This is a genomic window from Aeromonas sp. 6P, from assembly GCF_051919525.1.
Taxonomy (GTDB): domain Bacteria; phylum Pseudomonadota; class Gammaproteobacteria; order Enterobacterales; family Aeromonadaceae; genus Aeromonas; species Aeromonas veronii.
This window is the reverse complement of the sequence record NZ_JBQBEO010000002.1, coordinates 359,468-416,846: the sequence shown is the minus strand read 5'-3', so window position 1 is coordinate 416,846 and position 57,379 is coordinate 359,468. Positions and strand designations below refer to the sequence as shown.

General features: G+C 59.2%; 51 protein-coding genes, 2 pseudogenes and 1 riboswitch (2 of these 54 cut by a window edge). Of the genes and pseudogenes, 10 read left to right on the top strand and 43 right to left on the bottom strand.

Features of this window, described 5'->3' with window-relative positions:
- From ACTG2J_RS02000 to ybaK, 4 genes are all read right to left on the bottom strand, one after another.
- Positions 1-483, bottom strand: the 5' portion of a protein-coding gene (locus ACTG2J_RS02000) for a hypothetical protein (RefSeq protein ID WP_439989067.1). The gene continues 402 nt to the left of window position 1, outside the view; 483 of the gene's 885 nt are visible here — the first part of the coding sequence; the start codon lies at positions 481-483; the stop codon falls past the left edge of the window.
- A 112-nt stretch (positions 484-595) separates the two neighbouring features.
- Positions 596-1,387 carry a substrate-binding periplasmic protein gene (locus ACTG2J_RS01995; RefSeq protein WP_439989068.1) on the bottom strand — a complete coding sequence of 264 codons (792 nt, stop codon included), beginning with the start codon at positions 1,385-1,387 and terminating at the stop codon, positions 596-598.
- A gap of 68 nt (positions 1,388-1,455) precedes the next feature.
- Positions 1,456-2,349: a hypothetical protein gene (locus ACTG2J_RS01990; protein ID WP_439989069.1), complete on the bottom strand. Its 894-nt coding sequence runs from the start codon at positions 2,347-2,349 to the stop codon at positions 1,456-1,458.
- A gap of 136 nt (positions 2,350-2,485) precedes the next feature.
- Positions 2,486-2,950, bottom strand: coding sequence for a Cys-tRNA(Pro) deacylase (ybaK, locus tag ACTG2J_RS01985; RefSeq protein WP_005336092.1), 465 nt, complete (start codon positions 2,948-2,950; stop codon positions 2,486-2,488).
- Between the two features lie 217 nt (positions 2,951-3,167).
- Here ybaK and ACTG2J_RS01980 point away from each other — a divergent pair, with 217 nt between their 5' ends.
- Together ACTG2J_RS01980 and ACTG2J_RS01975 are read left to right on the top strand one after the other, a co-directional pair.
- A complete protein-coding gene (locus tag ACTG2J_RS01980) occupies positions 3,168-3,605 on the top strand; it encodes a GNAT family N-acetyltransferase (protein ID WP_439997120.1) in 438 nt (145 codons plus the stop codon).
- On the top strand, positions 3,598-4,539 hold the full coding sequence (locus tag ACTG2J_RS01975) for a DUF2971 domain-containing protein (protein WP_439997119.1): 942 nt from the start codon (positions 3,598-3,600) through the stop codon (positions 4,537-4,539). The genes ACTG2J_RS01980 and ACTG2J_RS01975 overlap by 8 nt, the downstream gene beginning before the upstream one ends.
- A gap of 232 nt (positions 4,540-4,771) precedes the next feature.
- Here the strand turns inward: ACTG2J_RS01975 and ACTG2J_RS01970 are convergent, their stop codons facing one another.
- The 10 genes from ACTG2J_RS01970 to ACTG2J_RS01925 all read right to left on the bottom strand — a co-directional run bounded on the left by ACTG2J_RS01970 (position 4,772) and on the right by ACTG2J_RS01925 (position 16,386).
- Complete coding sequence (locus ACTG2J_RS01970) at positions 4,772-5,413, bottom strand: hypothetical protein (protein ID WP_439997118.1); 642 nt, start codon at positions 5,411-5,413, stop codon at positions 4,772-4,774.
- A gap of 914 nt (positions 5,414-6,327) precedes the next feature.
- On the bottom strand, positions 6,328-7,548 hold the full coding sequence (gene thiH, locus ACTG2J_RS01965; RefSeq protein ID WP_439997896.1) for a 2-iminoacetate synthase ThiH: 1,221 nt from the start codon (positions 7,546-7,548) through the stop codon (positions 6,328-6,330).
- 20 nt (positions 7,549-7,568) lie between these two features.
- Entirely contained in the window at positions 7,569-8,336 is a 768-nt protein-coding gene (locus ACTG2J_RS01960) for a thiazole synthase (protein WP_024945667.1), read from the bottom strand.
- Positions 8,337-8,421: 85 nt separating this feature from the next.
- Positions 8,422-8,628, bottom strand: coding sequence for a sulfur carrier protein ThiS (thiS, locus tag ACTG2J_RS01955; protein ID WP_439989071.1), 207 nt, complete (start codon positions 8,626-8,628; stop codon positions 8,422-8,424).
- Positions 8,625-9,419, bottom strand: a complete 795-nt coding sequence (locus ACTG2J_RS01950; RefSeq protein WP_439989073.1) for a HesA/MoeB/ThiF family protein — start codon at positions 9,417-9,419, stop codon at positions 8,625-8,627. Before ACTG2J_RS01950 ends, thiS begins: the two co-directional genes overlap by 4 nt.
- Positions 9,409-11,016, bottom strand: coding sequence for a thiamine phosphate synthase (gene thiE, locus ACTG2J_RS01945; RefSeq protein ID WP_439989074.1), 1,608 nt, complete (start codon positions 11,014-11,016; stop codon positions 9,409-9,411). The genes ACTG2J_RS01950 and thiE overlap by 11 nt, the downstream gene beginning before the upstream one ends.
- Positions 11,013-13,004 carry a phosphomethylpyrimidine synthase ThiC gene (gene thiC, locus ACTG2J_RS01940; RefSeq protein ID WP_439989075.1) on the bottom strand — a complete coding sequence of 664 codons (1,992 nt, stop codon included), beginning with the start codon at positions 13,002-13,004 and terminating at the stop codon, positions 11,013-11,015. The genes thiE and thiC overlap by 4 nt, the downstream gene beginning before the upstream one ends.
- A 279-nt stretch (positions 13,005-13,283) precedes the next feature.
- Positions 13,284-13,396, bottom strand: a riboswitch (TPP riboswitch).
- Positions 13,397-13,667: 271 nt separating this feature from the next.
- Positions 13,668-15,131, bottom strand: a complete 1,464-nt coding sequence (gene aerA / locus ACTG2J_RS01935; protein WP_439997895.1) for an aerolysin AerA — start codon at positions 15,129-15,131, stop codon at positions 13,668-13,670.
- A gap of 260 nt (positions 15,132-15,391) precedes the next feature.
- Positions 15,392-15,877: a hypothetical protein gene (locus ACTG2J_RS01930; protein WP_201992870.1), complete on the bottom strand. Its 486-nt coding sequence runs from the start codon at positions 15,875-15,877 to the stop codon at positions 15,392-15,394.
- Positions 15,878-15,963: 86 nt separating this feature from the next.
- Positions 15,964-16,386, bottom strand: a complete 423-nt coding sequence (locus ACTG2J_RS01925; RefSeq protein WP_005340092.1) for a hypothetical protein — start codon at positions 16,384-16,386, stop codon at positions 15,964-15,966.
- An 88-nt stretch (positions 16,387-16,474) separates the two neighbouring features.
- Between ACTG2J_RS01925 and ACTG2J_RS01920 the strand changes: the two genes are divergently transcribed.
- Together ACTG2J_RS01920 and ACTG2J_RS01915 are read left to right on the top strand one after the other, a co-directional pair.
- Positions 16,475-17,143: a response regulator transcription factor gene (locus ACTG2J_RS01920; RefSeq protein ID WP_111900303.1), complete on the top strand. Its 669-nt coding sequence runs from the start codon at positions 16,475-16,477 to the stop codon at positions 17,141-17,143.
- A complete protein-coding gene (locus tag ACTG2J_RS01915; RefSeq protein WP_113740391.1) occupies positions 17,140-18,384 on the top strand; it encodes a sensor histidine kinase in 1,245 nt (414 codons plus the stop codon). The genes ACTG2J_RS01920 and ACTG2J_RS01915 overlap by 4 nt, the downstream gene beginning before the upstream one ends.
- A gap of 95 nt (positions 18,385-18,479) precedes the next feature.
- On the opposite strand, the gene rimK is transcribed toward ACTG2J_RS01915, so the two are convergent.
- Together rimK and metH are read right to left on the bottom strand one after the other, a co-directional pair.
- Positions 18,480-19,376, bottom strand: a complete 897-nt coding sequence (gene rimK, locus ACTG2J_RS01910; protein WP_005340088.1) for a 30S ribosomal protein S6--L-glutamate ligase — start codon at positions 19,374-19,376, stop codon at positions 18,480-18,482.
- 231 nt (positions 19,377-19,607) lie between these two features.
- A complete protein-coding gene (gene metH / locus ACTG2J_RS01905; RefSeq protein ID WP_439997894.1) occupies positions 19,608-23,303 on the bottom strand; it encodes a methionine synthase in 3,696 nt (1,231 codons plus the stop codon).
- Between the two features lie 216 nt (positions 23,304-23,519).
- Between metH and ACTG2J_RS01900 the strand changes: the two genes are divergently transcribed.
- A complete protein-coding gene (locus ACTG2J_RS01900; protein ID WP_021231596.1) occupies positions 23,520-24,797 on the top strand; it encodes a cation:proton antiporter in 1,278 nt (425 codons plus the stop codon).
- Positions 24,798-25,298: 501 nt separating this feature from the next.
- Positions 25,299-25,475: a hypothetical protein gene (locus ACTG2J_RS01895; RefSeq protein ID WP_005340085.1), complete on the top strand. Its 177-nt coding sequence runs from the start codon at positions 25,299-25,301 to the stop codon at positions 25,473-25,475.
- A 156-nt stretch (positions 25,476-25,631) separates the two neighbouring features.
- On the opposite strand, the gene ACTG2J_RS01890 is transcribed toward ACTG2J_RS01895, so the two are convergent.
- Together ACTG2J_RS01890 and ACTG2J_RS01885 are read right to left on the bottom strand one after the other, a co-directional pair.
- Positions 25,632-26,129, bottom strand: coding sequence for a GNAT family N-acetyltransferase (locus ACTG2J_RS01890; protein WP_107682222.1), 498 nt, complete (start codon positions 26,127-26,129; stop codon positions 25,632-25,634).
- A 128-nt stretch (positions 26,130-26,257) separates the two neighbouring features.
- Positions 26,258-27,078: pseudogene (locus ACTG2J_RS01885) on the bottom strand (HDOD domain-containing protein).
- 169 nt (positions 27,079-27,247) lie between these two features.
- On the opposite strand from ACTG2J_RS01885, the gene ACTG2J_RS01880 reads away from it, so the two are divergent.
- A complete protein-coding gene (locus ACTG2J_RS01880) occupies positions 27,248-27,514 on the top strand; it encodes a hypothetical protein (RefSeq protein WP_005348674.1) in 267 nt (88 codons plus the stop codon).
- A gap of 72 nt (positions 27,515-27,586) precedes the next feature.
- On the opposite strand, the gene aphA is transcribed toward ACTG2J_RS01880, so the two are convergent.
- Together aphA and ACTG2J_RS01870 are read right to left on the bottom strand one after the other, a co-directional pair.
- Positions 27,587-28,306: an acid phosphatase AphA gene (aphA, locus tag ACTG2J_RS01875; RefSeq protein ID WP_113740388.1), complete on the bottom strand. Its 720-nt coding sequence runs from the start codon at positions 28,304-28,306 to the stop codon at positions 27,587-27,589.
- Between the two features lie 106 nt (positions 28,307-28,412).
- Positions 28,413-29,087 carry an ATP-binding protein gene (locus ACTG2J_RS01870; protein ID WP_113740387.1) on the bottom strand — a complete coding sequence of 225 codons (675 nt, stop codon included), beginning with the start codon at positions 29,085-29,087 and terminating at the stop codon, positions 28,413-28,415.
- A gap of 166 nt (positions 29,088-29,253) precedes the next feature.
- Here ACTG2J_RS01870 and ACTG2J_RS01865 point away from each other — a divergent pair, with 166 nt between their 5' ends.
- The 3 genes from ACTG2J_RS01865 to ACTG2J_RS01855 all read left to right on the top strand — a co-directional run bounded on the left by ACTG2J_RS01865 (position 29,254) and on the right by ACTG2J_RS01855 (position 31,797).
- Positions 29,254-30,573, top strand: coding sequence for an MFS transporter (locus tag ACTG2J_RS01865; protein ID WP_047434708.1), 1,320 nt, complete (start codon positions 29,254-29,256; stop codon positions 30,571-30,573).
- A gap of 138 nt (positions 30,574-30,711) precedes the next feature.
- Positions 30,712-31,434 carry a MarC family NAAT transporter gene (locus ACTG2J_RS01860; RefSeq protein ID WP_005348656.1) on the top strand — a complete coding sequence of 241 codons (723 nt, stop codon included), beginning with the start codon at positions 30,712-30,714 and terminating at the stop codon, positions 31,432-31,434.
- Positions 31,435-31,593: 159 nt separating this feature from the next.
- Positions 31,594-31,797 (top strand): hypothetical protein, encoded by a 204-nt coding sequence (locus tag ACTG2J_RS01855; protein WP_005340062.1) that lies wholly within the window; start codon positions 31,594-31,596, stop codon positions 31,795-31,797.
- A 131-nt stretch (positions 31,798-31,928) separates the two neighbouring features.
- Here the strand turns inward: ACTG2J_RS01855 and tldD are convergent, their stop codons facing one another.
- The 23 genes and pseudogenes from tldD to mshL form a co-directional block, all read right to left on the bottom strand.
- Positions 31,929-33,377: a metalloprotease TldD gene (gene tldD, locus ACTG2J_RS01850; RefSeq protein WP_439997116.1), complete on the bottom strand. Its 1,449-nt coding sequence runs from the start codon at positions 33,375-33,377 to the stop codon at positions 31,929-31,931.
- A 133-nt stretch (positions 33,378-33,510) separates the two neighbouring features.
- Positions 33,511-34,317, bottom strand: coding sequence for a carbon-nitrogen hydrolase family protein (locus ACTG2J_RS01845; protein ID WP_113740386.1), 807 nt, complete (start codon positions 34,315-34,317; stop codon positions 33,511-33,513).
- 42 nt (positions 34,318-34,359) lie between these two features.
- A complete protein-coding gene (locus tag ACTG2J_RS01840; protein ID WP_113740385.1) occupies positions 34,360-34,680 on the bottom strand; it encodes a Dabb family protein in 321 nt (106 codons plus the stop codon).
- 34 nt (positions 34,681-34,714) lie between these two features.
- Positions 34,715-38,609, bottom strand: a pseudogene (locus ACTG2J_RS01835) (YhdP family protein).
- Positions 38,610-40,079, bottom strand: a complete 1,470-nt coding sequence (rng, locus tag ACTG2J_RS01830) for a ribonuclease G (protein WP_005340056.1) — start codon at positions 40,077-40,079, stop codon at positions 38,610-38,612.
- 95 nt (positions 40,080-40,174) lie between these two features.
- Positions 40,175-40,762, bottom strand: a complete 588-nt coding sequence (locus ACTG2J_RS01825; protein WP_323950371.1) for a Maf family protein — start codon at positions 40,760-40,762, stop codon at positions 40,175-40,177.
- A 2-nt stretch (positions 40,763-40,764) separates the two neighbouring features.
- On the bottom strand, positions 40,765-41,250 hold the full coding sequence (gene mreD, locus ACTG2J_RS01820) for a rod shape-determining protein MreD (RefSeq protein WP_005340054.1): 486 nt from the start codon (positions 41,248-41,250) through the stop codon (positions 40,765-40,767).
- Positions 41,250-42,140 (bottom strand): rod shape-determining protein MreC, encoded by an 891-nt coding sequence (gene mreC, locus ACTG2J_RS01815; protein ID WP_005340053.1) that lies wholly within the window; start codon positions 42,138-42,140, stop codon positions 41,250-41,252. Before mreC ends, mreD begins: the two co-directional genes overlap by 1 nt.
- Positions 42,141-42,182: 42 nt before the next feature.
- Positions 42,183-43,223, bottom strand: a complete 1,041-nt coding sequence (locus ACTG2J_RS01810; protein WP_005340051.1) for a rod shape-determining protein — start codon at positions 43,221-43,223, stop codon at positions 42,183-42,185.
- A 204-nt stretch (positions 43,224-43,427) separates the two neighbouring features.
- Complete coding sequence (locus ACTG2J_RS01805; RefSeq protein WP_439997115.1) at positions 43,428-45,761, bottom strand: DUF6701 domain-containing protein; 2,334 nt, start codon at positions 45,759-45,761, stop codon at positions 43,428-43,430.
- Positions 45,762-45,894: 133 nt separating this feature from the next.
- A complete protein-coding gene (locus tag ACTG2J_RS01800) occupies positions 45,895-47,880 on the bottom strand; it encodes a LamG-like jellyroll fold domain-containing protein (protein WP_439997893.1) in 1,986 nt (661 codons plus the stop codon).
- Between the two features lie 137 nt (positions 47,881-48,017).
- A complete protein-coding gene (locus ACTG2J_RS01795) occupies positions 48,018-48,443 on the bottom strand; it encodes an MSHA biogenesis protein MshP (RefSeq protein ID WP_113740384.1) in 426 nt (141 codons plus the stop codon).
- Positions 48,444-48,480: 37 nt separating this feature from the next.
- On the bottom strand, positions 48,481-49,410 hold the full coding sequence (locus ACTG2J_RS01790; protein ID WP_174218738.1) for a PilW family protein: 930 nt from the start codon (positions 49,408-49,410) through the stop codon (positions 48,481-48,483).
- Positions 49,410-49,970, bottom strand: coding sequence for a prepilin-type N-terminal cleavage/methylation domain-containing protein (locus ACTG2J_RS01785; protein WP_201990954.1), 561 nt, complete (start codon positions 49,968-49,970; stop codon positions 49,410-49,412). The genes ACTG2J_RS01790 and ACTG2J_RS01785 overlap by 1 nt, the downstream gene beginning before the upstream one ends.
- On the bottom strand, positions 49,957-50,457 hold the full coding sequence (locus tag ACTG2J_RS01780) for a prepilin-type N-terminal cleavage/methylation domain-containing protein (RefSeq protein ID WP_113740382.1): 501 nt from the start codon (positions 50,455-50,457) through the stop codon (positions 49,957-49,959). Before ACTG2J_RS01780 ends, ACTG2J_RS01785 begins: the two co-directional genes overlap by 14 nt.
- A 47-nt stretch (positions 50,458-50,504) precedes the next feature.
- Entirely contained in the window at positions 50,505-50,945 is a 441-nt protein-coding gene (locus tag ACTG2J_RS01775) for a prepilin-type N-terminal cleavage/methylation domain-containing protein (protein ID WP_110304186.1), read from the bottom strand.
- Between the two features lie 14 nt (positions 50,946-50,959).
- Positions 50,960-51,631 (bottom strand): prepilin-type N-terminal cleavage/methylation domain-containing protein, encoded by a 672-nt coding sequence (locus ACTG2J_RS01770; RefSeq protein WP_113740381.1) that lies wholly within the window; start codon positions 51,629-51,631, stop codon positions 50,960-50,962.
- A gap of 77 nt (positions 51,632-51,708) precedes the next feature.
- Entirely contained in the window at positions 51,709-52,170 is a 462-nt protein-coding gene (locus tag ACTG2J_RS01765; RefSeq protein WP_429022718.1) for a hypothetical protein, read from the bottom strand.
- Positions 52,171-52,247: 77 nt separating this feature from the next.
- Complete coding sequence (locus ACTG2J_RS01760; protein ID WP_439997114.1) at positions 52,248-53,468, bottom strand: type II secretion system F family protein; 1,221 nt, start codon at positions 53,466-53,468, stop codon at positions 52,248-52,250.
- Positions 53,469-53,471: 3 nt separating this feature from the next.
- Positions 53,472-55,181, bottom strand: a complete 1,710-nt coding sequence (gene mshE, locus ACTG2J_RS01755; protein ID WP_439997113.1) for an MSHA fimbrial ATPase MshE — start codon at positions 55,179-55,181, stop codon at positions 53,472-53,474.
- Positions 55,182-55,255: 74 nt separating this feature from the next.
- Positions 55,256-56,350: a tetratricopeptide repeat protein gene (locus ACTG2J_RS01750; protein WP_439997112.1), complete on the bottom strand. Its 1,095-nt coding sequence runs from the start codon at positions 56,348-56,350 to the stop codon at positions 55,256-55,258.
- Positions 56,347-57,237 carry an ExeA family protein gene (locus tag ACTG2J_RS01745; RefSeq protein ID WP_439997111.1) on the bottom strand — a complete coding sequence of 297 codons (891 nt, stop codon included), beginning with the start codon at positions 57,235-57,237 and terminating at the stop codon, positions 56,347-56,349. Before ACTG2J_RS01745 ends, ACTG2J_RS01750 begins: the two co-directional genes overlap by 4 nt.
- A gap of 92 nt (positions 57,238-57,329) precedes the next feature.
- Positions 57,330-57,379: the final stretch of a pilus (MSHA type) biogenesis protein MshL gene (gene mshL, locus ACTG2J_RS01740; RefSeq protein ID WP_439997110.1), read on the bottom strand. The gene runs 1,618 nt beyond the window's last position; only the last 50 of its 1,668 coding nucleotides appear in the window; its start codon lies beyond the right edge, outside the window; it ends in the stop codon at positions 57,330-57,332.

Sequence of the window (57,379 nt, the reverse complement as noted above, 5' to 3'; positions counted from 1 at the left end):
TTCCACCACCTCCATCCCGGCGTAACGCAGGATATCCACATCCAGCCACCCCTTGCCCTGACCGAAAGTGAACTGGCGCAGCCCCTTGAGGTCGGTCACTTTGCTCACCGCCGCCTTTTGCTGCGGACTGACAAAACAGATGCGGTAGCTGACGATGCCCAGATGGATGGGAAAACGGACATAGGCGAGCCCCAGATCCTCGCGGGTGCTGCTGTAGCTGTCCATCACAAAGAGGTTGGGATAGCTGTCGAGCTGCATGCTGAGCCGCTCGCGCGCCTTGGTCATGGGCGGCGCAGACTCCAGCAGATAATCGCCAAACTGGTCGCGGGTCTTGTCGAGGGCGAGCCGCAGCAGCTCCCGATCATAGGTGGTACGCGGATCCCGCTCGCTCTCCGGGCTGATATAGGTAAACCGGGTGGCCGCCTGTCCGGTCAGCGACAACATGCAGAGCAGAGCGGTGGCCAGCAGATGCAGGGGTGACATAAACCGCGCCTTGGCTGAAGGGGGTACTTTCAGTGTAGCCCTGAGCGTGGGCACTCGGCCCTGCCACCACCCCACGCTCTCCTCCCCTTTTCGGCCAGTCGCATCCATCAGCCTACTCCCCCACCGGAGGTGTGCTTCTGAGCGCTGTGGCATAACGCTGATAGGCAGCAGAGTCGCGCACCTGCTCGATGGTATCCCACACCTGCCGGCTTTGTCGGGGATGAGATTGATAAAAGCGGTGAGAGAAGACCAGATAGTAGGGCTTCTCCACCAGCACCGGCGACAGCCGCTCGATGCGAGTCTGCAACGCGGGATGGGCCGCCAGAATGCTGTCAGCCACCTCGGTCTGGATGGCGGTCGCCTGCGCCCGATCCATCACCAGCTTTTTCAACATGATCAGCGGGTCACGGCTGGAGTCATCCACCTCGGCTCCCGCAGCCTGCAACAAGTCGACGATGGAAAATCCTGACTGGGCCGCAACCACGCCATTGACCCTGAGGGTGGTGCCATCCCACTGGCTCTTGCCCCCCTTGAGTTGGTAGAGGCTGTAGCTCTCGGTCAGCAGCCGCTTGGCGGGGTCGGGTTTGCCCTCACGCATGGGATAAACCCCCACCCTGGTCGCCCGCTCGACGCTGTAACTCATCTTGATGGCCGCATCCATCTGGCCACTGCTCACCCGAGAGAGGCAGCGCTTCCACGGCAGCGGCGTCAGCACGATCTCGGCATCAAGAGCGGTAGCAACCGCCTTGAGGTGATACTGCACAACCCCCTCCCCCGATTGCAGCAGCCAAGGATAGGAATCACTGTTTTCAAAGCAGGTACGCAGCGTAAAGGCAGGGGCCGCACCGCCGGTCGCGGGCAGCAGCAACGCAATAAAGAGCAGATAGCGGGCAGATGCGCGCATGGGCCATATCCTTGGCGACAATGATCTCTCCCTTACTCTATCAGAGCCTGCGCACCTGATAATCCGGCTCAGGGTTGTGAACCGAAATCATCCGTCAGCGGGTTGTAAAGGTAGGGGCGATAGTCAAAACCGTCCTTGGGTAACTGCGGATTGCCGAGCCGGACAATCTGGCGAGCCCCCAGATTGGCAAACACCAGCGAGGGTTGGAAGTGATGGCGCCAGAGCCGTTTGAGCGAACCATCCTGCCAAGCCAGTTGCAGACCGCGCGCAAGGCGCTCGCGCTCCTGAACGTAGCGGGCATTGCTGTAGAACACATGGATCAGCGGATAGAAAAGGGCCAGATGGCGATCGACCGTCAAACCGGCCACCTTGCCCTGATGAGATTGCCACTCCGGCAGGATCTCGTTGGCCCCACGACAGAAGAGATCGATGCGCCCTCGTGCCACCATACGAAACAGCGACTCGTAGTTATCCACCTCATGTACCGTCAGCCCGCCGTTGCGCAGGATCACCGCATCCTGCCAGCCGGTGCCCACCCCTTGAGTGAAGTGGCGCAACTGATCCAGGGTGTTTACCCGCGCCAGCTCGGCAGCACGAGCCGAGCCGACAAAACAGACCCGATAGCCGAGGATCCCCATATCGATCGGGAACGGGATCGATGCCACCTGATCCGCCACCGCCTCCCCCTGATAAGGCCAGCTGTCGACAATAAAGAGGGCGTTTTTGCCCTGCTCCTGCACCTCGATCCGCATCCGCGCCTTGTTCATCGGCAGGGAGTCCAGCAACTCGTAGTCGCCATATTCGGGGCGAGTTTTCTCTAGCGCCAGCTGCATCACCTCACGGTAATAACGCATCCGCATGTCCTGACTGTTTTCAGGACTGAGCAGGGTAAAACGGGTGGCAGCCAGCAAGGCAGAGGGGAAGGATAAACAGAGGCAAAGCAACAGAAGTCGGTAAATCATGGCTGAACTCATACAACGGGGTTCACCCATTATAGACTGGCACGCACCCCGTTGAGCACAGGGCACGCGCCCGCTCACAGGTGGGGCTATCCGGGCCACCACAGGCCCGGATAGCAGGTTCACACCTTGCCCGGCACTACTCTTCGCCGATGGGAGCTGCGATCCACTTCATCAGCGTCAGCATATCCTGCGGCGCCACGCCGACCGAGAGGCCGCGCTTGCCGCCGCTCACCAGGATCTCGTCAAACTGCAGTGCCGACTCGTCGAGCACGGTGGGCAGCAGTTTCTTTTGGGCCAGCGGGCTGATGCCACCCACCTTGTAACCGGTCAGCTTCTCCGCTTCCGCCGGTTTCATCATCTCCACCTTCTTGAGGCCAGTCGCCTTGGCCAGCTGCTTCAGACTGCACATGCCGGATGAGGGAACGATGGCCACCACCGCCTGCTTGTCGTGATGGGCGACCAGGGTCTTGAACACCTGCGCCTCCGGCAGCCCGAGCTGGGTCGCGGCATGCTTGCCGAAATCGTCGTGGGCTTCGCACTCGTAGGGGTAGAGCTTGTGGGGGATTTTGAGCTTCTTCAGCAGGTTGATGGCAGGAGTCATGATGGTTGCCTTGAATCGAATCGCATAAAAACAAGGCCAAACAGTCTGCGCCTCACTCTGGGGTGATGCAAGGGGGATGGAAGTTGCAAGGGCCATTGACTGGCCGCCATGCCATGCACGCTTGTGGCGAGCGACCAGAACACTTGACCAAACAGAGTCCAAACGGGTATTGCTTTAACCCTTTGACGCCGCCACAACCCATACCGCAGGAGCCCATATGCAACTAACCCCACCCCAACCGCCTCAGGACGATGATGTTGAAGCGCTGCGCATTGGCCTGACGGGCTACAACGTAAGCCAGGCAGGCCCTCAACTGTACGAACTTCGGCGCGAGCGGATCGCCAGCTTTATCAAGGATAAAGAGGGCAAGGTACACGGCGGCATCATCGCCGACATCAAGTGGGGCTGGCTGCATGTCGACTGGCTCTGGATCGACGAAAGCATCCGCCGCGATGGCTGGGGCGGCCGCCTGCTGGGCGCCATGGAGCAGTACGCCCAAAGCAAGGGCATCACCAACTACCACTTGGAAACCACCAGTTTTCAGGCCCTCCCCTTCTACCAGAAGCAGGGTTACGAAGTCTTTGGCCAGCTGCCCGATATGCCGCCGGGGCATATCAGTTACTTTTTGAAGAAACAAGGTATTTGTAATGGATAAAATTTATAAGTACATGAAGTTTAGGTCTGATTTTTTCAATAACCCGAGCTTCAGGTTAAGCCAACGTTGTGTTCTCAATGACCCATTTGAACTTAGTCCTGACCAAGACACTCTAGATAATATATTAGAGAGTGAACATCGAGAGGATTTTTACCAACAAATAGCTGAATACGCAAGTGATGAAAGTTTTGATGACACGGGTGTAATATCCTTTACTGAAAGTTATAATAATTTATTAATGTGGTCCCATTATGCCGATGAACACAAGGGCATTGTGGTTGAATTTGATTACCATATTTTGAACGATCATTTCAATAAAAACCTTGATCTAAAAAAACCTATTGAACGTGTTTTATACAATAGAGAAAGGCATGAAACATTGCCGAGGTCTACATCCCCTAAAAGAAACCTACTAACTAAAAGCGATGACTGGATTTATGAAAAAGAACATAGGATAATAACTAAGGTATCTAATGCAGATTACTTTCTCCTTCATAAGGATGCCTATGAATACATGATTGAGTTTTATGATGAAGACTACATTGGATTACTTAACATAGAGAAATACAAAGAAAAAATAAAGATATCAATTAATAATCAAGCATGCGCTTTAATGGATCAACAAGAAAAAGATGGTAGTTCCACAGACGACATGGAAGAAATGAGATTCCCCCCAAGTAGTACTGTTTTGAATGAACTACTTTCATTTTGCGCTGCAACACCCGATTCCATTTTCTTATGTGACGTACCAATAGAATCCATCACTGGGGTATTTTTAGGTTGCAGGCTCTCAGAGACGGATAAATCAATATTACGGCAATCTATTTTTAATAATCCATGGCTTACACAGGTCCCATTCTATCAAGCAAGTCTAAGCTCACATCAATTTTCTTTATGTTTTAAAAAAACCAAAGTCTTATATGAGCTAGATTAGCAGCATAACTATGCATCGCATCGTAATAGTACCATGGTCTTCATGCCTGAGCTTAGGTGATATATAGCTATAATAGTTTAGCTCTCAGTCTTCTCAGCGTTAAGTGAAAACATCTTATCAAAAAGTCTAAAATTTAAAAATAACGCATTAATTGCTCTAAACATTATTACGTTATAAAAATTAGCCATCATTTGTCAGAAATGAATAACCCCATATTCAAAATAATACCCCATCAATTTCCACCAGAAATATACTTTATTGTTTTGGTATGTGACTCTTGGTTTTTGACAATATATTCAGCAGAAACTATTTTCTCCTTTTCTATTATTGATCTTACAGCCATGAACATGCATATAGGTGAAAACAAAAACACGTATAATATAAGTGCATCACCTATCCATTCCCTGAAGGAATTGGAATATAATGGAAGGATTGCCAAGAAGAAAAACACGCCATATTTAATGATATGGTAAGCCTTAGCTACAACACGGACTAATTTATACTTATACCATTTCTTATAATTTATCTTAACAAGAGATTTTTCAGAGTCAAACCATACGATTCCCTTTGCTAGTTTATAATTCCCCAGCGCCTTGCTTGGCTCCTTGAGGCTCAATATATAAGATACTTCACCTTCATTCACATGAGACTTACCTGCTATAGCTAAATACCCCTTTTCTCTGACAAATGGATGCATACTTGGATTTTTATCGAGATCAGAAAAGAATTCCCTTGCAAAACGATAGTCATCTTTTCGCTTACTATCTAAATCTAACAACCATTTTCTAATGATTGGAGCAACCCCTAATAATGCAATCAGAAATGAACCACTTTTAATTATAAGGTCGGAGTAATCAGTCAAAAAACTCAACATAGACACCTTCTATCTAGGAATCCTATACATCACTCTTATTTATCAACATACACAGACATTAACATTTAGTCTATTTAATTATAACTATACAATCAGTCACCATCTCGTTCATGGTCTCACTCAAACATTGGTGGTAACTGAACTCATACCACCAGACCTTTAAAACTAATATGGATGAATAATTGACACAGAAATCAACTTGCCTCCCTCATCACCGTATTGGATTACAGCCATTCAGGCCTCGCCTAGCAGGTGGCCGCACTGCTGAGTAACTATGGTTTTCTGCACTTAGGCTTCTTTCGGCTGAAGATCATGATGAGTTGGAATCACCGCCGCAAAGCCGTCTCCCTCGCCGCCAGAGCTACTTTTGAGTGCTAGGCCAAGAATCAACTTCTTCCTCCATCGACGGCTTCTTGATTCGAATATCTACGTCCTTTTCCCACAGACTGATCTCTGTAGCTATAGAAGGCACAGTATTGGCTCCCCCTCCAATCCACCGAGGGGAAGGAGCAAGGTCAGGAGCGCCATCAGGGATGATGGCGCAGACGCAGCCGGCACAGGGATGTGCCGTCTGCGGCGGTCCGTCCGACCTTGTTCCTGACCCGAGGGAAACCGCGTAGCGGTCGGATTGGCGGGGGAGAAGACCTTTGGTGACTTTGGGTCTTTCCAAAGTCACTCGCCCAAGCCCGAAGGGCGGGCGAAACCCCTTCGAGGCCAGCGGCCTCGCGTCCTGCACGGCGAAGCCGTGCCACCACACAACGGCTCCTGCCGCCAACGCCATACCTCGGAACGGACGATTACGCCTACCGGCTAATCGACCCTACGATTGCACGGCGCAGCCGTGCCTACTCGCCACAGGCACGGAGTCTGGCTGGACGCCGGATGTCACCGGCAAAGGGGGGGCGTGGCCGCCCCTATCGGCCCAAGAAGGGTTCCCAATCTTTAAACACCGGCTGCAACCCGGCCTGTCGCACGGCGGCGGCGACTTCACCTACCGGACGGTCATCGTGGATGGCGAACTGCTCCAGCTCCTCTTTATCCCCCTCGGCATAGCCACCCGGCTGGGTACGCGATTCGGCCGACATCTGGGTGATGCCAAGGCGCACCGCGCCGTTGCGAAACGTGGCCGACTCTCGGGTGGAGAGGGACAAGTCCAGCGTGGGCGAGAAGAGGCGCCAAGCGCAGATAAGCTGGGCCAGCTGACGATCCGACATGACCACGGCAGGCTCCAGCCCACCGGTGCAGGGGCGCAGGCGCGGGAAGGAGAGCGAGTAGCGGCTCTGCCAGTGGTGGCGCTCAAGCCAGCTCAGATGCTCGGCGACAAAGTAGCTGTCGGCACGCCAGTCCGAGGAGAGGCCGATCAGCGCCCCCAAGCCGATTTTGTCGATACCGGCGCGGCCGAGCCGATCCGGCGTGGCGAGGCGCCATGCGATGTCCCGCTTGTTGCCGCGCAGATGGTGGCGAGCGTAGGTGGGGGCGTGGTAGGTCTCCTGATAGACCATGACGGCGTCGAGGCCGAGGCTTTTCAGCTCGGCATAGTCGGCCTGCGAGAGGGGCTGCACCTCCATCCCAACCGTGCTGAAGTGGCGGCGGATGATGGGCATCACCTCGCGAAAATAGGCGAGCCCCACCTTGTGCTCGTGCTCGCCGGTCACCAGCAGCACGCTGTCAAAACCGCGCGCCTTGATGGCCAGACACTCACGCTCAATCTCCTCGCTATTCAAGGTCTTGCGCTTGAGGCGGTTGCTCATGGAGAAGCCGCAGTAGGTGCAGTCATTGGCGCAGAGGTTCGACAGATAGAGCGGTACATAGAAGCCGATGGTGTTGCCAAAGCGCTGGCGGGTCAGCCGCTCGGCCTCGGCCGCCATCTGTGGCAAATACGCCTCGGCGGCTGGGGAGATCAGCGCCATAAAATCGGCCAAGGTACGGCGGGGTGAACCCAGCGCCCGCTCTACATCGGCGGCGGTCTTGGCGCGGATCTGCATGCCGATATCGTCCCACTCCAGCTCCTGCCAGCGGTCGATAAAGGAAGGCTCCTTAGCCCTTACACCCAGTGCCCTCACCCCCAACCCCTCTCCCAGAGGGAGAGGGGAGCAAACCTCTGGCTGCCCTTGGGGCAAGGGGGAGATGTTCATGGTCGCCCCTGTTTCATGACTCATAACGCCCCCAGAAAATCGGTGAGCGGGCTGGAGGCTTGCGCCTGCAGGGCGCGGGCGCCAAGGCCTGCCTCATAGGCGCTGCGACCGGCAGTGCAGGCCAGCGCAAAGGCGCGGCCCATGGCGACCGGGTCGCCACTCACCGCGATGGCGGTGTTGACCAGCACGGCATCGGCGCCCAGTTCAAAGGCAGCGGCCGCATGGCTCGGCGCACCGATCCCCGCATCCACCACCACGGGCACATTGGCCTGCTCGACGATGATGGAGAGAAACTCCCGGGTCACCAGCCCCTGATTGGAACCGATGGGCGCGCCAAGCGGCATCACGGCGGCGCAGCCCACCTCTTCCAGCCGTTTGCAGAGCACGGGGTCGGCCCCGCAGTAGGGCAGCACCACAAAGCCCTCTTTCACCAATTGCTCGGCGGCTTTCAGCGTCTCGATGGGATCGGGCAGCAGATAGCGCGGGTCGGGGTGGATCTCCAGCTTGAGCCAGTTCGTCCCCAGCGCCTCGCGGGCGAGATGGGCGGCAAACACCGCCTCGGCAGCGGTCTTGGCGCCGGAGGTGTTGGGCAGCAGCTTGACCCCGAGTTGCAGCAAGGGGCTCAGGATATCGTCGTGGGCCTTGCCCGGTTCGAGCCGCTTGATGGCCATGGTGACCAGTTGGGAGCCACTCGCCTCGATGGCGGCGGCCATCAGATCCGGGCGGGCAAACTTGCCGGTGCCGGTAAAGAGGCGCGAAGAGAAAGTGTGATCGGCAATTTTCAGCATGTCAGCCTCCGGCCACAGTGGTAAGAAGAGATGAAGTTCCGCCGCAAGGCAGAACGCTCGAAGATGGGGCTGTGAGCATCATGGGTCAGCCTCCCGCAATGGCGGTAAAGAGGTGAAGTTCATCTCCGTCATTGAGACAGGTCTCGGCCCAGCGGCCACGGGGCAGCACGGCGCCGTTGAGGGCCACCGCTACGCCCTGTGGATTAACGTCTTGCGCCACCAGCAGGTCGGCCACGCTCTGCCCTGCCGCCAGCGGCTGGGCTTTATCGTTGAGTCGAATGGTCAAGGTCATGGGGTGATCTCCTTATCGTGTGTCGGGCATCGGCGCTGTCCGCAAACCGGGCAATCGGGATCGGGGGCCAGAGTGAGGGTCTGCCACTGATGGGTCAAAGCATCGAAGCGGCGCAGTGTGCCGGCGACCGGGCTTGGCATCCCGAGCAGCAGTTTCAGTGCCTCCAGCGCCTGCAAAGAGCCCATCACCCCGACCAGCGGGCCGGTGACGCCGCTGGTCTCGCAGCTCTGACTCACCTTGGTATCCAGCGGATAGAGGCAGGCGTAGCAGGCGTGCTCACTGCTGGTGCGCGCCATCAGCTGCCCCTGCCAACCCACTGCGGCGGCGGAGATCCAGGGCTTGCCCTGAGCCACGCAGGCGGCGTTGATGGCCTGGCGGGTGGCGAGGTTGTCGCAGCAGTCGATCACCAGATCTACCTCGGCCACAAACTCCGGCAGGCTGGCGGCATCGAGCCGCTGGTTGATGGCGATCAGCTCCACCAGCGGGTTGTGGGCCGCCAAGCGCTCGCGGGCCAGCTCCGCCTTGGAGTGGTTGACTGCCTCGCTATCGAACAGGATCTGGCGCGGCAGATTGCTGGAATCGACCGTATCGCCATCGGCCAGCCACAAGGTGCCCACCCCGGCCCCGGCGAGATAGAGGGCGAGCGGCGAGCCGAGCCCCCCGAGGCCGACGATCAGCACGGATTTATCCCTGAGCCGTGCCTGACCGGCCTCCCCCACTTCCGCCAGCATCAGCTGACGGCCGTATCGCAGATACTCTTTGTCACTAAGAGACGCCTCATCAGAGCGCATGTTCTGCCTCCCGTATAACGGTGGCCGAGCGTGGCTCATCCCCTGCCCCCACGGCCGCGAGCAGCCGTTCGGTCGCCCCCTGCCAGTCGTCGCTGGCAGTGATGGCCGAGACCAGCGCGATACTGCCGACCCCGCTTGCCTTGACCGCCGCCACCCGCTCCTCGCTGATGCCGCCGATGGCCACCGTCGGCCACTCCGCCATCAGGGCGTGGTAGCGATGCAGCCGCACCAGCCCCTGCGGGCGCGAAGGCATCGCCTTGGTGTTGGTCGGGAAGATATGACCCAGCGCAATATAGGAGGGCGCCAGCTCGCGGGCCCGCATCAGCTCGAAGTAGCCGTGGGTGGAGATGCCAAGGCGCAGTCCGGCGGCCTGAATGGCGGCGAGATCGGCGGTTTCCATATCCTCCTGCCCCAGATGCACGCCCCAGGCGCCCGCCTCGATGGCCTGTTGCCAGTAGTCGTTGATAAAGAGCCGCGCCCCATGGCGGCGACCAAGCTCTACCGCATCGCGAATGGCCGGTGCCACCTGAGCGGCGGGCAGATTCTTGATCCGCAGCTGAATGGTCTTGACCCCCTGCCCCAGCAGGCGGCGCAGCCACTTGACCGAATCGACCACCGGATAGAGACCGAGGTTGTGTTCAGTCGGCGCGAAGGGGCCCTGCGGCAGGCGGGCGCTGCTTGTCTCATAAAGGCCGAAACGACGATCGAGCATTGAGCCCGCCAGCACGGCACGGGGGAAGTGGGCCAGATCGGCTGGCCAGCCGAGATGGGCGATGGGCCCCGGGCCGGCCCCCACTCCCTGCGCCGCCGCCAGCCCCTGTTGCAGGTAGGCACGCGCCAGGGTGATGGCGTCCTCTACCGGATAGTCCTGCGCCACCACGGCGGCAATGGCGCTGGCGTAGCAGCAACCGGTGCCGTGACCGTGGCGGGTATCGAGGCGCGGCGCGGCGAGCCAGAATTCGCGGGTCTCATCCTGGTAGTAGTCCAGACACAGCTCCCCGCTCCACTCAAGATGGCCCCCCTTCACCAGCACGGCGCGGGCGCCGAGTTCGCGCAGGCGGCGGGCGGCGAGGCGCACCAGCACAGGGCTGGTCGCGGGAATGCCGGTCAGGGCTTCCAGTTCGGGGCTGTTGGGGGTGATGAGTGACAGACGCGGCAGCAGCTGTTCGCGCACCGCCTCCAGCATATTGGGCTCCGCCATCGGGGTACCGCTGCTGGCGATGGCCACCGGGTCGTAGACCACGAAGGGGGCCTTGATGGCCGCCAGTCGACGGGCCAGCACCTCCACATGGAGCCGGGTCGGCAGCAGGCCAATCTTGATGGCGGCGGGCGGCAGATCGACGCCGAGGGCGTCGATCTGGGCGGTGAAGGTCTGCATCAGCACGGGGTCGACCATCTTCACCGCCACCGAGTTCTGGGCAGTGATGGCGGAGATGACGGAGCAGCCGTGCACGCCGAGGTCGTGCAATGTGTGCAAGTCGGCCTGAATGCCGGCACCGCCGCCGGAGTCGGAACCGGCGATGGTCCAGACCACAGGTAGCGAGTCCGTCATGGGCAACAGATCGGCGGGGCTGACAGCCCCGCTTGCGCTGCTCACGCCTCCTCCCCTGCGGCCTGTTTCAGCGCCGCCGCCTGATGATAGATCTCGCCACCGGTCTCCTTGAAGGTTTCCGCCATGCGGGCCATGCCGCTCTCCACCTGAGCCACCACCTGCTCCTGCTGGCCGTCCATGCCGACCAGCTTGATCTCAACGGCTTCAAGCTTCGCCGCATAGTCACGCACGTCCTGGGTGATCTTCATGGAGCAGAACTTGGGCCCGCACATGGAGCAGAAGTGAGCCACCTTGCCGGACTCCTGCGGTAGGGTCTCGTCGTGATAGGCGCGGGCAGTGTCGGGGTCGAGGGCCAGATTGAACTGATCCTCCCAGCGGAACTCGAAGCGCGCCTTGGACATGGCGTTGTCGCGGATCTGGGCACCCGGATGACCCTTGGCCAGATCGGCGGCGTGGGCGGCGATCTTGTAGGTAATCAGCCCCTGTTTCACATCCTCCTTGTTGGGCAGGCCCAGGTGTTCCTTGGGGGTCACGTAGCAGAGCATGGCGCAGCCGTACCAGCCGATGAGCGCCGCACCGATGCCGGAGGTGAAGTGATCGTAACCCGGTGCGATGTCGGTAGTGAGCGGGCCCAGGGTGTAGAACGGTGCTTCGTGGCAATGCTCCAGCTGCTCAGTCATGTTGCGCTCGATCATGTGCATCGGCACGTGACCCGGCCCCTCGATCATCACCTGCACGTCGTACTCCCACGCGATTTTGGTCAGCTCACCCAGGGTGCGCAGCTCGGCGAACTGGGCCTCGTCGTTGGCGTCATAGACGGAGCCCGGACGCAGACCGTCGCCCAGCGACAGCGCCACGTCATAGGCGGCGCAAATCTCGCAGATTTCGCGGAAGTGCTGGTAGAGGAAGTTCTCCTTGTGGTGGGAGAGGCACCACTTGGCCATGATGCTGCCGCCGCGCGAAACGATGCCGGTGAGGCGCTTGGCGGTCATCGGCACGAAGCGCAGCAGGACGCCGGCATGGATGGTGAAGTAGTCCACCCCCTGCTCGGCCTGCTCCAGCAGGGTGTCGCGGAACAGCTCCCAGGTGAGGTCTTCGGCAATGCCGTTGGTCTTCTCCAGCGCCTGATAGATGGGCACGGTACCGATGGGCACCGGGCTATTGCGCAGGATCCACTCGCGGGTCTCGTGGATGTAGCGGCCAGTGGAGAGATCCATCACGGTGTCGGCGCCCCAGCGGGTGGACCAGACCAGCTTCTCTACCTCCTCCTCAATGCTGGAGGTGACCGCCGAGTTGCCGATGTTGGCGTTGATCTTCACCAAGAAGTTGCGGCCGATGATCATGGGCTCCGCTTCCGGGTGGTTGATGTTGCTGGGGATGATGGCGCGACCGGCCGCCACCTCATCGCGCACAAACTCGGGGGTGATGTTCTGGGGCAAACGGGCACCAAAATCGCGGCCCGGATGCTGGGTACGCAACAGTTCAGAGCGCACCCGCTCGCGGCCCATGTTCTCGCGAATGGCGATAAATTCCATCTCGGGGGTGACGATACCGGCGCGGGCGTAGTGGAGCTGGGTGACCCGGCGACCCGGCTTGGCGCGGCGCGGCTTGGGCAAGTGCTCGAAGCGCAGGTGATCCAGCCCCTCGTCGGCCAGACGCTCCTGGGTGAAGGTGGAGCTGAGCCCCGGCAGTTCGTCGGTGTCATCCCGCTCCAGCACCCAGTTTTCCCGCAGGCGCGGCAGGCCACGGCGCACGTCGATGGCGACCCCCTCCTCCCCGTAACGGCCAGAGGTGTCATAGACCGGCACCGGCTCGTTGGGCTCGAACTTGGGATCTTCTTTGGTGCCGCCGACGAAGGTGTCGGCCAGCTGGATCTCCCGCAGGGGAACACGAATATCGGGGCGGGAGCCTTCGATAAAAATGCGACGGGAGTTGGGGTGAGCCATCCCCTTGAGGCTGTCGATAAAGGCCTGAGCGCTGGAGCGCAGCTCGCGACGGCTGGATTTGGTGGTATCAGATACAGAAGTAGACATAGCAAAACTCACATTAACTGGTTGAAGTTATGGGTATTTGCTTGTCTGGAGTTCGAGGAGAAGATGAACTTGCGGCGGGGTGTTTATCTCAGGAGGGAGTGCGCGCGGGATGGATCTCCGCGCTGCTGTTCTGCCGCTTCCCGCTCTCTGCACGCTGTGGGCAAGGCGCCCCACGTGCTGGACAACCGGACGGGACAGACTCCCTCCTGTGCGCCCTGACCCATCAGGGTTACCCCTTCGATGAGCGGAAGAGGCTTGTTCCTCCTCCGGCGCGGTAACCCGCAAGTTACCCTTGTTCCCTTCGCAGGTTTTAACCTGATCAGGTTCCACGGATCCCGAATTAACGGTCTCAGCTTCGCGTCGTTCGACGGTCAGCACTCCGACAAGATGGCGCCAGTATAAGGGGGAAAATCTAAAGCACAAGCCGTTAACAATCTGGCCAACACGCCTCTTTCAACAAATGAGTGAACAATGCCTCGCTCACGGGGCCACCCCAAACAGAGGTCAAACCTGCCTTGGCATCACCTTGGCAAGCCATAGCTTCCCGCAGTGATCATTCAGGGAGAAGAGGAGAAAAAGAGGGAAAATCGAGGGACGCAGGGCAAATGCATCGTCTTGCGCGGAACAGAAACAGGCCCCTGTGAAAGGGGCCTGCGAGTGAGGTTATTGAACCGGAACTATGGTCAGGGATACGTTGCCAAACCCTTCGTTGGCAAGGGCCTCCTGATCCAGATCCACACCAGTCAGAGCCACACCTTCAGCAGAGGCGTTACGCAACTGAGCAGAGGCCGCGGAACGGGTCTGGGGCTGACCGATTTCGATATCGCCGGCAAACTGGCTCTCGGCATAGAAGTCACCGGTCACTGCCGAACGGATCGGGCGCAGCACACGACCCAGGTTATTCTGCATGGTCGACAAACCATACTCGCTGATGGTCCAGTTCCAGTCCCACCACTTCACTTCACCCGGGATATAACGCTTGTCCCACTGGTAGCGGATGCTGCTCGCCTTGTCGCGGAACGGGCCGACGGCAAAGGTGTGCTCCCAGGTGGGGCGATTCTCCGGATGGGTATACCAGGCATTGCCGCCCCAACGCAGGAAGCCCCTCATGGTCAGGTCATAATTGACCTCGGCCTTGAACTCGTAGGGGTAGGAGATGTTGGACTTGTAGAGGGCAACCCGCACCGGCAGGCTGGAGTGAGGTGGCACCGTGGGGCGCGCTTCAACCGAGACAGTCTCGGTGGTCGAGCCCCCGTGTTGGGAAGCCCAGCTCTGGCTCGCGGCGATCTCTATGGCCAGTTCGGTTTCCCCCACCAGCGGCCACTGAAACTTGTTCTTGGTGGTCACCTTCTCGCTCAGGCTGTAGGTGTCGGTCTTCGACCAGTTGGTGGCCTTGTCGTACTTCAGGGTCACCACCACCTGCTGGGGCAGATCCGTGTAGTTGGTCGCATTGGCCGTGATGGTCTTGACCAGCTGCTTGCCGCTCTCGGTGACCTGACCATGGCTGAAGGAGTCGGGTTCCAGGGTATATGAGAAGTTGCTTACCTTGATGGAACTCTTCTCCCCACAACGATATCCGGAGCAGCCGCCGTCATTATTTCCCTTTATCAGCCAGCCATCGCCAACCCGGGTAACATCCATATCTTCCCCGACATAGGGGCTATGATTTCCACCCACCCAGGCGTATCCCAAATAATGGGCGAGATAACTGACTGGCTTGATAAAATAATCATTGTCGTGGACAAGCCGCCATTGCACATCGACCTCATCACCCGCCGGAATATTCCAGTCAGAGAGTGTTGGTATTTCTCCGGAAACCGGTGAATTGGGATAGCACCAGGTTTCTCCGGCAGTGCCCTGTTTGATTTCACCATTATATCCCGGCCCCATAATCACCCAGCGATCAGCCAGCCCGGTTATCTGCCACTGCCCCATGCGGCTGACCAGATTACCCTTGATACTCATGGCTTCATCGCGGGTCAGAGGACGGTAACCACTGGCACAGACGCCCGTGCCAAGGCCCGCCCACTTGACCTGATCAGGGTAGACAGGTTCAGCCGCCTGCACCTGAGCGAGCATCAATGAAGACGCCAAAAACGCCAGATTGGCGGTAATTATTCTATTCATCATTTATCCCTCTTTCAGACATACGATAATTGTTATTGTGTAGAAATATCCTTTTTCATTTGACAGGTATGGACTCCGACAAAACCTGACACAAATAAAATAAACCACCAAAAAACATCCATGACAAACAAAATAATGGTGATACAGGAAAATAATTAGAGCGATGACTTTATTGAGGAATAAATCATAAATATTGTGGCAGCCATTATTTAATGGCTGCCACAATATGGTGAAGCTATATTAAATAAGAAGATGCTGAATTACTCTCCCGGATTGATCACTTCAATTCCCTGCAATATTCCATCCACCGAACGGATCAATACCAGCTCGCTCCCGGCATGCAGGTCGGCGGCCGAACCGTTGACCCAGCGCACCTGCGGATTGAGTCGCACAGTGCCCAGGGTGGCCAGCGTGAGCTGCCGATCATCGAAGGATTGCAGGCGATCTTGCGCCCGCTGCCAGGGCTGATTGGCCAGCGGAGCTCTGGCGGCCAGCAGCTCAATCCGGGTGGCAACGCCGTCAGCCACCAGCAGAGCGAGCTGGTCGCCGGGTTTGAGTGGCTGCGGCCAAATCTCCCCCTGCCGCCAAACGGCGGCACTGCCCTGCTCCACTTCGGCCCCCTGAAATTGCAGGCGGATGCCGTCGCTGTGCTCCAGCTCCACCAGCCACAATTCGTCGGCTCCCGCCTGCGCCGCCCAGAGCGGTACACCCAGCATCCATGCACACCACTTTCTCGATTGTTCCATCTTCGTTCGTCCCTGAACAAAAAGCCCATGCTGGACAAGCATGGGCTTCATTCGGGAGCATTTCTAATCGGAACGCAGAGATCGGATCAGTCATCCTCGCGGCAGCGGCTCAGGCGCATGCCGTCAAACTTGCACTCCAGCTCGAGCCAGCGCCCTTCAAACGGCGCCAGACTGTTATCCGAGGTGGTGTAGCCCCAGATCCGCCCCCCTTCCACCGGCCCCTCCAGATCCATTTCGTCCTTGTCATCTTCGTCGAGGGCCTCGACCTTGCGCACATAGCGCACGCCGTTCTCCACCACCCCCTTCATCTCGACCCAGGTACCGCCGAGGTCATCCTCGTTGAGCCAATCCTTGAAGCGAGTCTGGTCGTCGATCACGAACGGCATGCCGTTGACCATCAACTGGCCAAGCTGCCAGGTGGTGCGGCCGGTCAGTTTGAATTCGGTCGCCTGTGCGGTGCCAAGTGGCAACAAGATCAGCAACAGGAGGGCGCAGAGAGACTTCTTCATCAGGGATCCTCGGGGTTACACTGGCAAACAGGATGCCGAATCCGGTGTGAAAAGAGCGTGAAACGCTCGCCAACCAGGAGAGCAAAGCATGAAGATTTTGGTAGTGGAAGACAATCCTCAGGTGGCGGAAACCATCATGGATTATCTGGAGCTGGCCGGTCACCGCCTCGATTGTGCCTATCACGGTCAGGCGGCGCTGCAACTGCTGGAGGATCAGCGTTTCGACGTCATCATCATGGATGTGATGATGCCGCGCCTCGATGGCCTCAGCACAGTGGCGCGCCTGCGCGAGCAGGGGATTGCCACTCCCGTACTGTTTCTCACCGCCCGCGACAGCCTGGAAGACAAGCTGGCAGGCTTCAAGGCGGGAGGGGATGACTATCTGGTCAAGCCGTTCGCCATGGAGGAGCTGGAGGTGCGGCTGCAAGCCCTCAGTCTGCGCGGCCCGCGCGGCGATGTGGGGGCCATCAGCTTTGGCGATCTGACGGTCGATGTCGCCAGCGGCCGTGCCACCCGCGCCGGTGAACCCCTCAAGCTCGGCAAGATCCCGTTCCAGATCCTCGCCCTGCTGGCCCGCCGCGCCCCCGCCATCGTCAGCCGTCAGGAGGTGCTCGACACCGTCTGGGGCGATGAGGAGCCCGACTCCGATGCCCTGCGCAGCCATATCTACGCCCTGCGCAACGCGCTCGACAAGCCCTTCCCCACTCCCATGCTGGAGACCCTGCACGGTCAGGGCTATCGACTGGTGAGCGCATGAGCCTGCCGAGCCTGCGCCGCCGCCTGATCATGGCGCTCGGCGGCGCCGGGGTGGTGCTGCTGATCCTGCTCTCTGGCTTGATGCTGGTGGCCGAAGACAAGATGGAGGAGCTGAGCCTGCGCCACTGGCTGGAGGCGGAAGTGACCCGCTACAGCGATGACTGGCTGCGACTCGGCCCGGTGGCGGCCGCCCCGAGCCCCAGACAGTTCTCCAGCTACTGGACCGAGGCAGGCCGCTTGCCCAAGTGGTTGAAGCCCTACCAGACTCCCGGCTTTTTCGAGCATCAGCTGGGCAAGGAGGACAAACACTTTCTGGTGGCCCGTCACCCCTCCGGCGAGGGACTGCTCTATCTGGTCTTCAACGACGACGCCGACGACTACCTAGACCCCTACGAAGACAAGCTGCATCTGGCGACCCGGCTGATCGGGGTGACCCTGCTGCTGGGCTGCCTCGGCTTCGGCATCTGGCTGGTACGCCATATCACAGGGCCGCTGCAACGGCTGCAACAGAGGGTCGCCCACCTCACCCCGGATCAGGCGGATTTCGAGCCCGATGCCCCCTGGCAGGAGCTGCGGGACATCGAGCTGGCGCTGCTGGCCGGCAAGCAGGAGGTGAGTGCAGTGTTCGCCCGCGAGCAGGAGTTCAGCCGCTTCGCCAGCCACGAGCTGCGCACCCCCAACATGGTGATCCAGGGCTCGGCCGCGCTGCTTGGCAAGGTGACAGATCTGCCCGCACCGGCCGCCCGCGCCACCACCCGCATCCGCGCCGCCGCCGACGAGATGGCACTGCTCACCGAGACCTTCCTGCTGCTGGGCCGCAAGGAGGCAGTGGAGCGACCGCTGCAGCAGGTGACCCCGCTGATCCGTCAGGAGCTAGCCCGCCTCGCTCCGCTGTTGCAGCGGGAGGCCCTCGATATCCGGCTTAATCTGGACGAGAGCTGCGAAGTAAACACCCCCCTCTCCCTGCTCGCCATCGCCCTCGGCAACCTGCTGAAAAATGCCCTGAGCTATGCCGAGGGACATATCGACATCGAGCTGTGTGGCCCGGTGCTCACCATCAGCAACCCGACGGCGGCGGCACCGGACCAGATCCTCGGCTACGGCTGTGGCCTCACCATCATCCAGCGCATCTGCGAGAAACTCGGTTGGAAGATCGATACCCGGCTGAAGGACGGAATTTTCAGCGCCCGGCTGGCGATGATCACTGCCGAACAGTTCCCTCTCCCTTTGGGAGAGGGCTAGGGTGAGGGAACTGCGGCACCGCCAACCCACCAGCCAGATAGCAACAAGGCGCCCGAGGGCGCCCTGTTTCTATCTGACAGATGCAAGCCTGAGGCTCACTCCGCCGGTTTGTTCTTGCGGCTCGCCTTGAGTTCGAGGAACTCGATGATCTTGCCGGCCACATCCTTGCCGGAGGCGGCTTCCACCCCTTGCAGGCCGGGGGAGGAGTTGACCTCCAGCACCAGCGGGCCACGGGCGCTACGCAGGATATCGACCCCCGCTACATCCAGCCCCATGATCTTGGCGGCCTGTACGGCGGTCGCGCGCTCTTCCGGGGTGATCTTGATCGCCTCGGCGGTGCCGCCACGGTGCAGGTTGGAGCGAAACTCCCCCGGCTGGGCCTGACGGCGCATGGCGGCAACTACCTTGCCGTTGACCACCAGACAGCGGATATCGGCGCCATTGGCCTCGCGGATATACTCCTGCACCAGAATGTTGTTATTGGTCTGGATAAAGGCCTCGATCACGCTCTCGGCGGCTTTCTGGGTCTCGCAGAGCACCACGCCAATCCCCTGGGTTCCCTCCAGCAGCTTCACCACCAGCGGCGCCCCGCCCACCATGGTGATGAGGTCGGGCACGTCGTGGGTGCTGTGGGCATAGCCGGTGATGGGCAGGCCGATACCGTGGCGGGAGAGCAGCTGCATCGCCCGCAGCTTGTCGCGGGAGCGGCTGATGGCCACCGAGCTGTTGAGGGCCATGGTGTTCATCATCTCGAACTGGCGCAGCACGGCGGTGCCGTAGGCGGTAATGCTGGCACCGATCCGCGGGATCACGGCGTCATAACTTCCCAGCTCCCCACCCTCGTAGTGAATGGATGGGTTGTGGGAAGCGATATTCATATAGCAGCGCAGGGTGTCGAGCACCTCTACCTGATGACCGCGCGCCTGCGCCACCTCGACCAGACGGCGGGTGGAGTAGTTTTTCGGCTCACGGGATAAAATGGCGATCTTCATGACAATTCCGCTAGAAGGCTATGCCTGGGCAGGATGGGGCGGGAGAGTATAAGGTGCCACAGCGCCAAGACAACGCCAATTGTTTATCCTGACAACAAGACAAACCACACCAAACCGCACGCTACCACATCACTGTGACCAACAGGTTAAACGGCGGCTCTGCGCAGGTTGTTCAACCCGAGCAAGGATGCCGCCGTTTCTCGTTAAAGATCAACCGGTGTCACGCGGGAGTCAGTTCAGGTTTGGCCCCAGCCAGCGCTCGGCCTCTGCCAGCGTCATCCCCTTGCGGGCGGCGTAATCTTCCACCTGATCTTGCTGGATCTGCGCCACCGCGAAGTATTTGCTCTCGGGGTGGGAGAAGTACCAGCCCGACACCGCCGCCCCCGGCCACATGGCGTAGGATTCGGTGAGCTGCATGCCGATAGCCTGCTCCACCTCCAGCAGCTCCCAGATGCTCCCCTTCTCGGTGTGCTCCGGGCAGGCCGGATAACCGGGGGCCGGGCGGATGCCCTGATAGTTCTCGCGAATGAGCTCCTCGTTGCTGAGGGCCTCGTCGGGAGCATAACCCCAATGTACCTTGCGCACCTGCTCGTGCAGATACTCGGCAAAGGCTTCGGCCAGACGGTCGCACACCGCCTGAATAAGGATGGCGTTGTAGTCGTCGTGCTGCGCCTTGTAGGCCTTGGCGATGGCCTCCTCACCGATACCGCCGGTCACCGCGAAGGCGCCGATCCAGTCGGGCTTGCCACTCTCTTTCGGCGCCACATAGTCCGCCAGACAGTAGTTGGGGAAGCCCTGCTTCTCGCTCTGCTGGCGCAGGTGATGCAGCATCTTGATGACCTCGGTGCGCGACTCGTCGCTGTAGACCTCGATGCTGTCCCCCACCGCGTTGGCCGGGAACAGGCCGATGATGCCGGCGCAGCGCACGCTCTGATCCTTTTCCAGCTGATCCAGCATGGCGTTGGCATCGGCAAACAGCTTGGTCGCCTCCTCGCCGATGACCTCATCCTCAAGGATTCGCGGATACTTGCCAGCCAGCTCCCAGCTGAGGAAGAACGGCGTCCAGTCGATGTAGGGGCGCAGTACCGAAATGGCCACATCTTCGAACTTCTGCACCCCGAGCTCGCGGGGCTTAGGTGGCTGGTAGCCAACCCAGTCCAGCTGATGCCGGTTGGCGCGGGCGTGGGCCAGACTGACCGGACGGGAGCGCGGCTGCTTGCGGGCATGCTGATCCCGGGCGATCTCGTACTCCTTGTCGATGCGGGCGACAAACGCCTCCTTGAGATCCGGACTAAGCAGGCTCTGGGCCACCCCCACCGCGCGGGAGGCGTTGGAGACATAGACCACAGGCTCCGAGTAGTTCTGCTCGATCTTCACCGCAGTGTGGGCCTTGGAGGTGGTGGCACCGCCGATCAGCAGCGGCAGCTTGAAGCCCTGACGCTCCATCTCCTTGGCCACGTGCACCATCTCGTCCAGCGACGGGGTGATAAGACCCGACAACCCGATGATATCGGCGCCGACCTCCCGCGCAGTCTTGAGAATGGTCTCGCAGGAGACCATGACCCCGAGGTCGACAATCTCGAAGTTGTTGCACTGCAGCACTACCCCGACGATGTTCTTGCCGATGTCGTGCACATCACCCTTGACGGTGGCCAGCACGATTTTGCCATTGCTGGAGCCGCCCGATTTTTCCGCCTCGATATAGGGCTGCAGATAGGCCACCGCCCGCTTCATCACCCGGGCCGATTTCACCACCTGCGGCAGGAACATCTTGCCGGCGCCGAACAGGTCGCCGACCACGTTCATGCCATCCATCAGCGGCCCTTCGATGACGTGCAGCGGCTTCTCGGCACCGGCGCGCGCCTCTTCGGTATCCTCTTCGATAAAGTCGGTGATCCCCTTGACCAGTGCGTGCTCCAGCCGTTTGCCCACCGGCCAGCTGCGCCACTCCTGATCCCGCGGATCCTCAGCCTGTGCACCGGCACCGCGATACTTCTCGGCGATGGCCAGCAGCTCCTCGGTGGCGTTGTCATTGAGGTTGAGCACCACCGCCTCGACCTTCTCTTTCAGCTCCGCCGGAATGTCTTCATAGATGGCGAGCTGACCGGCGTTGACGATCCCCATGTCCATGCCGTTCTTGATGGCGTGGTAGAGGAAGACTGCGTGAATGGCTTCGCGCACCGGCTCGTTGCCGCGAAACGAAAACGAGACGTTGGAGACGCCGCCGGAGATCATGGCGTGGGGCAGGTGCGTCTTGATGTCCTTCACCGCCTCGATGAAGTCCACCGCGTAGTTGTTGTGCTCGTCGATGCCGGTCGCTACCGCGAAGATGTTGGGGTCGAAGATGATGTCTTCCGGCGGGAAACCGACCTGATCCACCAGGATCCGGTAGGCACGCTGGCAGATCTCGAACTTGCGGGCGCGGGTATCGGCCTGCCCCGCTTCATCGAACGCCATCACGATGACGGCGGCGCCGTAGCGGCGCAGCAGTTTCGCCTGCTGAATGAACTTCTCCTCCCCCTCTTTCATGGAGATGGAGTTGACCACCGGCTTGCCCTGCACGCACTTGAGGCCCGCTTCCAGCACCTCCCACTTGGAGGAGTCGATCATCACCGGCACCCGGGCGATATCCGGCTCACCGGCGATGAGGTTCAGGAAGCGCACCATGGCCGCTTCGGCGTCCAGCATCCCCTCGTCCATGTTGATGTCGATGATCTGGGCGCCGTTCTCCACCTGCTGCTTGGCAACATCGAGCGCCTCGTCGTAGAGCCCCTCCTTGATCAGCCGCTTGAACTTGGCCGAACCGGTAACGTTGGTGCGCTCCCCCACGTTCACGAACATGGATTCAGGGGTAATGATCAGCGGCTCAAGACCCGACAGGCGGCAGGCCACCGGCAGCTCGGGCAGCACACGCGGCTTGATGCCCGCCACGGCGTCGGCCATGGCGCGAATATGGGTCGGGGTGGTGCCGCAGCAACCGCCGACCAGGTTGAGGAAGCCGCTTTGGGCCCACTCGCGGATATGCTCTGCCATCTCACCCGCATCGAGGTCGTACTCGCCGAACGCATTGGGCAGACCGGCGTTGGGGTGGGCACTGACATGGGTCTCGCTGATGCGAGACAGCTCCTCCACATACTGGCGCAGCTCATCGGGCCCAAGCGCACAGTTGAGGCCGAACGAAACGGGTTTGACGTGGCGCAACGAATGGTAGAAGGCTTCGGTGGTCTGGCCGGAGAGGGTACGGCCGGAGGCATCGGTAATGGTGCCGGAGATCATCACCGGCAGGCTGTAGCCCAGCGCCTCGAACACCCCTTCCACCGCGAAGGCGGCGGCCTTGGCGTTGAGGGTATCGAAGATGGTCTCGATCAGGATGATGTCGGCGCCCCCCTCGATCAGGGCGTGGGTCGATTCGGTATAGGCGGCCACCAGCTGGTCATAGGTGACGTTGCGCTTGCCGGGATCATTCACATCCGGCGAGATGGAGGCGGTGCGGTTGGTGGGGCCCAACACCCCTGCTACAAAACGCGGCTTGGCGGGATCTTTTGCCGTCCACTCGTCTGCCACGGCGCGGGCCAGACGGGCGGCTTCCCGGTTGATCTCGGCCGAGAACTCTTCCATCTCGTAATCGGCCATGGCGATGCGAGTGGCGTTGAAGGTGTTGGTCTCGAGAATGTCGGCCCCGGCAGCGCAATACTGCTCGTGGATCTCGCGGATCACCGCCGGACGGGTCAGCACCAGCAGATCGTTGTTGCCCTTGATGTCGGTATGCCAGTCGGCAAACCGCTCACCCCGATAATCCGCTTCCCCCAGCTTGTAGCCCTGGATCATGGTGCCCATGGCCCCGTCGATGATCAGGATCCGCTCCCTGAGGCAGGCTTCCAGCTTCTTTGTTACGTCCGACTGCTTGCTCGGCTCTCTGCTCGACATTACGTTCGACACCGCGTGTTCCTCTTACATCCATGCAACTGCGTAAACAGCATCCTAACAGCAAACAAATAAAATGGAAATCTAGCCGTCTATCAGTCCAAATGCGCCACCATATACTCATTTATGGGTAATGAGTAACATAGGGCCCGAGAGTAACCTATGCCCGTCCTGCATAGGGATACGTGCTTGCTGTCTACCAACGAGAAAAAAATAACTATGAGCGTCTACTACACACTCTGTTTTCTGGCAGCGTTGGCGATTTTTATCGCCTTTGCCAACCAGTATGTTGTGAAGATCCAGACCACCATCGCCATTACTGCGGGCTCTATGCTGATCTCCGCACTGCTGGTGCTGTTTGGCAAACTGGGCTGGTTCAACCTGGAACCTCTTGCCGTCAAGACCATGGAGAGCATCGACTTCCAGAACTTCCTGCTGAAGGGGATTCTGGGCTTCCTGTTGTTCGCCGGTGGCCTTGGCATCAACCTCAAGGCGCTGCGTAGCCAGAAGTGGGAGATCACCATTCTGGCCATCATTGCCACCCTGCTCTCCACCTTCCTCATCGGCTACGGCTTCTGGTTTATCGCCAAGCTGCTGGGCTGGGAGTTGCCGCTGGTCTACTGCATGCTGTTCGGCGCGCTGATCTCCCCCACTGACCCGATTGCCGTACTGGCTATCGTCAAGAAGATGAAAGCGCCACCCCAGATCGCCATCCAGATCGAAGGGGAATCCCTGTTCAACGATGGTGTTGGCCTCGTCATCTTCGCTACCGTGTTTGCCGTCGCCTTTGGCGGTGTCGAGCCCACCTTCGGTAGCGTGGCCGGTCTGTTCCTGCACGAAGCCCTCGGTGGCATCCTGTTCGGCGCCGTGCTGGGCCTTATCGCCCACGTGATGATCAGCGCCACCGATGACGGTTCATTGGAGCTGCTGCTGACCCTCTGCATCCCGACCGCCGGTTTTGCCTTTGCCAACATGATCGGCGTCTCTGGCGCACTGGCCATGGTGGTCACCGGCATCATGATCGGCAACTGGACCCGTCACTCCGGCTTCTCCGAGCAGAGCAGCCATCACCTGGATCACTTCTGGGAGTTGATGGACCAGTTCCTCAACGCCCTGCTGTTCCTGCTGATCGGTCTGGCGCTGGTACTGCTGGATCTCGCCTGGCGTGACTGGATCCTGCTGGTCATTGCGGTGCCGCTCTGCCTGGGTGCCCGCTTTATCAGCGTGTCGCTGCCCTATGTGGCTTTCCGCCGATTCCGCAATTACAACACCTTCTCGGTGCGGATCCTCACCTGGGGTGGCCTGCGCGGTGGCCTGGCGATGGCGATGGCACTGGCACTCCCCTCCGGCGTCATGATGATCCCGGAACATGGCGTCGACCTGCGTCAGGTCATCCTGGTGATGACCTACTCGGTGGTGATGTTCTCCATCGTGGTGCAAGGCATGACCATCACCCCGATGATCACGGCTGCCAAGAAGGCCTGTGGCGACTACTGAGTCGGCCCACTGTGCTGATTGCAGAATGAGAGAGGGCTCCCGTCAGGAGCCCTCTTGTTATGGCGGATAGTTGCGAATATTTGCTGCTGATAGCGTCTTGATTACACAGAGGAAAAGCGTACTGACTTCAACATCGGCAAATTATTGTTTGTTTTTTATTCATTTCGAGGAGAGAATGCGCGTCGGCTAGTTAATCAGCCCTGTTTATGTTCGCAATGCTTCAACGTTAGATGAATCCTGCCAGTACACACATAACCTCCCTCTGATTTACTCGCCTTGAGAACCGTCAGGCTGTCTGCCTGCGTTGCCCGGCTCTCACGGTGCAGATCCGATCTGCCCACCCAATTTGATTTATGCATCAGCATATTCCTTGAAAGTGCAGACGCCCCTTAACCGGGCTGGGTATTCCTGCGCGCTTGTCGTTCACCCAATCGACCGCGCCCATTGACCTGACATTTGCCAATACAAGGAGCAAACACCTAATTTATATAGAGAAATACCATGATGAAAGCAGTACAAACACACAAGCCCCTGCGTCGCAGCAAACCCATCAACCTGCCTGTGCAAGAGCACGACAATGATGCGTTTCTGATCCAGTTCAGCACCCGCTTCAGCGGCGGTTTCGCCATCTCCTGTGATGGTATCGCTGGCGAGTTCTCCATCGAAGACCTCAACTGATCCTGCCTGCCCTCCGGCAGCGCCCGATGCAGATAGGCCGCAACTCACGGCGGCCTCTTTGCTTATCCCCCTCCGCCTTTAGCCAGCTCCAGTCTCTTGCTTGTCACTCAGCCTGACCGCTACCTCGCCATTCGCTTTTCAGCTCTCTGACCTTGATCACTGCTCCAGCAGCAGGCACTCATCGGCATCTTCGCTCAGCTTGACCAGCCGACTGCGCACCAGCCCCAGCTTGGCCAGCAGGCCGATGGATCGCTCGTTGCCCGGAGTGACGATGGCAACTACCTGCCCAATCCCCAACCGGCTTTTGCCATCGGCAAGGGCGGCCTGCGCCGCTTCAATAGCGTAGCCCTGACCGCGATATTGCGGCAGGAAGGCGTAACCGATATCGACCCGCTCCAGGGTGTCGCGCTTGATCAGACCGCAGATACCGAGGCTGGCACCGTCCTCCTTGCGCTCCACCAGATAGAGTCCGTGACCATAACGGGCATAGCTGACCGCCGGCCCCTGCTGGATATACTCCTGCGCCTGCTCCAGGGTGCGAATGCCCCGATCACCGATGTAACGATAAAAGTCGCCGTCATTGAGCAGCTCAAGGATGAAGGGGGCATCGGTGGCGATCATTTCGCGCAGGATCAGGCGGGAGGAGGCAATCATGGCAAGGGCTCTCAAACGGAAAGTGAAGGGCAAAGAGTGCCCCGTCACTCCCGGGCTGGCAAGCCTGTGGCACCATCGGCCATAAAAAAGGGGCCATATTGGCCCCTGATGAGATGGGATAAACGGGCTCAGGCAGCCAGTAACCCGGCGTAGCCATTACCCTGTTCGCGCAGCGCAGTAAACTGGGCGGCGCAATCGGCCCAGCTCAGCCCCAGCGCGTCTGCCACCTTGTGGGGCCACTCGGGTGGCGCCTCTTCACCCACATCGGATTGTGCTGCCAGTACGATCGCCAGATGGATCAACCCTGCCTCGGCGGAGAACTCCTTGGCCAGCATGGGGTTGTAGTGATACTCCACCGCATTGCTGATGGTCTCGGGGAACTTCCAGTAGCGTGCCATGGCCGCCCCGACCTGGGCATAGTTGAAGCCGACCACCAGCTCTTCCGCCTTGGCCCGTCCCTTGTGCAGCTCCAGATCGTGAATGTGGTGGACGGTGTTTTCCGGCAGGCCTACGTGCATCACCAAGCGGCCAAGATCGTAGAGCAGGGCGCAGGTAAAGACCTCATCCCCCTTCATCCCCTTCTTCACCGCCAGACGACGGGCCAGCTCGGCCACGTTGAAGACGCAACCCCAGAAATGTTTGAGGTCAATGCCGGGCACCGCAGTGACCGATTCGGTGAGCCCGCAGGCCAGCACCATGTTGCGCACCATCGCCATCCAAGCCGCACCGCGGCCTCATTGACGGTGCCGATCTGACGGCTGCTGCCGAATTTGGCCGAGTTGGCCAGACGCAGCAGCTTGGCGGAGATGACAGGGTCCTTGTTGATCAACTTGCTGATCTTGAGCAGATCCGGATCCTTTTCATTGAAGGTCTGGATCAAATCGCGCATCACTTCCGGGATCTGGGGCAGTAGCTTGGGCTCGGCCAGCAGGGAATCTATCGTGGGCATAGGCGTGTCCATCCATGTTATCTGTGTTCCAACCTGTTTGCCTTGGCAAACTCCTCCTAATTATGGGTAACAAATGGCCTCCCCATCGGATTGTTTATTCGCTGGTCATTCAAGGTGTTAGTCACATTCAGGCTATACTGGCCGCCACATTCACTGTTGCGGATATCCCATGAACGACACTCAGGAATTTTTTGATGAAGACGCGCTGCTGGAGATGGTGGAGAACCAGCTCAACGACGGTCACCCGCCCCATGTGAAGGCGACCCTGATGCGGCTGGTAATGAAGGGCACCCCGCGAGAAGAGGCGCTGCAATATATCGCCTGCGCCCTCGGTGCCGAGCTGATGGCGATGGAGGCAGATCAGGGCCCCTTCAATCTGACCCGTTACGGCGAGTTCCTCGACAGCCTGCCCGAGATGCCGTGGGCAGACGACTGACCCGAGCTGGATGACGGATGCAAAAAGGGCGGGTGCCAATGGCCCCGCCCTTTTGCATGGATCCGCTCCGGATCAGAACTGGGAGTTGACGATCACCTCTTCCCCCAGCGCCCCTGCCAACGGCAGTGGCCGATAGCTGGAGTTGGCGGCCCGCAGCAGACGAATGCCGCGAATGCCGACCTCCTGCGCCGCCTTGATATCCCCATCGGCGTCGCCGTAGAACAGCTTCATCTGCTTATCCTTGAGCCACTGCACCTTGGTGTTCTGACCCGGCTGATCACCCGCGAAGATCACCGGATTGAGCTGGTCGGCCGGAATATTCATGGTCTGCTGCAAGGTCTGGCTCACTGTTTCGGTCTTGGTGGCCGAGCGGCCGGTGACGAAATAGATGTGGTCTCCGCGTTTGAGGTGCATGGCGATGAGCGCCTTGCCCACCTCTTTCGGCATGCTGAACGCATCCCAGCCATTGTTCATCTTCTCCCAGAAGGCAGGGTTCTTCAGGTAGCTCTCGTCGTTGGGGGAGAACTCCTGCTTGCCGCGATAAAAACCCGGGCTGGAGAAGAGCAGGGTATCGTCGATATCAAACCCGACCGCCATCGGGGGCAGGCCATCCAGACTCTTGGCAATCTGCTCCACCGATACCCAGTGGATCGGCGCCTGCTGGGCCAGAGTGACGGTGGTGACACCGGCAGGGATCGGCTGAACGGTAGCAGCTTGACCCGCGACTGCAGGCAGAGAGAGGGCGGCAGCCAGCAAGGAGGCAAGCAGCGCCGGACGAGAGACGTGTTTCATAAGGCAGGTTGTCATCTTGAATCAAAAGAGGGGGCCAATAGTGCCCCCATCCTACCTCTCAAATCTGTGAATGCTCCTGCAAAAGGGAGCATTTGACGCCCGATAATTAATCCTTGATTGGCAGCAGATCGGTAAAGACAAAGCCGTCGCGCACCACTGTCTCGCCGACCCGAATGCCGAGCGGACGGGAGAACATGGGGCCATCATAGGCCAGGGTGTGAAACTCGCCGTTCTCGCCGCATGGGTCAACGCCCTCTGGCAGCGCCGCCAGCAGTGCCTCGTCAAAATTGTGCCCCCCCAGGCTGGCATCCAGCTTGTTCGGGTCGAGAGCACTGATCCGCGCCTTCAACCCAGCGGCCACCATCTGCGGTGCCAGTTCACGGGTATTGCTGCCCCACAGCGGGAACAGTGGTTCGATGCCGGTACCTGCCAGCTGCTTTTCACGGTAGGCGCGCACATCCTCAAGAAACAAGTCGCCAAAGGCCATATGGCGGATCCCCTGTGCCACCACATCGGCGATAAAGCCGGTCATGATGCGGGCGTAATCCTCGTTGCTGCAGGGCCAGGGCAGATCGATGGTGATGAGGGGCAGCCCGACGCAGGCGGCCTGCTCGGTCAACAGCTGCTTGCGCACCCCGTGCATCGCCACCCGCTCGAATGCCTGATTGAGGGTGGTAAACAGCCCCACCACCTCGATGGCGGGATCTTGCCGCAACTGATGCAGTGCCCATGCGCAATCCTTGCCGCTGCTCCAGGAGAGCAGTACCCGTTTCTTTTCCATCATTCCTCCGCCAGCGGGGCACTCGGATTGCCCCAAAAAGATGCAAGACAGTGTTGCGAATTGCGCGATTTACACACAAGAGGCAGGCAGCATACTCTCGATCACCTGTATATGCCCCTTGTCCGGGGTGACAATAACTAAAAAAACCGATGGGAAACATACGGATATGACCACAAGCACACAACAGCACGATCACGCCCGCCCCCTCAATCGACAGGATTACAAAACCCTGAGCCTGGCTGCCCTCGGCGGCGCGCTGGAGTTTTACGACTTCATCATCTTCGTCTTCTTCGCCGTGGTCATCGGCGAGCTGTTCTTCCCGGCAGATATTCCCGAGTGGCTGCGCCAGTTCCAGACCTTCGGCATCTTCGCAGCCGGTTATCTGGCCCGCCCGCTTGGCGGCATCATCATGGCACACTTTGGCGATCTCATCGGTCGCAAGCGGATGTTCACCCTCAGCATCATCATGATGGCGCTGCCGACCCTGTTGATCGGTCTGCTGCCCACCTATGCGGTGCTCGGTATCGGCGCCCCCATCGCCCTGCTGGGACTGCGGATCCTGCAAGGCGCCGCCATCGGCGGTGAAGTGCCGGGCGCCTGGGTGTTTGTCGCCGAGCACGTCCCTGCCCGTCGAGTCGGGGTCGCCTGCGGCACGCTCACGGCGGGATTGACGGCCGGCATCCTGCTTGGCTCCCTCATCGCCACTGCGGTCAACAAGAGCCTGACACCAGCCGAAGTGAGCGAGTGGGGCTGGCGAGTGCCCTTCCTGCTGGGCGGTATCTTCGGCATCGTCGCCATGTACCTGCGTCGCTGGTTGCACGAGACCCCGGTCTTCGCCGAGATGAAAGCCAACAAGACCCTGGCCGATGAGCTCCCCCTCAAGTCGGTACTGCGCAACCACAAGAGCAGCGTGGTGGTCTCCATGCTGCTCACCTGGCTGCTCTCCGCCGGTATCGTGGTGGTGATCCTGATGACCCCCACCTATCTGCAGAAGGTCTATGGCATCAGCCCGGCTGACGCCCTGACCGCCAACTCGCTGGCGATCGTTGCCCTGACCCTCGGCTGCATCGTCTATGGCCGACTGATCGACCTGCTGGGCAGCGGTCTCACCTTCATGTTCGGCTCCCTGCTGCTGGCGGGCTCCAGCTACGCCTTCTATCACGGTCTGGCGGCCGGTACGAGCCAGCTGGTGCCGCTCTATATGCTGGCAGGCTTTGCGGTCGGGATTGTCGGCGCCGTGCCTTACGTGATGGTCAACGCCTTCCCGCCGGTGGTGCGCTTCTCCGGTCTGTCGTTCTCCTACAACGTGGCCTACGCCATCTTCGGCGGCCTCACCCCGATGGCGGTGACCCTCTGGATGAAGAGCGACATGCTGGCCCCCTCCCACTATGTGGTGAGCCTGTCGGTGCTGGGTTTCGCCATCGGTCTCTGGCTCTGGTTCCAGCAACGGGCCATCCGGCAGCAGCAAGCGCCGCAAGCGGCCTGACCCGAACAACAAGCCCCGGTATCTGCCGGGGCTTTTTTGTACTGCTTATGTTCAGTTTCGCCAGCATAAGATAGCCTCCCTCTGGGGCCTGCCACCCGCATCGCCCCATGGCTCCCAACTCTTTATCCGAGGCTCAAGATGTTCTTTCAGGTCGTATTACTCACCTTGCTGGCGCTGCTGCCCATGGTCAACCCGCCCACCACGGCCACCCTGCTGCTGGGACTGAGCAAGGGGATGTCGCGCGAACACGTGCGCCGTCAGGTCAATCTGGCTGCCATCTATCTGTTCTGCACCCTCTGCATCACCTTCTTTATCGGATCCTCGATCCTGGATCTGTTCGGGATCTCCATTCCGGGCTTGCGCCTGGCCGGTGGCCTCATCATCGGCTTTATCGGCTTTCGCATGCTGTTCCCCGCCCCCAGCCAGCAGAGCGGGGTCGATATAAACCAGAGCATTGCCTTCGTACCGCTCACCATGCCCAGTATGTGCGGGCCGGGCACCATGGCGCTGGTAATAAGCGGAGCAGCCCAGATTGCCGAGCTGCCTGACGAGTACAACCGCCTCACCATCTACGCCGGTGTGGTAACGGCGTTTGCCCTGATGAGCCTGATCAGCTGGGGAGTATTGAAGCTGGCGGATCCGGTCTGCAAGATCCTGGGCGCCACCGGCATCGATGCCATGACCCGTATCATGGGCTTCCTGCTGGTCTGCATGGGTATGCAGTTTTGCATCAACGGCATCAAGGAAGTGGCACAGGATCCGGTATTCCACGGCGGCCAGACCGTGCAAACCGCACCGGCGCTCCCAAAGGCTTCCGGCACGTTTGATCAGTTGCCGCAAAAGCCCACCGGCTCTGATTGAAAACGGTATCAAAAAGTCCCTGACGATCTGCACTGATCTTGTTCCTGATCATGTTATTGACACACAAATGAGTTAGTTTGTTTTTCATACAGACTTTATTCAGATGGACGCTGATAGGTTTGTTGATGAATACCCACTCAACTTCAGGAGAGTATGCAGATGGACAAGATGCTGACCGAAATAGGGAGCCATAGCCTGTTTCACGAGTACCTGAACGTGGTTGGGATTGCGAGCCCATCCCTCGCCAAGATCGAGCAACGCTGGGAATATAAAGATCAAGAGCAGCTGGTAGCCAAAATCCAGATCGACAAACAGGGTAACGCTCGCTATTTCATCGACGCCCGCGCCATATCCGTCAACTGATACCGAATAACCCGCCAGCCCCGGTCCAACGACCGGGGCTTTTTGTTGCCTGTGGTTCCCTGAATAGCAAAACCCCGGCAAGAGCCGGGGTTTGAATGCGTCGGGTTACGCTGCTGCGCGGCTAACCCAACCTACGAAGTGCCACCTACGGTGAGCTGATCCAGTTTAAGGGTAGGTTGGCCGACACCGACCGGCACGCTCTGCCCCTCCTTGCCGCAGATGCCAACCCCGCGATCCAGCGCAAGATCGCTGCCCACCATGGAGACCTGGCTCATCGCCTCAGGGCCGTTGCCGATCAGGGTCGCGCCCTTGATGGGAGCGGTGATCTTGCCATCCTCGATGAGGTAAGCCTCGGAGGCAGAGAAGACAAACTTGCCGGAGGTGATGTCCACCTGACCGCCGCCGAAGTTGGGGGCATAGATCCCCTTCTTCACCGAGGCGATGATCTCGGCCGGATCATACTGACCCGCCAGCATATAGGTGTTGGTCATGCGTGGCATCGGCATGGCGGCGTAGGATTCGCGGCGCCCGTTGCCGGTGAGCGGTACCCCCATCAGACGGGCGTTCTGCTTGTCCTGCAGGTAACCCTTGAGAATGCCGTTCTCGATCAGCACGTTATAACCACCCGGTGTGCCCTCGTCATCGATGGAGACGGAGCCGCGCCGACCCGGCAGGGTGCCATCATCGACGATGGTACAGTGCTTGGAGGCCACCTGCTCGCCGATGCGGCCAGCAAATGCGGAAGATCCCTTGCGGTTGAAATCCCCCTCCAGACCGTGGCCCACCGCCTCGTGCAGCAGCACGCCGGGCCAGCCGGAGCCCAGCACCACCGGCATGGTGCCTGCTGGCGCGTCGATGGCTTCCAGATTGACCAGTGCCTGACGCACCGCTTCACGCACATAGCCAAAGGCGCGGCTCTCCAGCCCGTCCAGTTCGAGGAACCAGTCGTAACCAAAGCGGCCACCGCCACCGGCACTGCCACGCTCGCGGCGATCGCCCTTCTCGGCGATCACGGTCACAGACAGCCGCACCAGCGGACGCACATCCGCGGCCAGGGTGCCGTCGGTGGCGGCCACCAGCACCTCTTCGTAGACGCCGCTGATGGAGGCCATCACCTGATTGATTGCGGGATCCAGACTTCTGGCGAACTTGTCCATCTGCTCCAGCAGGGCGATCTTCTGATGCTTGTCGAGGGTCTGCAGCGGATCCATGGCCGGATAGAGCAGGTTCGCTTCGGTGCGCGCCCACGCCTTCACCTTGCCGTGAGCACCGGCTGCGGCGATGCCGCGAGCGGCAGTCACCGACTGTTGCAGCGCCAGCAGGCTCAGCTCGTCCGAGTAGGCGAAGCCAGTCTTCTCGCCGCTGACGGCGCGCACCCCGACCCCCTGATCGATGTTGTAGCTGCCATCCTTGACGATGCCATCTTCCAGCATCCAGGACTCGTGCCAGCTGCGCTGGAAATAGAGATCGCCGAACTCCACCTGATGGCTTATCAGGCTGCCGAGCAGCTGCTGCAGGCGCCCTTCGTCGAGGTCATTCGGGGCCAACAGGGAGGCACTAACCTGGCTCAATAGACTCAATCTTTTTCTCCACTCTCGTAACGAGCTGTTTTAAATCGTCTTGCCGACGGGTTGGCAACAAGCCGCACCATCACAACAAACGGGCATGCTCCAGCACGGGCAAACGGCTGCGTTTCAATTTTTCACCACACCATCAGAGCAAACGGGCGTGTTGCAGCACTGGCATGGTACATTTCAATTCATCGATAAGCCCGGGCTCCATCTGCGCCAGCACAGTGCCGCGCCCAGACTCTTTGCTCGCCAGCACCCGACCCCAGGGGTCGATCACCATGCTGTGGCCCCAGGTCTGGCGCCCTGTCTCATGAGTACCGCCCTGATTGGCAGCGACTACGTAGCACTGGTTTTCGATGGCGCGGGCCCGCAGCAGCGGCTCCCAGTGCGCCTCGCCGGTCACGGCGGTAAAGGCGGCAGGCACCAGCAGCACGCGGGCACCAGCACGGGCCAACTGGCGGTAGAGCTCGGGAAAGCGCAGATCATAACAGATCGAGAGGCCGAGGGGACCAAAGGGAGAGTCCACCAACACAGGCGCCTCCCCCGGGCTGAAGGTCTCCGACTCACGGTAGCGACCGTGATTGTCCGCCACATCCACGTCGAACAGGTGGATCTTGTGGTAGTGGCCCCTGAGCTCACCGCTTGGGTCAAACACCAGCGAGCTGGTATGGATATGGTCGGAACCTGCGATGGTGGTCGGCATAGCCCCGGCCACCAGCCAGATGCCATAATCGCGGGCCCATTCAGCCAGTTGCTGCTGGATCGGGCCCTCACCTATGGCCTCGGCCCCATCCAGATAACCCTGCCGTTCGCCAAACAGGGCGAAGTTCTCCGGCAGCAGCACCAGCAGCGGCCGCTCTTTGGGCAAGGCCGCCAGTTCGGCGGCGATCTGCTCCCGGTTATCCTGCCAGTGACGGCCAGATACCAGCTGTATTGCGGCTAACCACATGACGTTCTCCTTGTCGCTTGCCTTGCCTTGTAGATTGGACCATCAGACGGTGACAGCATCCCCCGCCTGCAGGGTGTAATCCAGCACTATGATGCGCTCCAGCAACGGACGGAAGATGGCCTTGAGGGCATCGTGATCAGGATGGGGCAGATAGCGTTGGCGAGCCGCTTCGTCGGCGAAGGTCATCAGTACGCTGTGGGTAAAGCCACCATCCCTCCCCTCCGGGCTGTCATTCTCCCCCCACTCTACGGCGGTCACGCCGCTGACCTGATGGGGAATGGCGAGAAAAGCGTTACGCACCGCATCTATCTGGGCAGGCTGGGTGCCCGGCTTGAAGGCGATCAGCAGGATATGTCGGATCATGGCTCACTCCTTGTGATGGTGCCGGGCCGCTCGTTCAGCGCTGAGCGGGCCCTGCGTGTTTGGGGCTCAGCAGGAAAGGGGTCACTTCTTGGGTCGGCAGGCCGGGGGCAACGGCGTCAACCGCCTCTTTCTGCTGCTGGTTGAGCTTGATGCGCGCGCGATCGCGCCCCCGCCTCGATCAGCTTGGGTGCGTCGAGCGGGCCCGAGATGCGAAAATCGATGCGGGTCACCACATCCACCACCGGCTCCAGCAGTTTGGAGAGGGCCAGCACATAGAGACCCGTGACCGGCGTGATGGAGAAGGCCGCCACCACCGGCAGGGTGCCCCCCAGATTGGGAGAGAAGCTCAGCTCGTAGTCGAGCCGCCAGCGCACCAGATCGGCGATCCCCTCGCCGCGCAGGTTGCCTGCCGCCCCCTTCATATAGAAATCATCGTTGCTGACCTGCCCCTGCTTGATGGTGGCAGAGGCGGACATGGATTCGAAGTAGAAGCCCTTGTCGAACACATCGCGAAAATCGAGCCGCAGCTTGCGCAGCAGGGAATCGAGGCTGAGCAGGGAGAGCAGTCGCGCCCCCTTATCGTTGACCTCCCGCAGGGTGCCGCCCTCCAGCTGATAGTTGGCACTTCCCCCCAGAGTCGGCAGGCTCGGGCGATAGGGCACATCCTGCCAGTTCAGATCAAAAGCGAGGGAGCCGGGGGCATCGCCGATGGGCGAGGTGTAGCCGAGCCGCTTGAGCAGCAGCTCGCTGTTGTTGCTGGTCAGCTTGCCACGGGCGCGGGTCTGCATCCGGTTGCCATCGGCCAGCCAGTCGACGCTGCCGGTGAGCTGACTCCCCGCCAGCCGCACATCCAGCCCCTTGAGGGTCACCTTGTTGGCGCCGGGCACCAGCTCCCCTTTCACTTCACCGAGCGGCAACGCGCCAAAGCGGCAATCGACACAGCTCACCTTCAACCAGGGGATGGATGCCATGATGGCGTTATCCTGCTTGGCATCGGGATCCGGGCTGAGATCCGAACTCTTGCCGGACCAGTAGATGCGGGCAAACTTGGCATCCACCGGGCGATTGGCCACTGCGGGCAGGCGGATCACCCCCATCACATCGGGGCTGTCGATCATCACTTCGGTCGCCTGATTGGTCGGCCCCACGGTGAAACGCGCCGCCTTGAGGGTGGCACTGCCGATATAGGCGCGAGCCAGCTGTCCATCCACCCACCACTCCTGCGGCAGGAAGGCGGGGCCAACCACCGCATTGCCAGTCTGGTTCTGCGCTGGCAGCCATTGCTTGAGTCGCGCCAGCCAGCCGCCCACATCGGCCTCCTGCTGGTTGATGGCGAGCAGCATGGGGGCATCGCGCATTACCCGGGCGCCCGGCTGACCCACATCGACCCGCACCCGACTGAGATAAGGCACCCCTTCGCCGTAGACCAGTCGGGTCTGCATATCCACATCAGCCCCCAGCACGGCGCGAATGTCGGCGCTGCCATCCCGGCCACGGGCGATCACCTTGAGCGGCAGCCGGCTGGCGCTGCTCTTGGCCAGCGGCAGCGGCAGATCCAGCCCCATCCCCTGCAGGTTGGAGTCGAGCGCCAGCTGGAAGCGCAGCGGCTTGCTCTCGGGCAGGGTCAACCCGAGCTTGCCGCCCCAGTTGCTGCGACCGTTGAGGATACCGTACGAAGAGATGGCAGTGGGCTGACGCCGGCTATCCCACTGCCCCTTGAAATCGAGGTCGACCTGATAGTGATCCGGATGCTGGCGCCCCTGATAGTCGAGGGTCAGCGGCTGGTTCCACAGGCTCGCCTTGAGGTTGCTGAAACGGGTCTGCTCGTTGTCATATTCGAGGCGCCCCTGCACCTTCTCCAGCGGCAGATCCAGACTGGCAACCCGCACCTTGTTGTTGCTGAAGGTGGCATCGCCGCTCGCCTTCACCTCGCTCTCGCCATCGAGAGGAATATCGAGCTTGACCGAACCGGCCATCGGGCCGCGGATCTCGATCTCCCGCAGCGCCTGACCTACCGAACTGCCCAGCGGGGAGTCCTGTAGGTAGTCGCTGATGGCCTTGCCTTCCCCCTGCACCTTGGCATCCACATAGAGATGGGCACCGGGGGAGAGATCCGGGATCCAGGCATGCACCGAGTCGGAGCTCGCCTTGCCGAGTTTGGTGGAACGGCTGCGCATATCGAGGCCAGCATTCTGGAACAAGAGATCGATCTGCAGGTCGGTAAGCGGTTGCCAACCGGGGAAGAACTCGTAGGTTGCCTGCTCCAGCGGCACCGCCACCTGGAAGATGCCCTTGCCGTTGTCGTAGGGAAAGTCCCTGAACTCGCCATACCAGAGCAGGTCGGCCCCCTTGGCCTTGCCCCCCTTGATGGCGCCGCTCAGGTAATCCACCAGCCCCTTGTCCATCGCCTGCAGCGGGAAGTAGCGATCCGCATGGCCCGCATTCTTCACATCGATGCGGCCGGTCAGGGCCAGGAAAGGGTGCTCGAACAGATCGAGGCGAAAACGGCTGGACAGGGTCAGATCCGGGTTATCCAGCGCGATATCCTGCCCGTAGAGCACCCAGCCCTGTTCCTCGCGCCACCAGTCGAGGCGGGCCGAGAAGTTGTCGACCGGGATCGGCATCTTGAAGTGACGGGCGGGATCCACCTTGTCGTTCGCCAGCGCCAATCTGGCACTACCGCCGGTCGGGGTAAGCCAGAACTCGCCGTTGAGATCCTGCATCCCGGGTATATCCTGCCACGCCTTGAGACGCACCTTGCTGAAGCGGCCACTGAGGGAGAGATCCTGCCAATCGGCATTGGCCAGCAGCGTCAGATCCTGCACCGAACCCTGCGGATTGGTCTGGCGCAGGGTCTCGCAGAGTGTGGGGTAGAGCGCCGAGACCAGCTGACTGATCTGGGTGATCTTGTCGAACTCTATGCTGGGCAGATAGCCCTGCACCCGATCCCCAATCCGCTCCAGCTGCAAGCGGCTCTGCAACCAGGGTTTGCCGTCCAGCTTGAAGTTGACGTTGTGGCTGGCCAGTTGCCAGTCGGTGCCCTCACGGCGCAGCTGGATCTTGCCACCATCGAGGCCGAAACGGTGCATATCCCCTTTCTTGGGATCCTTCCAGATCAGGTAATTGTTGCCAAACGCCAGCAGGGTATTGCCCAGCTTGCCGCTGTCAAACTCGCTCCAGAGCTGGAAGTCGAGCTGACCGGCAACCTTGGGTTCGCCCGCATGGATTTTGGCCAGGGTCGGGGTGATATCGAGCTGGCGGGCCCCCAGATAGAGTTGCCCCTTGAGGCGATCGAGCCGGGCAGTCGGGGCGTCCACATCCAGAATCAGATCGAGGGTGCTCTCGCCCACCCCGTTGATGAGGTAAGCCTTGCCGACCCCCTGATGGCGCTTGCCACGGTTCTGCCAGCGCAGTTGGGCGATGTCGAGGGCGCGCAGATCACCGAGGGAGGTGGTGACGCTGAGACGGGTGTTGTGCACATCGAAGGTAGAGAGCTGGGTCAGCAGAAAGCGCAGCAGGGCGCCCTGCTGAGGATCGCCGGAGGGGCTCTCGTCAGCCGGTTGGCGCAAGTCGATGGTGATATCGCCATCGCTCAGGATCAGCTCGCCAAACACCGGCTTGAGCTCGTTAATGGTGCGCCAGAAGTCGAGATGCACCCAGGCTTTGCCGAGCTGTACGGCAAAACGCCCCGAATCCGGGGCGATGGCGAGTTGCTGCAGTTCGAGGGCGGGCCCGGACTGTGTCCAGTCCAGCCCCACTTGCTCCACGCTGACCTTGAGTTGTGAATCGCCCAGCAGAGTGTGGATCAGACTCTCTCGGTATTGATTCAGCAAAGGGCCCCCGACCCGTACCAAGGTGACCAGCATGGCCATCAGTACGAACAGGACCCCCAGGGCCAACCAGCCCCGACTCAGCCAGCGATAGACCAATTACATCATCACCACGTCGAACTGCTCCTGACCACAGAGGGGTTCGCTCACTACCCGCACCTGCTTGCCGATGAACACTTCCAGCTCAGCCAGACTGTGGGACTCCTCGCCATGGAGGTAGTCGGCCACCGCAGGCGCGGCGTAGACGGTGAACTGATCCGCATCGTAGGCACGATTGACCCGGATGATCTCCCGCAGGATCTCGAAGCAGACCGACTCCACCGTCTTGACCCGGCCGCGCCCCTTGCACTCGGGGCACTCGGAGCAGAGCACATGCTCCAGACTCTCGCGGGTGCGTTTGCGGGTCATCTCCACCAGACCGAGCTGGGAGAAGCCGTTGACGTTGGTCTTGGCGCGATCCTTGGACAGCGCCTGCTCCAGGCTGTGCAGCACTCGGCGGCGGTGATCCTCGGACTGCATGTCGATGAAGTCGATGATGATAATGCCGCCGAGATTGCGCAGGCGCAGATGGCGGGCGATGGCCGCCGTCGCCTCGACGTTGGTGTTGAAGATGGTCTCTTCCAGATTGCGATGGCCGACAAAGGCGCCGGTGTTGATATCCACCGTGGTCATGGCTTCGGTCTGGTCGATGATGAGGTAGCCGCCGGATTTCAGCTCTACCTTGCGCTCCAGCGCCCGCTGGATCTCGTTCTCCACGTCGTAGAGATCGAAGATCGGCGACTCGCCTGGGTAGTACTCCAGCTTGCTGGCCAGCTCAGGCACGTACTCTTCGGTGAAGCGCTTGAGCTGATCGAAGCTCTGGCGGGAGTCAACGCGGATCTTGTCGAGCTCGGCACCGACGAAGTCGCGCACTACCCGGAATGCCAGACTGGGATCCTCGTAGAGGATCTTGCAGGGTGGATACTTCTGCTTGCGTTCGAGGATCTTGCGCCACAGCCGTTTCAGGAAGGCAGCATCCTGCTCCAGCTCCTGCTCCCCCACCCCTTCGGCAGCGGTGCGGATGATGTAGCCACCCAGCTCGTCCACATAGCCAGCTACGGTACGCTTGAGGCGCTCCCGCTCTGCTTCGGACTCGATACGTTGGGAGACACCGACGTGGGCACTGCCCGGCATAAAGACCAGATAGCGGGATGGCAAGGTGATATCGGTGGTGAGACGGGCACCCTTGGTACCCAGCGGATCTTTCACCACCTGCACCATGATGTCCTGCCCCTGACGCACCAGCTCGGCGATGTTGCCGACCTGAAACTGCTCCTTCTCCTTCACCGCCACACATTCGGTGTGCGGCACGATGTCGGAGGCATGGAGAAACGCCGCCTTGTCCATGCCGATATCGACGAATGCCGCCTGCATGCCGGGCAGCACCCGACTGATCTTGCCTTTGTAGATATTGCCCACGATGCCGCGTTTGGCCTGACGCTCTACATGCACTTCCTGCAGCAGACCGTTTTCGACCAGAGCGACCCGGGTTTCGGAGGGGGTAACGTTAACCAGCAGTTCTACCGACATAAGTAACCTTGCCTGTTCCAGTTTTGAATTCTATAGAGCCAATCCGGTACAACGCGCGCAAGGGAGAAACGCAGCAGAGCACAGCTGACGGGAAATTATTTGAGCTGTTCCAGATGATGCTTGATCAGCAGGTCTGTCTCCAGCAGGGGCAGGCCGACCACGGCGCTATAGCTCCCTTCGATGCGGCTGACAAACTTGCCCGCAATACCCTGAATGCCATAAGCCCCGGCCTTGTCACAGGGCTCACCGGTCTGCCAGTAGGCCTCGATCTCGGCCTCGTCCAGCTTGCGAAACGCCACGTTGGTGGTGACCAGACGCACGTCACAACGATCCTTGTTGGCCAGCGCCACCGCCGTCATCACCTGATGCACCTTGCCGGAGAGGGACTCCAGCATATCTTTGGCATCAAGCAGATCGGACGGTTTCTCCAGTACCCGGTCGCCCAGTACCACTATGGTGTCGGCACCCAGCACCGGCAACGCCGTCGGCGCACACGCCACGCCCGCCATCGCCTTGTCACGGGCGAGACGGCAGACGTAATCCTGCGCCTTTTCACCCTCTTCCCGCTGCTCGGGCACATCCAGTTTCAGCACCTCGAAGCGGTAGCCAATCTGGGTCAGCAGTTCACGGCGACGGGGAGAAGCCGAGGCGAGATAGAGTTGTGGTTCGTTGTTTTTGTTCATATTTACCTGATATTGAAGCGGCGCCGCACCTTGCGCAGCACCAGAAACACCCAGGGCCATATTAGCATCGTCGTCAACGTCGACCAAAAGTAGGAGAAGTTGAGACTGGCCTGGCTGAACAGATGCTCGGCCCAGAATACCGTCATTTTACCCACCAGCGAGAGGCCACCGATGATCAGTGCCTGCTGCCAGAGGGAGAAGTTGCGGATCTTCTGGAACTGGAAGGCCGCCAGATAGGTGGTAATGGCCATCGCCATCGCCCGCACGCCGAGGGTGCTGCCAAGCAGCACATCCAGCAGCAGGCCCGCCACCCAGGCGGTGCCAACGTTGGTCCGGTGCGGCAAGGCCAGCGCCCAGTAGATCAGCACCATGGCCAGCCAGTCCGGACGGAAGGGGTCAAATTCAAAAGGAAGCGGCAGGATCGACAGGCTCAAGGCCAGCAGGATCGAGATCCAGATCCAGATCCTGCCGCTGGCGGGTTCTAGCATCAGCGAGTGGCTCCTGCGGCGGACGCAGCGGGAGCCGCCCGTTCGCCATCCTCATCATGTACTTCAGGCTTCTTGTCGGTCCACAGCAGCAGCAGATAGCGCAGCCTGTCCAGCTCCACCAGCGGCTTGGCCTCGACCTGGGCGAAAGGCTTGCCTTCCACATACTCGGAGCGGGTCACTGTCGCCACCGGATAACCTTCCGGGAAGCGGCCACCCAGACCCGAGGTGACCAGCAGATCACCCACCTGAATATCGGTGTTGCGCGGCAGGTTGCGCAGCTCAAGCTTGTCGAGCTCGCCACTGCCGGAAGCGATGGCACGCAAATCGTTGCGCAGCACCCGCACCGGAATGCCGTGGCTGGAGTCGGTGATCAGCAGCACGCGACTGGTGGTGGAGCCCACATGGAGCACCTGACCAATCACACCCTGATCGTTGATCACTGCCTGACCGTTGTAGACGCCATCCAGTGCCCCCTTGTTGATCAGCACCTGATGGCTGAAGGGGTCGGAGTCCACCGACAGCAGCTCGGCCACCATCTTGCGGGACTCTTTGTGTACCGGCGAACCGAGCAACTCACGCAGCCGCTGGTTCTCGTGCTCCAGCTGATCCATTTTGAGCAGGCGGGCACGCAGGGTGAACAGTTGTTGCTCCTGCTGTTTGGTCTGCTCGATGAGATCGGCGCGGGTCTGCACCTGGGTCGACATGGTGTCGAGCAGGGTGCCGGGCGCATTGGCCATGTATTGCAGGGGACTGACTAACGAACTGAGGTAGACGCGGACATGGGTAAACACACCGAAGCGGGAATCCGCGACGATGGCAGCGATGGAGATGATGACGGCGAGAAACAACCGTAACTGAAGCGAAGGGCCTCTACCAAAAATGGGTTTCATGGGTCGTCAAAAAAGAGCCGGCACGCTGGCCGGCTTTGGGTCTTATTCGTAGTGGAACAGATCGCCACCGTGCATATCGATCAACTCCAGCGCCTTGCCGCCGCCACGGGCCACACAGGTGAGGGGATCTTCGGCCACGACGACAGGAATGCCGGTCTCTTCCATCAGCAGACGGTCGATATCTTTCAGCAGTGCGCCACCACCGGTCAGCACCATACCGCGCTCGGAGATGTCGGAAGCCAGCTCGGGCGGAGACTGCTCCAGCGCCACCATGACGGCAGCAACGATACCGGACAGCGGCTCTTGCAGCGCTTCCAGGATCTCGTTGGAGTTGAGAGTGAAGCTGCGCGGTACACCTTCAGCCAGGTTGCGGCCACGGACTTCAATCTCGCGCACCTCTTCGCCCGGATAGGCGGAGCCGATCTCGTGCTTGATGCGCTCGGCAGTCGCTTCACCGATCAGGCTGCCGTAGTTGCGACGGACGTAGCTGATGATCGCTTCGTCAAACTTGTCGCCACCGATACGGACTGACTGGGAGTAGACCACACCGTTCAGAGAGATAATGGCCACTTCAGTGGTACCACCACCGATATCAACCACCATGGAACCGGTCGCTTCGGATACCGGCAGGCCGGCACCGATGGCAGCAGCCATAGGCTCGTCGATCAGGTAGACCTCGCGGGCACCGGCGCCCAGTGCGGACTCCTTGATGGCGCGACGCTCAACCTGGGTGGAACCGCACGGTACACACACCAGCACACGCGGGCTGGGGCGGAAATAGTTGTTGTCGTGAACCTGTTTGATGAAGTGCTGCAGCATCTTCTCGGTCACGTAGAAATCGGCGATCACGCCATCTTTCATCGGGCGGATTGCGGAAATGTTGCCCGGGGTACGGCCCAGCATCTGCTTGGCGGCATGACCGACAGCAGCGACCGATTTGGCGTTCCCGCGCTCTTGGCGAATGGCGACAACTGAGGGTTCGTTAAGGACGATCCCTTGATCTTTTACATAGATCAGGGTGTTGGCAGTTCCCAAATCGATCGACAGATCGTTGGAAAAGACGCCTCTGAGCTTTTTGAACATGGCTACGGGAAATCCTAAGAATTTGGAGGTGCAGAAAACCGGCTAACTTTACCAATGCCCACCCCAATGGGCAAGCGCTCAAACTGTCGCCAATCAATCAGGCGCGACAAAAATGCGAGTCATCACTCACCCGCACACGCTTGCAAACACTAATAAACAAGGATTTAGGGGGATGCTGTTGAGCCAACCCCCCTTACACATCAATTACTGCAATACTTCGCGCCGATAAATAATTCTGTCATTACCCCGGCTGGAGCCGAAAATGGCCTCACCTTGCAGGTTGCCGTCATTGGCACTCGTTGGGTCAGACAACCAGAGTGGCGATGATGGCTGTTTTGCCAAATCGACCTTGTAGGGAATGCGCACCGAGATGTCCGGCTTGGCAAAGTGGAACAGGATCTCTCCGTCTTTCGCCAGTGCAGCATCCCCACCCGGTGCAGAACTACCCAACCCCAGCTTGATCTTGCGACCCGCCCCCAGATTCAGCTCGCGAGTCGCCGCATCAAAGGTGTGACTCGGATTGAGGAAAGTGAACCTCTGATTGGCCAAAGAGAGCTGGGTACATTGATCTTCCTTGTTTTGCAGCCAGTTGCCCCCTTCGTAATATTGCATCTGCAGTGGAATGGCCAGCGGCGCCGAGGCCAGGCCGGCCGCCGTACCAGCCTGCAAGCGGCCGTACAACAGTTTTTGAGTACCCAGCAGCACCGCATTACACCCCGATCCGGAACATGTCCCAGCGACAGCAGTATTCATATTTGAATTAGCCAACAGTGTATTCCCGCCATCCTTATCATCGACTTTGAGACCAAAGCTCAACGTGGCGAAAGGTGCTTCTGGACTCGCTGCACGATCAAAGCGGGTATTCAGCCCCAAAGGTGACTGCTGATTAACGCTCGCAATACCACTTGCCCAGCTGAGCGAGGGAGATAGTGTAATACGCTTGTCTCGCGCAACCCCATCCAGAGCATTGGCAGCCACCATCTCAGCAACCCCTTTAGCGAACGCCCCCTGATAGTTCTCTGTCGTCCCTTTCTGCAGATTGCGTGCAGTGAGAACAAAACCGCTGGCAAAGGGCTGGCTCATATATGTAAAGGCATTGCAGGCAGGCGTGATAAAACCATTACTCAAACTGTAATCCCAGGGTACGAAGCGGCCCACCGGCATGCTGCTGGCGGGAGGGATGGTGTAGCCGAAATAGCCCGTAGATATAGTGCTTCCTTCTGGCGACTTTGCCGCCGGTGGCGTCGCCGTCATCCGGAACACTCCCACCTCGCTCACGGTCTGGCTAACGTTATTGGCACTGTTGGCCGCAGCCACATGGCTATAGGCGGTAGTACCCAGCGTTGCATTGGTGCCCGGATTGGGTGCCACCAGCGTACTGCCCAGAGCAATATTGGGCAGGGCAAAGTTGGGCGTAGTCTGATTCCCTACGCAGATATCCCCATCATTGGCGGATTCCCAGGCCATCGCCTTGATATCTACCTGGAACGTTTCCCCCGCTTTTTTGAATACCGGACAGCTGCTGTCACCTGCCGCGCAGACCCCTTGCGGGGGCGTGATGCACAGACCGACCGGGCGAGCCACAAACGTGTCGGACCCCGTCATCACCAGACCCGCCGTCTCACCACTGCCATTATGACTGGCTGAAAACTGCATCTGACCCGCATCCGGGTAGGTCACTTTTTTCAAGGTCGCTTTACCCTGATTATCAAAAGTCAGGTTGAGGGTGGTTGGTGTTGGTGAAGGAACACTGGCGGCATAAGTTGCAATGGCGTTGCCATCGATGGAGATCTTGCTACCAAAGCTATTGGTATTTGGATTGTTGTACGTTCCCCAAAAGCCGACAGACCTCACGCCGGTAAATCCGGGCACACATTGCTTGGTAATATCGTCTTTTTTGACCGCACTGATAGTCACATCCTGAGGCTGGTTGGAATAAGTATCAGGCACATCAAAGAAGAAGCCGCTATCGGCAAAGTTCAGGGTACAGGCTGCCGCACTGGGCGTACCGGCCCCGGCCTTGCACAAGGTTTCACTGAGTGGTTTGACAGCAGGAACGGAATTGTTCACGCCCAACGTCACTTGGGTCTGAGTATTGTTACGCAACAAAACTTTGCCCGTTCCACCGGTAAAGGTCACCGTATTGCCACTCACATTGTTGGCACCAGACAGTGGGTACCAACCACCATCCTGGAGACTCTGTGGCAACAAGGAAACAGCAACTTGTTCGGTAATCAGCAGACTGCAATCTGGATTTGCACACGCCTTGATAGTGATCTCTTCCGGATTGCAGGTCAGAGGTTGACCCGAATACTGCAACTCGAAATGATCTACCTGAACGCCTACCTCTCTTGATTTCAGCGCACATATTTCTACGTTATCGAGTTCGTGAATATTGGTCAGGGCACCTGTAGAACCTGTCAATGACACATAAAAGTCTTGCGGTAACGGACTTTGCCCTAATGCAGGATCCAGCGCATCAAACGAATCGATAAGAGAGATAAACCCGCTTCCCGTATCACGCTCTACTTTGACCATCGCTCGCCCACTGGTTCGTGAATCAATCGTCAGACGGTAACGATGGTTGGCGCTACCGTTACCATCTACCTTTGGACTCAAGCAACTGGTATTAACATTGGTAGTTCCGTTATTACAGGTGCCTCGCAGATAGTTATATCCGGAAAAATTGGATCCCGAGCCACGCACGACAACCGATTGCGGGCGATAGCCCACACTTCCCCCCCCCCCCAAAGGATGAGAAGTTGCCATATTCATCCAAGCCAAATCCGAGCCAACCGCCAGCAAATCCAGGTGAGTTACTCGGTTGATAATGGCCATAACCCAAGGGCCCCCCCGCAGCACCTGGCTGTGGCGTCACCGACGCGTCAGAAAGCACAACGGTCATACCATCTGCACCAGTGCTCGTGCCACCATAGGCGTAGTGATTAAATGTCAGCGTCACCAGATTGCCAGCAGCAGGAAATAGCCGCTGATAAGTCGCAGAGGTTGCTTGTCCCGTGCTGGCTTGTGTCATCCGTAAACGTCGGTCTGCTGTAATGGATGGTATAAATCCTCCAGCACTCTGCTTGACGGCCCACCTATCACCGAGCGGCAGGGAGAAATCATCGGTCTCACAAATCAATGTCGAGCCACCACAGGGATGACGTTGACTATATAACTCAGCTATCTGAGTGTCAGACAGGGCCGAACCATAAATAGCAACCTCATCAATTCGGCCATTAAAGCTGCGACTATCAATATAATCTCGGCCAATCTCCAAATTTTGTGTATTTGCTCTTAACGAGTTTCCATCATTACCTCTAGCTGTATCAGCGACTCCATTGATATATATTTTTTGACGTTGATTGCCAGCAGCCATTGCATCATAGCGAATGACTATATGGGACCATGTATTTAACGGTATTTTGGTGTTTGTTGTCAGTGTCTGGTTCACGCCAGAACTTCTTTCCCAATACCAGAACACTCTGCCTTGACTATCCAGATGAAACTCATAGTTGCCATCTTTTGACACGATAGAATACAAATTACCAGCTGATGGCCGACTTACCGGATATACCCAAGCAGAAACAGTTAACTGATTGGAAAATGACAGACGAGCGTCATGTGGCACTTCAATATATTGATTACTGCTGCCAGTAAACTCACCATAACCACAAGTACCAAGATTATTCGCGTTTGCAGGTAATGCAGGCGACACAGTATTAGTTTTCGCGCCCCTCATTGCGCGACCATGTAGCACATCAGCAACAGCGTTTTTGACTTCTCCTGCAACACCAGTCCACTTACTCTCTTCAAGCTGATACAAGGCAACAGGTGCCGGGACACAAGCATTTACCGGATTTGACACTGGTAGGCAAGTACCAGTCACAGAGCTATTGTTGACATTCACCACCCCACCGGCATTATTTGTTGCAGCAGTCAGATTTCCATAAACCGTAGAATTGGTAACAGTGATATTATTTGATGTGGTCGAGATAATGACAGGACTTCCCTGAGATCCCAGTTGGCTACCTGTTGCATTAAAAGAGCTAGCCCCAGAGACACTTCCACTAGTCATATTAACTGAGTTGAACGTCACTGGATTATTTGAGCGCATGGTAATATTACCACTATAAGTTCCGCCAGATATCGTCAACGAACTATTTGCACTGATATCTCCTGATAACTGCACATTAGTCACACTGACAGAGTTACTACTGCTGGTGATATTTCCCTGAACAACTCCCGAGTTTAGCGACACGTTTCCACTGGTAGTAATACTTCCGTATAAGTAGATATTGTTCAGTGTAATATTTGAGCCACCAGCTAAAACATCACCATATATGGTGTTTTGATATCCTTGAGATACAATGCCACCAAAATTAGCCTTAAGGTTTATTCTACTTGAGGCACTGCCAATCTTGTTATTCGTGAGAGAAATCCCGGCATCTGCACTCAGCGTTGAATCTTGACTAGCGACAATCACATCACCGTCGTTTAATGTTACCTGACCATTACCACCAGTACAGGTGTAAACATTTCCTGACTTTTGCCATGTGGTATTACATGGTGGGTATTGATTGATGGATAAATTATATTGTTGCGCCACAGCTGTACCGCAGAAAAGTAATAAACCAACCAGCCATTTAAAATCCATCACTTTCCTCTCCACTTGTATCATCTGCCACAATATCGATCGTCAGTACAAAGTGCAGGCGAATGACTTGCACTGAAACAGCGATAACCACTCCAGCCAGAAGTGACTAACACAACCGACATCATCGCCATCACGATTCACGGCGCTCCTCCATCATAAGCTTCAACCATCAGGGTTCGGCTCACGGCAAAATCAGGGTTGGCACTGTTAAGGTCCGAGCTGCCACAGGTTCCGACACTCTCGAGACGATAGCCATTGGTCACAGATCCGTTATAGGTCACCGGCACCGTGGCGCAACGAACCACAGCCTGACAGTTGGTCAGCCCTGGATTGCTGGCAAAGCTCAGTGGGCTGCTTGCCAGGCAGACCGCAGGTGGGTTCGGTTGGGCAAGCGTGCGCTTGGGGAACAACCGATAGAGTGCCACTTCCAGACCGCTCTGGGCGGCCAGTAAGGCACGCACGCTGCGCACCTCCACGGTATTTTTCTCGCCGCTATCGACCAGAAAACGGCCCATTGCAGCCGCCAGCAGCGCCATCACCACAATCACAAACAGGGCGATCATCAAGGCACTGCCTCGCATCCGTCCGAAAGCCTGTGGATCAGGGCACATTGAACACCTCTATCTTGTGGTTGAAGGTGACCGACCCCCCCTTGCGCTCGAAGACAAAGCGCATGCCAAACTCCCCTTCGGCGTTAAACGCCGAGGTTTCCCTATAGAAGGTGCCAATACGAAGGGAGTCCGCCATCAACACGCCCTGTGCAGGTAAGGATGCTCCAATGGGGGCTGTGGCACGGGTCAGCGTGTTTCCTTCCACACAGTAGCGAACCTGCTGGTTGGCAAAGTAGACCCGGCTGCCGGGAGAGAGGCCAGTCAGACTCTCGGTGCTGGTATAGCGGATGGTTTGCGCTCCGGATACGGGCGTCAGCACATCCGTAACCTTGGCTACGCAGCGGCCATAATCGCAGCCTGCCGTAAGCGAACCGACATTTTTGTCCGGCACGGGGAATACTATCAGCTGATCGTCTTTTTTAACGGCGGTGGCATCCACATCCAGCGGATTGGCAGCAGAAGCCGGGGTCGCCATCACCAGCTCAAGGGTGGACGTGCTCCCAGACATGGCGCGGTTAAGCGCCAGATAGCGGCTCGAGGTGCTGATGGGCCAGAACCGCAAACAGGCACCGGTGTCGTCCCATGTCCCGCCAGTCGTCTCGATCCGCTCCGATCCCGGCACCGCATCGCGCAGTTCGCGGTTAAGCCGCTCCATAGCGAAGCGGGCATCGCTCATCAGCTGCTCACGGCTGCTGGCATCGCCATAAATCTGGGTACCGATACCGATAAACTGGCTGGTAAAGGTCGCCATTATCCCGAGTAGCAGGATCACCATCACCAGCTCGACCAGAGTAAAGCCACGGTTACCCCGAGGTTTGCGGTGGGTTCGATTAGCCGCCAGGCGTAATCTGGCGCCGGAGTTGGCTAGGGGCGCTGATATTCTGGTAGAGAGGCAACCCCCGACAGCGGAGCGATCCATCAGTAATTCCCCCGATAGAAGGAGAAGTCGAGCACGCTCTGATCCGGCAGTTTGATCTGCAGATCAATACGCTTGCCCACAGAGCAGGGGGCGGCACAACTCTTGACGGTGCCGTCGCTAAAATCGGCTCCGCTCACCGCAATTTTCACCTGATAGTTGCGATACTCCTCGCTGCTGATTCCCACCTCAGTTTGAGTCAGGGTGTTGGCATCCACCCAGTTACCTGCGGTATCGAAATCATCCACATCGTTATAGGCATAGGATGCGGGCTCGCCATCAGGGCCATAACTGGTGGAGCAGGAAGAGATGGTCACCCCTGCCACCTGCTCGCCACAACGATAACGACCACCGTTATGATCCGAATGTTCATCAAACGACTTTTGCAAGATCTCGCCGGAGAGGCGCTGGGCCAGCTGAGCGGCCCGCACCTGCTGCACCGGATCCACCGACTGCGGCGACTGATTGATGAGTAACCCAAGAATGCCGGTCAAGGCCACCGCCAGCAGCACTATGCCAACGATCAGCTCAATCAGGGTGAAACCGCGCTTAAGGGATCTCATGAATAAACCCCTCTGACTCAATCTTGATACGACTGGTCTCGCGACCATCACTCACCAGCAAGGTACAACCGTTGGCACAGTTGCCTAGCGGTCTGCCCATCTGATCGAAGCGCAGCACGAAGCGGTTGTTGTTATCTAGGGAGATGGAGATACCGGCAGAGGGCGTAACCAGTCGACCACGGGTCTCCAACTGGGGAGTCCAGCCACTATTGGTATCCAGATCATCGCTGGCGGGACACGCAGCATAAGTTCGGTGGGCAAAACGGGGAGAGGCAACCACCAGCTGGGTACAGCGGTTGGTGGGCTCATGCATATTGACGGTCTGTACCAGCCGCAGCCGGGTCAGCAGCTCGTCGCGCACGGTTTGAGTTTCAAAGCCGCCTTTGCCCAGCCATTTCGGCACGGCAAAGGCGGCCAGAATCCCGAGTAACAGGATCACCAGTACCAGTTCAATCAGGGTAAAGCCCTTATGAGTTGAATCGAACATATAAACAGAAAGGGCAGGAATTGACTCCCACCCTTCCCATCGTCCAATTACTTACAGCCAACCAAGCTGATAGTCGGCGTACCGCTAGAAACTGTCACTTGTTTATAAGTCACAGAACAGCTATCACCTTTACCATTCGGTACAAAAGTGATCGTGTTATTAGAAACAGCGCCGGACACTTGCCAGCCATCCAGGGACACCGCTTCACTGATTGTCGCAGCAGTCGGATACCCATATGCTACAGCAACTTTTTCGATTGGGGCTGCCATAGAGATCGGTCCAGCATTGGTCTCATATCCACTTAGTACCGCTTTGCTGTAAACCAAACCTGAAGCACTTTGCAATGCAGCTTGCACCCCCTGTGCAGCAGACTTACGAGCATCATCCTGCAGATTCAGGAACTTGGGTGCAGCGGTGACCGCCAGAATACCCAGAATGATGATCACGATAACCAGTTCGATCAGGGTAAAACCCGCCTGTTTTTTCATTTCACTTTCCTCTGTCAGTTAATATTGGTGGTCACCTGACCGGACGCCGGACGGTAACTGAAACTCATAAATGCATCAGTCTTGCCTTGCGGATCCTGATACTTGCCATCACTGCCCTTACTCAAACTATTGACCAAATAGTAACGGCAGACCGAATCCAGTCCATTACTGCTTACTGTGGCATAGTATTTCAGGTCATTGCCGCTACCGCGCACTTCATTGAAGCTGGCCGTAGCCTTGGGCGGGTTTTGCAGTAACCCCTCCCAAATATTGAGACAACGTTCGGCGGTCAGATTGGCCGGATCCACATCGGGATTACCGCTTGCAATGGTATCCATCGGATAGCCGGGCGACAGCTCGCCGTTGCTGACCTGGGTCTCGGTCGGTGTGGTCAGATAGAAGCGACTACCGTCATAGAACACGGTATTGAGACTGTCCTGTTTGGCGCGACCTTCCGCCTCCCATTGCGCCCGCACCAGCGAAACGCCGGTAGCAAAACCGCCAGAGACCCCTTCCACGCTGGCCTTTTTCGCTTCGTCAGTCACATCGAGAAAGCGCGGCAGTGCAGTCACCGCCAGGATCCCCAGGATCACGATAACGATCACCAGCTCAATGAGGGAAAAGCCGGCAGACTGTCTCCTCATCCCGTTTTCCGGCATTGTTGGTGCCATTGGTTTCATTGTCATGCTCCCTCCGTAATGCCCCACATTATTTCATGCAGGCCCAAAAAAATCATGTAGTTGGGTCATATGATTAGTTTCATTCAAGGCTTTTTCATCACCCGCCCGTCAGAAAACTGATAAACCAGCCAATAACCATCCCACCCCATCTCGCAGCCATTGCCATCGGGGCGGGCCAGAACCTGCAGGGGAGGCATGCCCCCCTTCGTCTCACCCATCAGAGCCAGCCACAACTGACGGCAATTTTCCGAAGGGGATTGCAGCGGCACCAGCCCCAGGGGCCACCCTCGGGCATCAAACTGCCACCCCTTGCCGGCGACATGCAGTGTCTGCGGACGCCGTTCATCGAGCCAAATGCCGTGCAAACGCTGTGCCCGCTCGGCAAATTGCTCCCCCAGTAAAGTGAGGGTGAGCTGCTGCGCCTCTTCCCGGTGGCCCTGATAGCTACGCACCAACGTAGCAACAATCATCATCAGCAGAATGATCACGGCGATCCGCCGATATCCGGTCAGCCAGCGATCATCTTGCTGCGTCTGTCTGCTCATCCAGCCCTCGACTCCACCGATCACTTGCCTCTTACAGCTCCCATCATGTCCCACCACTCAGGCGTGAAGATGCCGAGTTACTTGCCGCGAACTGCGCGCATCATGTCCCACATGGGGGTGAAGATACCCAGTGCCAGGATCAGTACCATCACCGCCACGATCCCGATCAGGATCGGCTCGATGCGGGCGGTGAGACTCTTGAGGTCATAATCCACCTCCCGCTCGTAATACTCGGCCGCTTCGTGCAGCAGGTCATCGACCTGACCGGTCTCCTCCCCCACGGCGATCATCTGCATCACCAGCGGAGTGAACAGGCCGCTGCTGCTGGCGGTGCGAAGCAGGCTCTCGCCCCGCTCGATACCGGCGCGCATATCCCGTACCCGCCCCGCCATATAAGCGTTATCTACTGCATCGGCCACCAGGGTCAGCGCCGTGTTCAGCGGCACCCCTGCCTTGAGCATCATGGAAAAACTGCGGGCAAAACGGGCCAGCAGGGAGCGCTCTATGATGGTGCCGACGATCGGCAACTTGAGCTGCCAGCGGTGCCAGGTCAGCTTGCCCTTGGTGGTGGCGACCCAGCGGCGCCAACCGAACACCATCCCAGCCAGAATGGCTAGCAGCAGCCACCAGTAGTTGACAAAAAAGTGCGAGGTGGCAAGCAGAATGCGGGTCGCCAGCGGCAACTCCACCCCGAATTTGGCGAACATGCCGGCAAACACCGGGATCACCATGATATTGAGGATCACCATGGCGATACCAATGGCGATCATCACGAAGCTGGGGTAGCGCATGGCGGTCTTGATCCGCTTGCGAGTCTCCAGCTCCAGCTCGAAATAGTTGGCGAGCTGCAAGAAGGCCTCTTCCAGCTGACCAGTGTTCTCACCCACATGGATGATGGCGACAAACAGGCTGCTGAATACCTTGGGGTGCGCCTGCATCGAGCTCGAAAGCGGGCGACCGTTGCCGAGATCTTCCCCCAGCGAATGAAGCGCCCGCTTGAGCGGCTTGCTGTGAGTGCTCTCCTCCAGCCCGGCGATGGCACGCAGGATCGGGATCCCGGCCCGGGTCAGGGCATACATCTGGCGGCTGAAGATCACCAGCTCATCCAGCTTGCCCCCCCCTTCCAGCAACAGTGACCAGTCGATGGCAGCGGATTTGGCCTTGCCCGGTTTGAGCTCGGTGGGCATCACGCCGCGGCGCATCAGCAGCTCGGCGGCGGCCATCTCGTTGGCCGCTTCGACCACGCCACTGGTGGCGTTGCCCTGGCTGTCACGCCCCTTGTAGGCAAAGTTAGCCATCGCTTACCCCAGATCCTCGGCCAGTCGCAGCACCTCATCCACCGAGGTGATTCCCTGACGGGCATAATCGAGGGCAGTGAGGGCAAGCGGCCGGTAGTGTTCGTGTTGACGGGCCGCTTTGGCGAACCCTTCCGCATCGTTGCGGCGCAGGGCATCCATCATCGGCTGATCCAGCTCCAGCAGCTCGTAGACCCCGATCCGGCCGGAATAACCGGTAAAGTTGCAGCTCTGGCAACCCCGGCCCTTGTGATAGGTGTGCTGGCCGGGCACCTCGCCGGAGAGCACGGTGAGCCAGGTGGCCTGCCCTTCGTCGGGCGCCTTCTCCTCGACGCAGTGCTCACATACCCGCCGCACCAGCCGCTGAGCGACCACCGCCCGCAGGGCGCTCGCCACCAGATAGCCGGGCGCCCCCATGTCGATAAGGCGCAAGGCACTGGTCACCGCATCGTTGGTGTGCAGTGTCGTCAGCACCAGGTGACCTGTGATGGCGCCACGCAGACCGATCTCCACCGTCTCGTTGTCCCGCATCTCACCCACCAGCAGGATGTCCGGATCCTGACGCAGGGTAGAGCGCAGCACGTTGGAGAAGGTGAGGCCGATCTTGGGGTTGACCTGCACCTGATTGACGCGAGAAAGACGGTATTCCACCGGGTCTTCTACCGTGATGATCTTGTTGCTGGACTGGTTGAGCTCGGAGAGTGCGCCATAAAGGGTGGTGGTCTTGCCGCTCCCGGTCGGGCCGGTCACCAGGATCATGCCGTGTGGCCGTTTGAGCTGGCGACGGAAACGGGTCAGGATCTCCGGCGGCATGCCGGTCTCGGTCAGCGACAGGATGCCGGAGGATTGATCCAGCAGACGCATCACCACCGACTCGCCATACTGCACCGGCATGGTGGACATCCGCACGTCCACATCACGGCCGCGCACCTTCATATTGAAACGGCCATCCTGCGGCAAGCGCTTCTCGGAGATATCGAGCCCCGCCACCAGCTTGAGGCGTAGCACCAGCGCCTGGGCGATGCGCACCTCGTTGAGGATATTTTCGTGGAGGATGCCGTCGATCCGCTGGCGAATGCGCAGCACCTTCTCGTCCGGTTCGATGTGGATATCTGATGCACCTACCTGCACCGCATCCTCGAACAGGGAGCGCAGCAGCTTGGCCACCGTCGCCTCTCCCTCGTCGTTAGCCCCCAGATTGCTGGAGCCCAACTCGAAGCCGGAGTCCTGATACTCCTCCTGCAGCTGTTCGGCGAAGCTCTCGATCTCGCGGGTACGGCGATAGAGGCGGTCGAAATACTCCAGCAGTTGCCCTTCCCGCGCCACCGCCAGCACCATGATGCGCGGGCTGAGCAGGGCGGCGATGGCATCCAGTGCGCTCAGATCCGCCGGATCCGACATGGCCACCGTCACCTTGTCGTCGGTGAGGTTGACCGCCAGCGCCCGATAGCGACGCGCCTGCACTTCGGGCAGCAGCGGCACCGCGGCGGCGTCGATGGTGAGGTTGTTGAGATCGAAGAAGGGCACATCCAGCTGGCGGGCGAGGAACTGCAACAGCTGCACCTCGCTGATAAAGCCGAGGTCGATGAGAGTGGTGCCCAGCTTGCGGCCGGTCTGACGCTGCTGCAGCAGGGCAAGCTGCAGCTGATCATCAGAGATGATCTGCTCTTGTACCAGCAGGTCGCCGAGGCGCATTTTCAGTCTGGGTTGTGCCATGTTTGCTCCGATCTCTGTTACTTCACACCCGTTGCCGCATCCGATTCCGCTTTGCTAATCGAACCTGCTGTTTATCAAGGGGTTAGTTGGCCAATTCGTTGTTCCAGCCAGTTGGTCGATGCCTCGCCGAGGTTGCCGTGCAGCAAGGCGTTGCGATAAGCATCGAGCGCCCGCTGGCTGTGACCCTGACCATCCTCGGCCACGCCGAGACCAAGCCACCAGCGGCCCTGATCCGGCTGCTGACGCAGCAGCTTCACATAGAGCGCCGCCGCATCGGCATTCTGGCCCAGCTCCTGAGTCAGCCCGGCCCAGGTGGCGTAATAGTCCATGTTGCTGGCGAGATCCGGCTGATAGCCGGACAGCCAGCCAAGCGCTTGCTGCTGCTGCCCCTCGCTGATGGCAAGGCGGGCCAGTAGCAGACGAAAATCGGCCTGTTGGGGATCGAGCCGGATCCCCTCTTCCAGCAGCTGACGCGCCTCGGTCAGGCGGCCCTCGCCGTAGAGCAGCCCCGCCAGCTGCTCGCGCGCCCCCTGATTGTAGGGATCGTGGGCCAGCACTTGATAGTAGTTGTCCTGCGCATCCCGCAGGCTTCCCTTGGCCATGGCGGTGGTCGCCTTGCGCTCCGCCAGTGCCGCCAGCTCCTTGGCCGACAGCTCGACCGTCTCGATCTTCAATACGCTCGGTTTGCGCGGCGCGCTGGCGACGGCCTGCTGCTCTGCCGCCAGTTCGGCGTAAAGCTCGGGCTGCAGCTCTTCATCGGTCGGCTCGGACTCGTCAACATCGCTGGAGGCATCAAAGGACGCACCATCGGCCATGCCATCCGAGTCACTCTCGCCTGCCTCATCATTCACCTCATCCTGGCTTGGCAGCGGCAGCGAGGCCGCAACCTCGACCGGCTCGGGCTGGCTGACTGGCGCGGCGGCCCTTGCCACCACATCGGGAGTCACCGCATCGGGAGCTAGCACTTCGCTGGCAGCCGAGACGATATGGGTCTGCTGCCAGTAGATCCAGGTTCGCCAACCAAGGATCCCCAGTGCCAGACCGCAGATCAGGGTCAGCAGCAACATCCACCATCCCTGCTGGCGCGCAGGGGCAATATAGACAGCAGCACCTTCGGATCCTTGCTGGCGCCGGTCCAGATCTTTCAGCATCTGGTTGATAACGCTCATGGCCAGACTCCATAAGCCAGGGCGCACCCCAGCAACAGTAACAGGGGCCACCAGCGCCGTGGCGCAAAGCGGCGTGCATCGTCGGTATCGCGAATGGCGAGCCGTACCAGACGGCTATCGACCTGACGCACACCCTGACCATAGGCCAGCATCAGGCACTTCTGCGCCAGGATATTGATCAGTCTCGGGATCCCTCGCGATGCGCGCCACAACAGACGCATGGCGCGACCTGCAAACAGCGGTGCCCCGCGGTAACCGGAGACCTGCAATCTGTGCTCCAGATAGGCGCGGGTCTCGTCAAAACGCAGCGGCCGCAGGCAGTAGGAGAAGCCAATCCGCTGGCGCAGTTGGCGCAGATGCGGCTTGCCCAGTCTGGCATCCAGCTCCAGCTGGCCGAACAGCACGATCTGCAGCAGCTTGCTCGATTCGGTCTCGAGATTGCCGAACAGGCGGACCGCCTCCAGCGTCTCGTCCGGCAGCGCTTGCGCCTCGTCGATCAGCACCACCACCCGGCTGCCCTGCTGGTGCAGGCTGATCAGGTGACGATGGATACGATCGGTCAGATCCAGCTCGCTCTGATCCCGTACCGCCAACCCCAGCTCCAGCGCCAGCGCGATGCGCAGCTCGGCCGGAGTGAGGTGGGGATTGGGCAACCAGGCAAGCCGCACCGGACGCGCTTCCGAGCCCAGCTCGCTGAGCAACTTGCGGCAGAGCAGGGTCTTGCCGGTACCCACCTCGCCGGTCACCTTGATAAAGCCCTCCCCCTGCGCCAGCGCCCAGTTCAGCACCTGCAGCGCCTCTTCGTGAGGCGGCAGGCCGTAGTAGAAGCCGGTATTGGGGGTGAGGCTGAACGGCGCCTCCTGCAGGCCGAAGTGGGTCAGGTACATGAGATCTCACCTGCCACGACAAGCAAGCAGCCTGTGCTGGCAAGGCAGCACAGGCCGTTCGGGATAAGGGTGACCGCATCTGGTGTCATGGGTCAGCCCTTGGCCGGATACCACTTGTCGAGCAGCTCGGAGGAGCGTTGCA

Bases quoted from the DNA above. Each gene is read 5' to 3' on its own strand.
- ACTG2J_RS01995 (WP_439989068.1), bottom strand. From the start codon at position 1,387: ATGCGCGCATCTGCCCGCTATCTGCTCTTTATTGCGTTGCTGCTGCCC.
- ACTG2J_RS01990 (WP_439989069.1), bottom strand. From the start codon at position 2,349: ATGATTTACCGACTTCTGTTGCTTTGCCTCTGTTTATCCTTCCCCTCT.
- ybaK (WP_005336092.1), bottom strand. From the start codon at position 2,950: ATGACTCCTGCCATCAACCTGCTGAAGAAGCTCAAAATCCCCCACAAG.
- ACTG2J_RS01980 (WP_439997120.1), top strand. From the start codon at position 3,168: ATGCAACTAACCCCACCCCAACCGCCTCAGGACGATGATGTTGAAGCG.
- ACTG2J_RS01975 (WP_439997119.1), top strand. From the start codon at position 3,598: ATGGATAAAATTTATAAGTACATGAAGTTTAGGTCTGATTTTTTCAAT.
- ACTG2J_RS01970 (WP_439997118.1), bottom strand. From the start codon at position 5,413: ATGTTGAGTTTTTTGACTGATTACTCCGACCTTATAATTAAAAGTGGT.
- thiH (WP_439997896.1), bottom strand. From the start codon at position 7,548: ATGAACATCTCCCCCTTGCCCCAAGGGCAGCCAGAGGTTTGCTCCCCT.
- ACTG2J_RS01960 (WP_024945667.1), bottom strand. From the start codon at position 8,336: ATGCTGAAAATTGCCGATCACACTTTCTCTTCGCGCCTCTTTACCGGC.
- thiS (WP_439989071.1), bottom strand. From the start codon at position 8,628: ATGACCTTGACCATTCGACTCAACGATAAAGCCCAGCCGCTGGCGGCA.
- ACTG2J_RS01950 (WP_439989073.1), bottom strand. From the start codon at position 9,419: ATGCGCTCTGATGAGGCGTCTCTTAGTGACAAAGAGTATCTGCGATAC.
- thiC (WP_439989075.1), bottom strand. From the start codon at position 13,004: ATGTCTACTTCTGTATCTGATACCACCAAATCCAGCCGTCGCGAGCTG.
- aerA (WP_439997895.1), bottom strand. From the start codon at position 15,131: ATGAATAGAATAATTACCGCCAATCTGGCGTTTTTGGCGTCTTCATTG.
- ACTG2J_RS01930 (WP_201992870.1), bottom strand. From the start codon at position 15,877: ATGGAACAATCGAGAAAGTGGTGTGCATGGATGCTGGGTGTACCGCTC.
- ACTG2J_RS01925 (WP_005340092.1), bottom strand. From the start codon at position 16,386: ATGAAGAAGTCTCTCTGCGCCCTCCTGTTGCTGATCTTGTTGCCACTT.
- ACTG2J_RS01920 (WP_111900303.1), top strand. From the start codon at position 16,475: ATGAAGATTTTGGTAGTGGAAGACAATCCTCAGGTGGCGGAAACCATC.
- ACTG2J_RS01915 (WP_113740391.1), top strand. From the start codon at position 17,140: ATGAGCCTGCCGAGCCTGCGCCGCCGCCTGATCATGGCGCTCGGCGGC.
- rimK (WP_005340088.1), bottom strand. From the start codon at position 19,376: ATGAAGATCGCCATTTTATCCCGTGAGCCGAAAAACTACTCCACCCGC.
- metH (WP_439997894.1), bottom strand. From the start codon at position 23,303: ATGTCGAGCAGAGAGCCGAGCAAGCAGTCGGACGTAACAAAGAAGCTG.
- ACTG2J_RS01900 (WP_021231596.1), top strand. From the start codon at position 23,520: ATGAGCGTCTACTACACACTCTGTTTTCTGGCAGCGTTGGCGATTTTT.
- ACTG2J_RS01895 (WP_005340085.1), top strand. From the start codon at position 25,299: ATGATGAAAGCAGTACAAACACACAAGCCCCTGCGTCGCAGCAAACCC.
- ACTG2J_RS01890 (WP_107682222.1), bottom strand. From the start codon at position 26,129: ATGATTGCCTCCTCCCGCCTGATCCTGCGCGAAATGATCGCCACCGAT.
- ACTG2J_RS01880 (WP_005348674.1), top strand. From the start codon at position 27,248: ATGAACGACACTCAGGAATTTTTTGATGAAGACGCGCTGCTGGAGATG.
- aphA (WP_113740388.1), bottom strand. From the start codon at position 28,306: ATGAAACACGTCTCTCGTCCGGCGCTGCTTGCCTCCTTGCTGGCTGCC.
- ACTG2J_RS01870 (WP_113740387.1), bottom strand. From the start codon at position 29,087: ATGGAAAAGAAACGGGTACTGCTCTCCTGGAGCAGCGGCAAGGATTGC.
- ACTG2J_RS01865 (WP_047434708.1), top strand. From the start codon at position 29,254: ATGACCACAAGCACACAACAGCACGATCACGCCCGCCCCCTCAATCGA.
- ACTG2J_RS01860 (WP_005348656.1), top strand. From the start codon at position 30,712: ATGTTCTTTCAGGTCGTATTACTCACCTTGCTGGCGCTGCTGCCCATG.
- ACTG2J_RS01855 (WP_005340062.1), top strand. From the start codon at position 31,594: ATGGACAAGATGCTGACCGAAATAGGGAGCCATAGCCTGTTTCACGAG.
- ACTG2J_RS01845 (WP_113740386.1), bottom strand. From the start codon at position 34,317: ATGTGGTTAGCCGCAATACAGCTGGTATCTGGCCGTCACTGGCAGGAT.
- ACTG2J_RS01840 (WP_113740385.1), bottom strand. From the start codon at position 34,680: ATGATCCGACATATCCTGCTGATCGCCTTCAAGCCGGGCACCCAGCCT.
- rng (WP_005340056.1), bottom strand. From the start codon at position 40,079: ATGTCGGTAGAACTGCTGGTTAACGTTACCCCCTCCGAAACCCGGGTC.
- ACTG2J_RS01825 (WP_323950371.1), bottom strand. From the start codon at position 40,762: ATGAACAAAAACAACGAACCACAACTCTATCTCGCCTCGGCTTCTCCC.
- mreD (WP_005340054.1), bottom strand. From the start codon at position 41,250: ATGCTAGAACCCGCCAGCGGCAGGATCTGGATCTGGATCTCGATCCTG.
- mreC (WP_005340053.1), bottom strand. From the start codon at position 42,140: ATGAAACCCATTTTTGGTAGAGGCCCTTCGCTTCAGTTACGGTTGTTT.
- ACTG2J_RS01810 (WP_005340051.1), bottom strand. From the start codon at position 43,223: ATGTTCAAAAAGCTCAGAGGCGTCTTTTCCAACGATCTGTCGATCGAT.
- ACTG2J_RS01805 (WP_439997115.1), bottom strand. From the start codon at position 45,761: ATGGTCAAAGTAGAGCGTGATACGGGAAGCGGGTTTATCTCTCTTATC.
- ACTG2J_RS01800 (WP_439997893.1), bottom strand. From the start codon at position 47,880: ATGGATTTTAAATGGCTGGTTGGTTTATTACTTTTCTGCGGTACAGCT.
- ACTG2J_RS01795 (WP_113740384.1), bottom strand. From the start codon at position 48,443: ATGATCGCCCTGTTTGTGATTGTGGTGATGGCGCTGCTGGCGGCTGCA.
- ACTG2J_RS01790 (WP_174218738.1), bottom strand. From the start codon at position 49,410: ATGGATCGCTCCGCTGTCGGGGGTTGCCTCTCTACCAGAATATCAGCG.
- ACTG2J_RS01785 (WP_201990954.1), bottom strand. From the start codon at position 49,970: ATGAGATCCCTTAAGCGCGGTTTCACCCTGATTGAGCTGATCGTTGGC.
- ACTG2J_RS01780 (WP_113740382.1), bottom strand. From the start codon at position 50,457: ATGTTCGATTCAACTCATAAGGGCTTTACCCTGATTGAACTGGTACTG.
- ACTG2J_RS01775 (WP_110304186.1), bottom strand. From the start codon at position 50,945: ATGAAAAAACAGGCGGGTTTTACCCTGATCGAACTGGTTATCGTGATC.
- ACTG2J_RS01770 (WP_113740381.1), bottom strand. From the start codon at position 51,631: ATGACAATGAAACCAATGGCACCAACAATGCCGGAAAACGGGATGAGG.
- ACTG2J_RS01765 (WP_429022718.1), bottom strand. From the start codon at position 52,170: ATGAGCAGACAGACGCAGCAAGATGATCGCTGGCTGACCGGATATCGG.
- ACTG2J_RS01760 (WP_439997114.1), bottom strand. From the start codon at position 53,468: ATGGCTAACTTTGCCTACAAGGGGCGTGACAGCCAGGGCAACGCCACC.
- mshE (WP_439997113.1), bottom strand. From the start codon at position 55,181: ATGGCACAACCCAGACTGAAAATGCGCCTCGGCGACCTGCTGGTACAA.
- ACTG2J_RS01750 (WP_439997112.1), bottom strand. From the start codon at position 56,350: ATGAGCGTTATCAACCAGATGCTGAAAGATCTGGACCGGCGCCAGCAA.
- ACTG2J_RS01745 (WP_439997111.1), bottom strand. From the start codon at position 57,237: ATGTACCTGACCCACTTCGGCCTGCAGGAGGCGCCGTTCAGCCTCACC.